General features: G+C 35.7%; 42 protein-coding genes, 1 rRNA gene and 1 pseudogene (1 of these 44 running past the window's edge). 27 read left to right on the top strand and 17 right to left on the bottom strand.

Annotated features, from left to right (window positions below):
• The 3 genes in view from P163_RS00215 to P163_RS00205 are tightly spaced (at most 45 nt apart) and all read left to right on the top strand, a layout consistent with a single transcriptional unit that may run on beyond the window.
• On the top strand, nt 1–878 hold the end of the coding sequence (locus P163_RS00215; protein WP_034886713.1) for a peptide MFS transporter. 1,027 nt of this gene lie to the left of the window's left edge; the window shows 878 of its 1,905 coding nt (coding positions 1,028–1,905); the start codon falls outside the window, past its left edge; the stop codon is at nt 876–878.
• 7 nt (nt 879–885) lie between these two features.
• Complete coding sequence (locus P163_RS00210; protein ID WP_034886712.1) at nt 886–2,667, top strand: peptide MFS transporter; 1,782 nt, start codon at nt 886–888, stop codon at nt 2,665–2,667.
• Nucleotides 2,668–2,712: 45 nt separating this feature from the next.
• Entirely contained in the window at nt 2,713–3,255 is a 543-nt protein-coding gene (locus P163_RS00205) for a thioredoxin family protein (RefSeq protein WP_034886710.1), read from the top strand.
• Between the two features lie 10 nt (nt 3,256–3,265).
• Here P163_RS00205 and P163_RS00200 read toward each other — a convergent pair whose 3' ends face one another.
• The 5 genes from P163_RS00200 to surE are packed head-to-tail and all read right to left on the bottom strand — an operon-like array spanning nt 3,266 to nt 8,119.
• A complete protein-coding gene (locus P163_RS00200; protein WP_034886709.1) occupies nt 3,266–5,314 on the bottom strand; it encodes a ComEC/Rec2 family competence protein in 2,049 nt (682 codons plus the stop codon).
• 39 nt (nt 5,315–5,353) lie between these two features.
• Nucleotides 5,354–5,926 carry a C40 family peptidase gene (locus P163_RS00195; RefSeq protein ID WP_034886707.1) on the bottom strand — a complete coding sequence of 191 codons (573 nt, stop codon included), beginning with the start codon at nt 5,924–5,926 and terminating at the stop codon, nt 5,354–5,356.
• Nucleotides 5,927–5,934: 8 nt separating this feature from the next.
• Nucleotides 5,935–7,050, bottom strand: coding sequence for a lipid-A-disaccharide synthase (gene lpxB, locus P163_RS00190; protein WP_034886706.1), 1,116 nt, complete (start codon nt 7,048–7,050; stop codon nt 5,935–5,937).
• A gap of 12 nt (nt 7,051–7,062) precedes the next feature.
• Entirely contained in the window at nt 7,063–7,344 is a 282-nt protein-coding gene (locus P163_RS00185; protein ID WP_034886704.1) for a hypothetical protein, read from the bottom strand.
• On the bottom strand, nt 7,337–8,119 hold the full coding sequence (gene surE, locus P163_RS00180) for a 5'/3'-nucleotidase SurE (RefSeq protein ID WP_034886702.1): 783 nt from the start codon (nt 8,117–8,119) through the stop codon (nt 7,337–7,339). The genes P163_RS00185 and surE overlap by 8 nt, the downstream gene beginning before the upstream one ends.
• Nucleotides 8,120–8,266: 147 nt before the next feature.
• On the opposite strand from surE, the gene P163_RS00175 reads away from it, so the two are divergent.
• The gene (locus P163_RS00175; RefSeq protein WP_034887687.1) at nt 8,267–10,468 is read left to right on the top strand and encodes a carboxy terminal-processing peptidase; all 2,202 of its coding nucleotides are present in this window, start codon (nt 8,267–8,269) and stop codon (nt 10,466–10,468) included.
• A 319-nt stretch (nt 10,469–10,787) separates the two neighbouring features.
• Here the strand turns inward: P163_RS00175 and rodA are convergent, their stop codons facing one another.
• Genes rodA through purH form a run of 6 tightly spaced genes read right to left on the bottom strand, consistent with a single transcriptional unit; the run spans nt 10,788 to nt 17,831 of the window.
• Nucleotides 10,788–12,038 (bottom strand): rod shape-determining protein RodA, encoded by a 1,251-nt coding sequence (rodA, locus tag P163_RS00170; protein ID WP_034886699.1) that lies wholly within the window; start codon nt 12,036–12,038, stop codon nt 10,788–10,790.
• Nucleotides 12,038–13,906 carry a penicillin-binding protein 2 gene (gene mrdA / locus P163_RS00165; RefSeq protein ID WP_034886697.1) on the bottom strand — a complete coding sequence of 623 codons (1,869 nt, stop codon included), beginning with the start codon at nt 13,904–13,906 and terminating at the stop codon, nt 12,038–12,040. Before mrdA ends, rodA begins: the two co-directional genes overlap by 1 nt.
• Nucleotides 13,903–14,409 carry a hypothetical protein gene (locus P163_RS00160; RefSeq protein ID WP_034886694.1) on the bottom strand — a complete coding sequence of 169 codons (507 nt, stop codon included), beginning with the start codon at nt 14,407–14,409 and terminating at the stop codon, nt 13,903–13,905. Before P163_RS00160 ends, mrdA begins: the two co-directional genes overlap by 4 nt.
• On the bottom strand, nt 14,402–15,223 hold the full coding sequence (gene mreC / locus P163_RS00155) for a rod shape-determining protein MreC (RefSeq protein WP_034886692.1): 822 nt from the start codon (nt 15,221–15,223) through the stop codon (nt 14,402–14,404). Before mreC ends, P163_RS00160 begins: the two co-directional genes overlap by 8 nt.
• A gap of 12 nt (nt 15,224–15,235) precedes the next feature.
• Nucleotides 15,236–16,264, bottom strand: a complete 1,029-nt coding sequence (locus P163_RS00150) for a rod shape-determining protein (RefSeq protein ID WP_034886689.1) — start codon at nt 16,262–16,264, stop codon at nt 15,236–15,238.
• 40 nt (nt 16,265–16,304) lie between these two features.
• The gene (gene purH, locus P163_RS00145; RefSeq protein ID WP_034886686.1) at nt 16,305–17,831 is read right to left on the bottom strand and encodes a bifunctional phosphoribosylaminoimidazolecarboxamide formyltransferase/IMP cyclohydrolase; all 1,527 of its coding nucleotides are present in this window, start codon (nt 17,829–17,831) and stop codon (nt 16,305–16,307) included.
• A gap of 142 nt (nt 17,832–17,973) precedes the next feature.
• Between purH and P163_RS00140 the strand changes: the two genes are divergently transcribed.
• Together P163_RS00140 and P163_RS00135 are read left to right on the top strand one after the other, a co-directional pair.
• On the top strand, nt 17,974–19,227 hold the full coding sequence (locus P163_RS00140) for an ABC transporter permease (RefSeq protein ID WP_034886683.1): 1,254 nt from the start codon (nt 17,974–17,976) through the stop codon (nt 19,225–19,227).
• A 17-nt stretch (nt 19,228–19,244) separates the two neighbouring features.
• Nucleotides 19,245–20,585 (top strand): serine hydrolase domain-containing protein, encoded by a 1,341-nt coding sequence (locus P163_RS00135; protein ID WP_034886681.1) that lies wholly within the window; start codon nt 19,245–19,247, stop codon nt 20,583–20,585.
• Nucleotides 20,586–20,620: 35 nt separating this feature from the next.
• On the opposite strand, the gene P163_RS00130 is transcribed toward P163_RS00135, so the two are convergent.
• Nucleotides 20,621–21,076 (bottom strand): GAF domain-containing protein, encoded by a 456-nt coding sequence (locus P163_RS00130; protein ID WP_034886680.1) that lies wholly within the window; start codon nt 21,074–21,076, stop codon nt 20,621–20,623.
• A gap of 131 nt (nt 21,077–21,207) precedes the next feature.
• Between P163_RS00130 and xrtF the strand changes: the two genes are divergently transcribed.
• From xrtF to P163_RS00055, 15 genes and pseudogenes are all read left to right on the top strand, one after another.
• The gene (xrtF, locus tag P163_RS00125; protein WP_316930057.1) at nt 21,208–21,708 is read left to right on the top strand and encodes an exosortase family protein XrtF; all 501 of its coding nucleotides are present in this window, start codon (nt 21,208–21,210) and stop codon (nt 21,706–21,708) included.
• Entirely contained in the window at nt 21,705–22,172 is a 468-nt protein-coding gene (locus P163_RS00120; RefSeq protein WP_034886674.1) for an exosortase F system-associated membrane protein, read from the top strand. The genes xrtF and P163_RS00120 overlap by 4 nt, the downstream gene beginning before the upstream one ends.
• Before the next feature lie 69 nt (nt 22,173–22,241).
• Nucleotides 22,242–22,656, top strand: a pseudogene (locus P163_RS00115) (HYC_CC_PP family protein).
• Between the two features lie 127 nt (nt 22,657–22,783).
• Nucleotides 22,784–26,638 carry an efflux RND transporter permease subunit gene (locus P163_RS00110; RefSeq protein ID WP_034886669.1) on the top strand — a complete coding sequence of 1,285 codons (3,855 nt, stop codon included), beginning with the start codon at nt 22,784–22,786 and terminating at the stop codon, nt 26,636–26,638.
• 19 nt (nt 26,639–26,657) lie between these two features.
• Nucleotides 26,658–27,950: a TolC family protein gene (locus tag P163_RS00105; protein ID WP_051931010.1), complete on the top strand. Its 1,293-nt coding sequence runs from the start codon at nt 26,658–26,660 to the stop codon at nt 27,948–27,950.
• 8 nt (nt 27,951–27,958) lie between these two features.
• Nucleotides 27,959–29,674 carry an efflux RND transporter periplasmic adaptor subunit gene (locus tag P163_RS00100; protein WP_034886663.1) on the top strand — a complete coding sequence of 572 codons (1,716 nt, stop codon included), beginning with the start codon at nt 27,959–27,961 and terminating at the stop codon, nt 29,672–29,674.
• Between the two features lie 29 nt (nt 29,675–29,703).
• Nucleotides 29,704–30,273, top strand: a complete 570-nt coding sequence (locus P163_RS00095) for a helix-turn-helix domain-containing protein (RefSeq protein ID WP_034886659.1) — start codon at nt 29,704–29,706, stop codon at nt 30,271–30,273.
• Nucleotides 30,274–30,347: 74 nt separating this feature from the next.
• Nucleotides 30,348–30,896: a DUF3347 domain-containing protein gene (locus P163_RS17690; protein ID WP_051931008.1), complete on the top strand. Its 549-nt coding sequence runs from the start codon at nt 30,348–30,350 to the stop codon at nt 30,894–30,896.
• 33 nt (nt 30,897–30,929) lie between these two features.
• Entirely contained in the window at nt 30,930–31,424 is a 495-nt protein-coding gene (locus tag P163_RS00085) for a DUF305 domain-containing protein (protein WP_034886657.1), read from the top strand.
• A 75-nt stretch (nt 31,425–31,499) separates the two neighbouring features.
• The gene (locus P163_RS00080) at nt 31,500–33,884 is read left to right on the top strand and encodes a multicopper oxidase domain-containing protein (RefSeq protein WP_034886654.1); all 2,385 of its coding nucleotides are present in this window, start codon (nt 31,500–31,502) and stop codon (nt 33,882–33,884) included.
• A 22-nt stretch (nt 33,885–33,906) separates the two neighbouring features.
• Nucleotides 33,907–34,476: a hypothetical protein gene (locus P163_RS00075; protein ID WP_034886653.1), complete on the top strand. Its 570-nt coding sequence runs from the start codon at nt 33,907–33,909 to the stop codon at nt 34,474–34,476.
• A 217-nt stretch (nt 34,477–34,693) separates the two neighbouring features.
• Nucleotides 34,694–35,281: a DUF3347 domain-containing protein gene (locus P163_RS00070; RefSeq protein ID WP_051931007.1), complete on the top strand. Its 588-nt coding sequence runs from the start codon at nt 34,694–34,696 to the stop codon at nt 35,279–35,281.
• A gap of 101 nt (nt 35,282–35,382) precedes the next feature.
• Complete coding sequence (locus P163_RS00065; RefSeq protein ID WP_034886650.1) at nt 35,383–35,703, top strand: four-helix bundle copper-binding protein; 321 nt, start codon at nt 35,383–35,385, stop codon at nt 35,701–35,703.
• Nucleotides 35,704–35,850: 147 nt separating this feature from the next.
• Nucleotides 35,851–36,303 carry a heme-binding domain-containing protein gene (locus P163_RS00060; RefSeq protein WP_034886647.1) on the top strand — a complete coding sequence of 151 codons (453 nt, stop codon included), beginning with the start codon at nt 35,851–35,853 and terminating at the stop codon, nt 36,301–36,303.
• Between the two features lie 170 nt (nt 36,304–36,473).
• A complete protein-coding gene (locus P163_RS00055; protein WP_034886645.1) occupies nt 36,474–39,206 on the top strand; it encodes a heavy metal translocating P-type ATPase in 2,733 nt (910 codons plus the stop codon).
• A gap of 84 nt (nt 39,207–39,290) precedes the next feature.
• Here the strand turns inward: P163_RS00055 and P163_RS00050 are convergent, their stop codons facing one another.
• The 3 genes from P163_RS00050 to lysS form a co-directional block, all read right to left on the bottom strand.
• Nucleotides 39,291–39,773: a hypothetical protein gene (locus P163_RS00050; protein ID WP_051931006.1), complete on the bottom strand. Its 483-nt coding sequence runs from the start codon at nt 39,771–39,773 to the stop codon at nt 39,291–39,293.
• A gap of 144 nt (nt 39,774–39,917) precedes the next feature.
• Complete coding sequence (locus P163_RS00045) at nt 39,918–42,413, bottom strand: zinc-dependent metalloprotease (RefSeq protein WP_051931005.1); 2,496 nt, start codon at nt 42,411–42,413, stop codon at nt 39,918–39,920.
• A gap of 178 nt (nt 42,414–42,591) precedes the next feature.
• Nucleotides 42,592–44,292 (bottom strand): lysine--tRNA ligase, encoded by a 1,701-nt coding sequence (gene lysS, locus P163_RS00040; protein WP_034887676.1) that lies wholly within the window; start codon nt 44,290–44,292, stop codon nt 42,592–42,594.
• 175 nt (nt 44,293–44,467) lie between these two features.
• Between lysS and P163_RS18035 the strand changes: the two genes are divergently transcribed.
• Together P163_RS18035 and lipB are read left to right on the top strand one after the other, a co-directional pair.
• Nucleotides 44,468–44,623, top strand: coding sequence for a YqaE/Pmp3 family membrane protein (locus P163_RS18035; protein ID WP_081891271.1), 156 nt, complete (start codon nt 44,468–44,470; stop codon nt 44,621–44,623).
• Complete coding sequence (gene lipB, locus P163_RS00035) at nt 44,623–45,321, top strand: lipoyl(octanoyl) transferase LipB (RefSeq protein ID WP_034886643.1); 699 nt, start codon at nt 44,623–44,625, stop codon at nt 45,319–45,321. Before P163_RS18035 ends, lipB begins: the two co-directional genes overlap by 1 nt.
• 8 nt (nt 45,322–45,329) lie before the next feature.
• Here the strand turns inward: lipB and P163_RS00030 are convergent, their stop codons facing one another.
• Together P163_RS00030 and P163_RS00025 are read right to left on the bottom strand one after the other, a co-directional pair.
• Nucleotides 45,330–47,780 (bottom strand): hypothetical protein, encoded by a 2,451-nt coding sequence (locus P163_RS00030; RefSeq protein ID WP_034886640.1) that lies wholly within the window; start codon nt 47,778–47,780, stop codon nt 45,330–45,332.
• Nucleotides 47,781–47,810: 30 nt separating this feature from the next.
• Nucleotides 47,811–48,410: a ribonuclease HII gene (locus tag P163_RS00025; RefSeq protein WP_034886639.1), complete on the bottom strand. Its 600-nt coding sequence runs from the start codon at nt 48,408–48,410 to the stop codon at nt 47,811–47,813.
• 168 nt (nt 48,411–48,578) lie between these two features.
• On the opposite strand from P163_RS00025, the gene P163_RS00020 reads away from it, so the two are divergent.
• From P163_RS00020 to P163_RS00005, 4 genes are all read left to right on the top strand, one after another.
• Nucleotides 48,579–51,638 (top strand): SusC/RagA family TonB-linked outer membrane protein, encoded by a 3,060-nt coding sequence (locus P163_RS00020; RefSeq protein WP_034886637.1) that lies wholly within the window; start codon nt 48,579–48,581, stop codon nt 51,636–51,638.
• Nucleotides 51,639–51,643: 5 nt separating this feature from the next.
• A complete protein-coding gene (locus tag P163_RS00015) occupies nt 51,644–53,047 on the top strand; it encodes a RagB/SusD family nutrient uptake outer membrane protein (protein ID WP_034886634.1) in 1,404 nt (467 codons plus the stop codon).
• A 115-nt stretch (nt 53,048–53,162) separates the two neighbouring features.
• Entirely contained in the window at nt 53,163–55,106 is a 1,944-nt protein-coding gene (locus tag P163_RS00010; protein WP_034886630.1) for a putative porin, read from the top strand.
• 983 nt (nt 55,107–56,089) lie between these two features.
• Nucleotides 56,090–57,608 (top strand): 16S ribosomal RNA (locus tag P163_RS00005).
• The last annotated feature ends 63 nt before the right edge of the window (nt 57,609–57,671 follow it).

The following is a 57,671-nucleotide window of genomic DNA, read 5'->3' as shown; positions in this document are numbered from 1 at the left end:
CTTTAAATGCCTTATTCATTATTATTTTTGGGGTAATAATTGCAAATTTCTGGGCTAAGCGTAAACTTAAGAACAAAGAAGCATCATCTATTTTTAAGATGGCTACGGGTGTAATTATCATGGGACTTGGATTTATTTTTATGGCAATGGCAGCTAAAAGCTATACTCCTTATGATGAGAAAGCAGCTATGTACTGGTTGGTATTAGCTTATTTATTGCACACTATTGGAGAGCTTTGCTCTTCTCCAGTAGCGCTATCTTTTATTACTAAGCTGGCGCCGGTAAAATATGCCTCATTAATGATGGGAGTTTACTTTGCCGCTACAGGACTTGGAAATAAAGTTGCTGGAGTTATTGGTGAATTTTCTCAGGGAGAGCCTATGGTTGTAGAACTTAATGCAACCACTTCACAAATGGCTCAAAATTTACAGATCAATGATTCTATTATAACCAAAACACAAGATTTTAGACTTGCTGGAAATGTGTATGAGGAAAATGGTGAACTTCAGGTGACCACGTTGGATAATAGTCAGCCTATATTGAATTTTATTAAATTCAAAAATGAAGAGAGAACAGAGGAAGTCATCGAAACCTTAAAAGAAGAAAATGTTACAGCAGAGAACCCTTACCATATCTTAATAGATTTTAAGCAAGGGGATGAGAAGAATGGTTATAAAGGTAACTTTATAGTAGAAGAGCTTCAAACAGATATGGAATATGCTACTTTTTGGGGAATTACAATATTCACCTCAATATTTGGTCTTTTGGTAATCCTGCTTCTAAAACCTTTAAAAAGGCTTACACATGGAGTGGAAGATGATGAGAGAGAATTGCCAGAACAAGAGCAGTATGATCTAGGTGAAAAGAACTTTAACTAAGGTGTAAATGGCAACAGCGCAAGTAACTCCAACAGATTTCTTTAAAAGTAATGTGTTGGGCCACCCAGCAGGTCTTTTTGTATTGTTCTTTACAGAAATGTGGGAAAGATTCTCTTTCTATGGAATGAGAGTTCTCTTAGTGAATTTCTTAACCATGGCAATTGTAGGAGTAGATAACCCGGGTTGGGGCTGGTCTGCAGAAAATGCAGGAGCTCTTTTTGGTACCTACGCAGGTCTTCTATATTTAACGCCTATACTAGGTGGTTTAATTGCTGATAAGTTTACAGGGTATCGTTGGGCAGTAATTATAGGAGCAGCTATTATGACGCTAGGTCATGCTTCTATGGCTTTGGAAACCGAATTTTCGCTCTATTTTGGATTAGGATTGCTAGTAATAGGAACGGGTTTCTTTAAGCCTAATATTACCTCTATTATTTCTGAAATGTATGAAGGCAAATCTGATAAAAAAGATGGAGCTTATACCATTTTCTATATGGGTGTAAACGCAGGTGCTTTCTTCGGAATGATGCTTTGCGGATATCTTGCTGAAAAAATTGGATGGAGCTGGGGCTTTGGTCTTGCCGGAATTTTTATGTTTTTAGGAACGCTTCAATTTTGGTTATCTAAACCTCTTTTTGGAAAAGTCGGTGGAGTGCCAGATAAAGCTTTAGCAGAAAAACATCTTCGTGAAGAGGAAAGTAAAGGAGTATCTCATAAACCTAATCCATTTACATTAGTAGATAAGATATTAATTGCTGCTTCTGCAAGTATTGGTTTTATCTATTTATTAAATGATCCTTTATCTAGAATTGGGAACTACAATTTATTTCCAGAATTCTTGCCTTTTAATGTAGGTGGAGAACCATTTAGTGGTCCAATTGGGATGGCTATTCTTGGACTGATATTATTTTTAATATTAGTGATTTCAAGAATTTCGAGATATGCGCCAATAGTTAGGGATAGGCTAATAGCGGTGATCATCTTCGCTTTTTTTACAGTATTCTTCTTTATGTCTTTTGAGCAAGGCGCCTCTTCCTTGATCATATTTGCTAGAGATAATGTAGATAGAGTGCTTGTAGGAAGTTCGGCTACTATTTTTAATGTAGTGAATGCATTATTAACTGTGGTGCCATTGGCAATTATAACTTGGGTATTGTATCTCTTATGGAAACAGACCTACAGTAAAATTCCGGGTTCTAATATAATTTTAGGGATTTGTTTTGCGGGGATATGGGCGCTTGTTATATGGATGTTAGGAAGAGAGTTTACTGCAGATACCACAGAGATCACTGTATCATGGTTTAGTATTCTAAATTCATTCTTTATAATTGTATTTGCATCATTCTTCTCCAAATGGTGGGAGAGTAAATACAATCCGTCTGCAGCATTTAAATATAGTTTCGGGCTAATCTTACTAGGTCTGGGATTCGGACTTTTAGCATTAGGGTCTAGCGGAGTGGCAGAAGGAGCTAAGGTGAGCATGATATGGTTAATATTAGCATACCTCTTACACACTTTAGGAGAATTATGTTTGTCACCTTTAGGCTTATCTTACGTTAGTAAACTTGTTCCAGCAAGGATGATAGCCTTTATGTTTGGTATGTGGTATTTAGCTATAGCCATTGGAAATAAGTTAGCAGGATCTTTAGGGGGAATGATAGAAACGGTTACTCAAGAGTATGACCTTTCAACTTTTTTCCTAATATTTACCATAGTGCCTATAGCCGGTGGAGTACTGGTAGCATTATTAAATCCACTGTTGAAAAGACTAATGCATGATATTCGATAACTTCGGAATGATAATTGAATAATATCATATTTTTAAAATTATAGCATGAAAAAAACGATTAGCATTTTTATAATGATGTTGGTGGTTGGTTTTACCCAAGCACAGGAAATTAAATGGATGAGCATGAATGATGCTCTAGCAGCGCAAAAGAAAGCACCAAAAAAGATCATGATGGATGCTTATACAACATGGTGTGGGCCTTGTAAAATGATGGATAAGAATACTTTTACAAATAGAGATGTGGTAGCATATATCAACGAGCATTTTTATGCGGTAAAATTTGATGCCGAAGGAACCGAAAAAATTAATTATAAAGATTTCACGTATACCAATCCAAATCACGATCCTAATAGAAAAGGTAGAAATAGTCAGCATTTTTTAGCAGATGCTTTAAAGATTACTGGTTATCCAAGTCTGGTCTTTTTTGATGAGAATGCCGATGTTATCGCGCCAATAATGGGGTATAGAACTCCAGAGCAAGTAGAGATCTTTTTAAAGATGATCGCTAAAGATGATTATAAAAAGCTTACAACGTCTGATGCTTGGGAGAAATACTCCAGCAATTTTAAAGGCACTTTTAAGAATTAAATAGTTAGCTCTATTTTAAAGAGTTTTCTCGAGGATAAAATATATACGCTCCCTTTTCTGCTGTTGCATGAAAAAGGGAGTTTTTGTTTTCTAGGGTTTTGTGCCAATGTTGCACCAAATATTTATAATTACTTCCATCTGCCACTATAACTTCAGGTTGAAGTTTTTCAAGCATTCTGTCTAGATTGATCTTCGGAGAATTCCTTAAAATGATGATATCTGGTTTATAAGTAGGAATAGCATAAATTCCGGAAGAATCAATTATCAATATTTTATTGTCCCAAATATCTAAAACATTCCCTAAAGCAATTCTTTCTGTAGATATGATGCTTTCTTCAGTATTAAACCTTGAGAGCATTATTAACTGCGAACTGTCTATCTCTTGGTGACTGTAAAGCGCTAGTTTCTGATGTTTTTTAATCGCTATTAGACTTTGTTCAGTAGAATGAAAAATTATTGCTTTAAACGGCGTTGTTTCTGCTTTTTCGAATATCAGGCTTGTTTGCAAGATCATGATTGAAAACAGGAATGTTAGTATTCGCTTTGGTGTCCATTTTAATATTAACTGAATTAATGTAAATAACACTAAATAAGTGGTTAAGCATAGGAGTATGGAAAAGGATACATCTTTAATTACAAAGGCTTGAAAAGAAGAAATGAATGTCACAAAATTATTCATTTGTAAAATGATGAATTCAAAAAGATAAATTAGAATTGTGGGAAGCAGATCTAAGAGACTTAATACGATCACTACTAGTCCTAAGCCTAATATTATTCCCAAAAATGGTAGTATTACTATATTGGTCACGAAAAATAATGTCGGAAATTGATGGAAATAGAATAAACTAAGTGGCAAAACCGCTAGCTGAGCAGCAATACTAACTGTTAGTAATTTCCAGAAATATAAAATAACCTGGTTCTTCGGTTTCCATAATTTTTGTAAAAGAGGCTGAATACTAGTAATTCCTAAAATTGCCAAATAACTTAGTTGAAATCCTACTTGATAGATGTAATATGGATTGATCAAAAGAAGGAAGAACAATGATATAAAAACAGAGTTGGTTATATTGGTGTTTCTTCTAAATTGTATTCCAACGGCTATAATTGAGAACATGAAAACTGCTCTTACTACAGATGGTGCTAAGCCGGTTATTAAGGCGAAGGTCCAGAGAAAAATTAGAATGATCATGAAAGAATAGAATTTACCAAATTTTATTCTTTCTATGGGTTTTAGGATCATAGTGAGCAGCCATAACAGTATTCCAATATGTAAGCCAGATATCGCTAGAATATGTATAGCACCCGCAGATGCGTAATTTGAAAAGGTGGTTGGCGAAATATCTCTTCTTTCGCCTAGTAAAAGCGCTTTTATAATGGAAAATTCATTTTTAGTAAAATTTGCTTCCTCCAGTTTTAAAATGATCTCTTTTCTAGACCTTTCAGCAATACTAAAAATATTGAACTTATTACTGCCAATTATTTGAACGTCTTCTTGTTCACTATAAGCTTGTTTGAGTATTCCAGATCGTTCTAAGTAGCTTTTATAGCTGAACTGATGTGGATTTAAAGGTGCTTTTATGTCTTGAAATTGTATAGGCATCACGAGGATGTCTCCCACTTCTAAAGATTTAGAATTAATGTCTTTTCTTAAATTTAAAAGAATTTTTCCTTTGGTGTTACGCCTATCTAAGTTAGTGGCGAAGATTATAAATCTTTCGTAGTTGGAAGTTGGTTTTAATACTTCTGCTACTGTAGCTGTAAGCGTGTAAAGGTTATTTGATTCTTTATTTAAAGTATGAGCATAATGCTTCGCATGAGTATAGGGAAGTTGTAGCGATGCTGTAAAAACTCCTAGAAACAGAAACATCATGAAAAAAGAAACTCCAAAGAAAATATCTGGGAATTTTAATTTCTGGGATCTTAAATATAGGCTAACAAAAATCAGAAAAATTAAGAATCCTATAGGCAATAGAATATCCACTGGAATTTTAAAATAAAACTCCAGCACAATTCCAATAAGTAGGGTGATGGAAAGCTTTATTATGGTAAAATTGAGCAAACTTCAATTTTAAAGATCTAGATTAAGATAATTAAAATTTTAGATCACCCGACGTGCCATAACAAAATGATCAAACCAATAATTTTCTGAAAGTGAAGATATTATAACCCCCAATGAAGTGGTAGAGTGAATAAAAAGGATCTGGCCAGGTTGAATTTCAACCACCAGTCCTACATGGTTTACTACCTTTTTATTTTTATTGGTTTCAAAAAATAGAAGGTCACCAATATTCACATCGTCAAGAGATAATCGCTCTCCCTGTAAAGACATGGCTCTGGAGGTTCTTGGTAATGGAATATCTTCCTTAAGAAAAGAGGTGTAAACAAGTCCGGAGCAATCCATACCGTCGCTTGTAGTTCCTCCAAACTTATATTTAGTGCCTTGGTAATCTAAAGCGTGAGAGGTAATATTATACACTCTGTTGTCTTCAGGAAGTTCTTCGGGCTTAGCAGTTTTTATAGCTACCGCTGGAGCAGGAGGATTGAACTTTACTTTTTTAGCTAGTTTACGAGCTTCTTTAGTTTGAGGAATTTGGCTTTTAGATGCTCCACAAGAGGTTAGGAACAATGAGAAAATTAATAGCACAGATAGAGTTAGGATTCTGCTTCTCATCAAATATATTAGTGTTTTAAAGTATTATAAATAAGTTTTGCGGTTTTTTTACTGGCGCCAGCGCCACCTAATTTCATTTCTAACTCAAAATACTGCTCATATATTGTGTGGCGAACTTTAGGGTCTAAAATTTTATCGAGTTCGGCACTTAAAGATTTTGTATTAAAATCATTCTGAATGAGCTCTTTAACAACCTCTTTATCCATGATAAGGTTTACTAAAGAAATGTACTTTAATTTTATCACCCTACGTGCAATTTGATAGGAAATAGTACTACCCTTATAGCAAACCACTTCCGGAACTTTAAAAAGTGCCGTCTCTAGAGTTGCAGTCCCCGAAGTTACTAATGCTGCCGTGGCTAAACCTAGAATATCATAAGTTCTATTCATAACCAAATGCACATTCTTCTTCTTAATGTATTGAGCATAGAATTCTGGTTCTTGACTTGGTGCTCCGGCAATTATAAATTGGTATTCCTTATAGTTATCTGTTATGCTTAGCATGGTTTCCAGCATTCTAGAGATCTCTTGCTTTCTGCTTCCTGGTAGCAATGCTATAATTGGGCGGTCATCTAATTGAAACTTCTTTTTGAAACTTTTTGGTTCAACTAGATCTTGCTTAGCAATAGCATCTATTAAAGGGTGTCCTACAAAATGTATAGGGAAGTCATGCTTGTTTTCATAGAAGTCTTTTTCAAAAGGTAAGATCACATACATGTGGTCTATATCTCTTTTAATAGCCGATATTCTGTTTTCTTTCCAGGCCCAAATTTGGGGAGAGATATAAAAATGTGTAGGAATACCTTCTTCTTTTGCCCATTTTGCAATTCTTAGATTAAATCCTGGATAGTCTATAAAGATCAAGGCATCTGGATTGTAATCTTTAATGTCTTGTTTGCAGAAAGAAATGTTCTTTAGAATGGTGCGAAGGTTCATCACTACTTCAGAGAAACCCATAAAGGCCAACTCCCGATAATGTTTTACTAAAGTGCCGCCGGCAGCTTCCATAAGATCTCCTCCCCAGAATCTAAATTCTGCGTGCGGGTCTTCTTTTTTTAAAGCCAACATCAAATTTGATGCATGAAGATCTCCAGAGGCTTCGCCAGCAATTAGATAGTATTTCATAGCATTCTAAATCTAAAGTATTTTTGTAATTGCGATGATTACTGCTACTAAAACTGTAGCTAATAATACACCTCTCGCTTTATAGATCTCATTCTTTTTAATAAATATAAAAAAAGGAATAAAATTTAATGCAGCACCTAAGGCTATGACCTTTCCTAAGTAATCATTATTTGCGGCCTCGATGAGCGTAGTTTTTATGTCCAGCTCAGAGAATAGAGAGATATATAGAAATATCCCTATTATCGTGGCAAGTATCCCCATCAACAGGCCGGTTAGAACTTGTTTCCTAATCATTAAGATTCCAGCTATTAAGGTCTTGAATATAATGATGTGCGGTAAGATCGAACTGTACAGGCACAACAGAAACATATCCGTTGGCTAAAGCCCATTCATCTGTATCTTCTCCCTTGTCTTCATTTATAAATTCTCCTGTTAACCAATAGTAATCTCTCCCTTGCGGATTGGTACGTTTATCAAATTCTTCTTTCCAAAGGGCCTTAGCCTGTCTGCAAATTTTTATCCCTTTAATGTCTGCCTCTGGAAGTTTAGGTAAGTTAACATTCAATACCACTCCCTTTGGAAGTCCGTTCTTTAAAACTTTTTGAGTAATAGCTTTGATAAACTTTTTGGTAGGTTCAAAATCTGCGGTGAGCGAATAATCTAAAAGAGAGAATCCTATAGCCGGTATTCCTTCAATTCCTGCTTCTACCGCAGCGCTCATAGTTCCTGAATAAATTACATTTATGGAGGAATTTGAACCATGATTTATACCGCTTACACAAAGGTCTGGTTTACGATGTAAAATTTCCTGAGTTGCAATTTTCACACAATCTGCAGGAGTTCCGGAGCAGCTATATTCTTTATGAGTGTACTTTTCATTGATCTTAACCGGGTCGCAATAAAGCGTGTCGCTAATAGTTATAGCATGGCCCATAGCGCTCTGTGGGCTATCTGGAGCAACAACAATTACATCTCCAAGTTGTTTCATTACCTCGATGAGGGTTCTTATTCCTGGTGCAGTTATTCCGTCGTCATTAGTAACTAAGATAAGAGGCTTATTCTGAGTCATCTTTTGTTTTATTTAAGATTGCTAAAATAATATTTTCCAAAGGAAAGCTTATCTTAGACGTCGAACAAATAAATTGTGAGATTCGACGTGATTGGCACAATTTTTTATATAATTACCCTACTATTAATGTTGAAATTTATGCGATTTATGAAAAGGAACTATAAAGTGCTGGTCCTGTTACTGTTGATGGCCGCGGCTTCCTGCAGTTTTACCACCAAAAAATTTGAAGATCCAAATAAAGATAAACTTTTAATGGATCTTATCACTTATGTTCTTGAACGTGGACATTATGATGCAAAAAGTATAGATGATACCTTTTCAAAAGAAGTTTACAAGGATTATTTATCTGACATTGACCCCTTAAAAAGATTTTTCTATAAAAAAGACATAGAAGGATTTTCTGCTTATGAAAATCAAATTGACGACCAGATTCGCAATAAAGATCTAAGCTTTTTTGATCTAACTCACGAAACGCTAGTTTCAAGAATGAAAGAAGTTAGAGTGATCTATAAAGAGATACTTGCAGAACCATTCGACTTTACTTCAGAAGAGGACATTAATACAGATTATGAAGATGTAGAATATGTATCTTCTCGAGAAGAGTTAAAAGAACGCTGGAGAAAGCAATTGAAGTTCACTACACTGGGAACTTTTGCAGATCTTAAAGAAGATCAACAAAGAGCATTGGCTAATAAATCTTCTAGTGATAAAGAAAATACCGCTGCGGCTTTTACTTCGGAAGGAAACAAAACAGATAAGAAAGTAGAAGCTGTAACTAAAAGATCTGATGCAGAATTAGAGAAAGAAGCTAGAGAATCTACACTTACCGCTATGGATGAGTATTTTGATTTTAGCGAAGAGATTGAACGTAAAGATTATTTCACTGTATATCTAAATGCTATTGTAGAAGAATTTGATCCGCATACTTTCTATTTCGCACCACAGGATAAAGATAGATTTGATATCGCTATGTCTGGAAAGTTAGAAGGGATTGGAGCCAGACTGCAGAAAAAGAGCGATAATATTACTATTATGGAAGTTATTTCTGGTGGTCCGGCATGGATGACAGATAAGTTGAGTGAAGGTGATGTGATCTTGAAAGTAAAGCAGGAAAAGGAAAAAGATCCTGTGAGTATTGTAGGTATGAGATTAGACGATGCAGTGAATCTTATTAAAGGGCCAAAAGGAACTAAGGTTACCTTAACTGTTAAGAAAAAAGTTCTTGGAAATATTGAGGATATCACCATTACCAGAGATGTGGTGGAGTTGGAAGAGACGTACGCCAAATCTGCGGTTGTAGAGAAGAATGGAAAAACCTTTGGTTTAATCAACCTTCCAAAGTTCTATTTTAACATGGAAGATTATAATGAGCGTAATGCAGCATCTGATGTGAAGCAGGAGATCATCCGTCTTAAAAAGCAAGGAATGGAAGGTCTTGTTTTAGATCTTAGAAATAATGGAGGCGGTTCTTTAAAAACTGTGGTAGATATTGCTGGTCTTTTTATTGAAAAAGGTCCGGTAGTACAGGTTAAATCTAAAGGTGAAGGTCAGGAGATCTTAGAAGATACAGATGCAAGTATTCTTTGGGATGGCCCAATGGTCATTCTAGTAAATGAACTTTCTGCTTCGGCTTCAGAAATTCTGGCTGCAGCAATGCAAGACTATAAGAGAGCTGTGATCATAGGAAGTAAGCAAACTTATGGTAAGGGAACAGTTCAGAATGTAATAGATCTTAATCAAACCGTTAGAAGTAATGAGTATGGAGACCTAGGAGCTCTTAAATTAACTACTCAGAAGTTCTATAGGGTTAATGGGGGTTCTACTCAATTAGAAGGTGTAAAGAGTGATGTTGTTGTTCCAGACAGATATAGTTATATTGATGTAGGGGAGAAGGATAATGAAAACCCTTTACCTTGGGATCAAATAGCTCCTGCAAAATATAAAGTGTGGAGTGGTTATATAGATTTTGATCAGGCTATTTCAAATAGTAAGGCCAGAATGCAGAAAAGTGCTCAATTAGGATTGATTGCTCAAAATGCGAAATGGGTGAAAGATCAAAGTGATAGAGATGTTTATTCTTTAAATTATAACTCTTATAAAGAAAGAAGAGATTTTATAGAAAATGATGCTAAGAAATTTGATGCGATCTCTAATTATAACTCAAATCTTAACTATACCTCTTTGCCTTATGAATTAGACCTTGTAAAGAATGATACTATTCTTAAGGAGAAAAGAGATAGATGGCACAAAAGTTTAAGTGGGGATGCTTATGTGGAAGAAGCAGTGAATGTTCTAGACGATATTAAAGTAAATAATATTAAGAAGGGTAAAGTAGCTCTTAAGAATTAAATAGCTCAAATAAATAATAAGAAAAACGCTTCAAAGGTAATATAACTTTTGAAGCGTTTTTCTTTCTAAATAAATTAACAGTTCTGTTTTATTGGTGTATTGAGATACTAGAGATATCAGCTTACGGGGATTGTTTCAGTACAGAAGGATTTTAAGTCAGATTTAAAATAGTACTGCATTAGTATATAATTTAATCTGTAACTTTGAGATTAATAAAATCAGTATGAAAAGAAAGTATATATATCCCGCAATGATACTGCTAGTTGCAGCAGTTATTCTTTTAGTAGAAAGATGTTCTTAAGAGTTTAAATTGTGCATTTTACCAGAACGACATTCGTTCTGAATCTAATTTTAAGAAGATAAAAAGTAGAATAGTAAAACTCCATAATCCTGAACCTCCATAGCTAAAGAAAGGCAATGGAATTCCAACAGTTGGAAAAATACCTATTACCATGCTTATATTCACTAAGAAGTGAAAAAAGATAATTCCTGTTACGCAATATCCATACACCCTATTAAAAGTTGATTTTTGTCTCTCCGCCAACATTATCAGTCTCAACAATAAGAACATAAATAGAGCTACTACAATGCTAGAGCCTACAAAACCCCATTCTTCTCCAACAGTACTAAAGATATAATCTGTATGTTGTTCTGGTACAAATTGTCCCTTTGTTTGTGTTCCTTCTGTCCAACCTTTACCAACCCAGCCGCCACTTCCAATTGCAATTTCACTTTGATTGGTGTTATAACCTATTCCTTTGTTGTCTACTTCACTTCCTAGAACAATATTAAAGCGGTCTCTGTGTCTTTGTTCAAATACATTTTGAAAGATATAATCTACAGAAAAAGAGTAGGCCATAGAAGCTACAAGTATAACCAGGAGAAGTAATACTTTAGGGCGATATCTTTTCTTTAATAGCAGACTTAATACACATATTGCCAATACTGCGAGGGTTACGTTTATTGGCCCAAATACTAGTGTAAAAACAAAGATCGCTATGGCAGAGAATCCAAGAATTAGGTAAAGACCTGATAAGCCCTCTCGGTATAAAGGAAAAAGAAATGCTGCATACACCATGGCACTTCCTGCATCTGGTTGAGGTAGAATGATTAGCGCTGGAATTGCGATGATCATAAATGCCTTTACCTGACTGGTAAAGAGATATATGTTAGTTTGAATATCACCCAAATATTTTGCTAGGGCTAATGCGGTAGCTACTTTAGCAAATTCTGCAGGTTGTATACTAACACCACCAAATACATACCAGGAAGTTGCTCCGTTAATGGTTTTACCAAAGAGAAAAAGTCCGGCAATAGAAATTAAAGAGATTATATATATAACGCTAGAGAATCGCATATAGAACCTGGCTTCAATAGAGAGGAGCAGTACAATAAGAACAAGGCTTAAAACGATCCATACAGCTTGTTTCCCATACGTCTGGCTAAAATCGAAGATAGAGGTAGGGGTACTTCCCAGAGAAGCAGAATAGATATTCATCCATCCAAAGCTTATAAGCAGTAAATATATAATTATTGTTATCCAGTCAAAACTGATGGAGGTCTTAGCCATTACTTATTAATTGAAAAAGGTTGACCGCTATATTGCTTGGCGTATTCATCTTCCAGACTGTGGCTTAATACCCAATCTTCCATATCTGTTCTGGTGATGGTTCCTTTTAGATATTTCTCTACCATTAAACTAGCTATTCTACCAGCATATCTTCCTCCCCAGTATCCATTTTCAACAAAAACCGCTATTGCAATTTTTGGATTATCTACTGGAGCAAATGCTATAAATATAGAATGATCTGTAAGCTGAGTTTTCTTGCCATCAATTTTTGCAAAATTTTCTGCAGTACCAGTTTTTCCTGCAATTTCAATTCCTGGAATTCTTAAAGCTGATGCCGTACCACTCATATAAACCTGATGCATTCCTTCAATAACCGGCTCGAAATTCTTAGCGTCTACTGTTGTATAATGTTTTTTTGTAAAAGCCTCGTCTGCTATAGCCTGCCCTTCTATCTTTTTTAAGATATGAGGTGTATAAAACCATCCTTTATTTGAAATGGTAGCAGTCATATTAGCAAGTTGTATTGGCGTCATTAAGATCTCTCCTTGGCCAATAGCATTAGATAAAGTTGCAGTAGAAAACCATTTATAGGTTGGATAATCATAAATTTTATTGTAATAGTTGGCATCTGGGATCTTACCTGGTCTACCTGTAGAAAGATCTGATCCTAGATAACCTCCAAGTCCAAAGCTTTTTAAATGATTAGACCAAACATCCATACCTTCTTGTGGGGTTGGATATTTTTCTATTATTCTTCTATAAACATTCGCAAAATAAGCGTTACAAGATTGTGCAATTCCAGGAATCATAGATAATGGGCTGGCATGTGCATGACATCCTAATTTACGACCACGCCCATAGGCGTATCCTCTATTACAATAAAATCTATCTTCTGTGGTAACTACATCTTCCTGTAGTGCAATTAAAGCATTGATAGTTTTAAATGGGGAGCCAGGTGGGTATTCTGCAAGTAGACCTCTATCATATAAAGGCTTTGCAATGGTGTCATAATAGAGTTTTGTGAAGTTTGCAGATCTTTTTCTCCCCATTAATAAAGCGGGATCATAAGAAGGTGCAGTAACCATCGCTAAGATTTCGCCCGTTCTTGGTTCTAAAGCAACAATTCCTCCGCGCTTATTTTCCATCAACTTTTCGCCATAAGCTTGTAGAATACCATCTATTGTAATATTGATATCTTTTCCTTTTTTTGGAATTGTATCGAAGATCCCATCTTTATAAGCACCTATATCACGATTAAAACGATCCTTCTGTATGTATTTAACGCCCTTAATACCACGAAGCAATTCTTCGTAATATCCTTCTACCCCTTGTTTTCCAATAAGGTCACCAGATATGTAATATGGATTTTCATCAATTATCTTTTTATTCACTTCTGTAATATACCCTAGAACATTAGATCCATTATGAGTTTGATAATCTCTAAGTGAACGTTTTTGAATATAGAATCCTTGATACTTACGCATCTTCTCTTGAAAGTAAGCGTATTCAGATTTTGTAAGCTGTGGAATGATAATAGAAGGTAATCTAGGTGAGTAGATCTTTGCCTTGTCTAATTTCTTAACTAGATCTTCCGGAGTAATATTTAATATCTTACAGAACTCTGCAGTATCAAAAGCTTTTACGTTTCTTGGTATCGCCATAACATCGTAAGATGGCTGGTTAGATACTAGAAGTTCTCCATTTCTGTCAAAGATATATCCGCGTTGCGGATAATCATATACTATCTTAATAGCATTATTTTCCGAAAGTCTTGCAAAGGAGGTGTCTACCACCTGTAAATAGAATAGACGCGAAAAAAATATCAATCCTGTGGTAACAATTAAAATGTACAGTAATATTCTTCTCATCGTCTCTTAGGTTTAAACAAACTTAAGCTAATAAGAACAAGTAGGATAGTAAATATTCCTGAGAAGAACGTCTTTTTCAGAATTAAGAAACTGTGTGAAAAATCAAACATTTCTAATGTAAAAAGTACTAGATGATGTAAAAATACCACAATCATAATGTACCCTATCCTGGCACCATAAGGTGTGTTAGATAGTTTTACAGTTTGATAATCATAACTTACTCCAAAGGAGAATCTTAAAATAGTTGGCCTTATGTAAGCAATCAATATACAGGCTGCTGCGTTAATTCCGCCGCTATCTTCAAATGTATCTATGGTAAGTCCTAAAAAGAATGAAACTATAATAAATAAGAACTGTGGTGTATTGAAAGGATAGAGTATCAGAAAAATAACATAAAGGTACGGGTTCACATACCCAAGAAAGTTGATATTATTAAGGAGTAAGACCTGTAATAATATCAAGAAGATAAATCTTAGCGTATTTGTGATTATTGTATTAGTCATCTACAGATTCCAATTCTTTAATTTCTGCCTTTATTTTGTTCTCGATTACATATACATAACCAATGTTTGTCATATCATTAAACAACTGTATGTTTATAGTATAATAGCTTTCGTTGTTGTCTAATTTAAAATCTAAGATCTTCCCAATAGGAATTCCCTGTGGGAATATTAGAGATTTACCACCGGTTACAATAGTATCTCCTTTCTTAACAGGAGCTAATCTTGGAACATCTATTAACTGAATAATATTTGGGTCTAGACCATCCCATATTAAAGATCCAAAATGATCAGATTTATTAAGCTGCGCATTTATCTTGGTGTTACTGTTCAAAATAGAAATAACACGGGCGTAGTTATTAGTTACCTTATCTACAATACCAATAATACCCTGACTGGTAATAACTCCATCTTCTGAGTTTAAGCCGGAATTTTTTCCGCCTTCAATAGTAATGTAATTATCAATCTTAGAATAATTGTTATTGATCACCTTGGCAACTCGAAATTTATAAACACTATTGAAAGAGGTAGAGTCTGTAATTTGCTCTAAGGTGATAGAATCTTTAGTTGCAGCCAGTAGATTGTGAAGCTGTTTATTCTCATCCATCAAACGTTTGTTATATTCGTCTAGATAAAAATAAGACTGCACACTATTAGCCCAGCCGTATATACCTCCGGTAACAAAATTAGCAGAGCTTATAAACTTGCTTTTGTGATAGGAGTGAGACTGGATTGTTAAAAACAAAGAAAGTACCAGCAGCAACAGGAATAAAATATTATTCTTATTGCGGATAAGAAAATTAAAAATCTGCTGCATAAGTGGTTACTACTACTTTATCAAAATTCCCTTATATCTCGCGAGGCTCTTTAAACATATTCCGGTTCCTCTAACAACTGCTCTAAGTGGATCTTCTGCAATATAAACAGGAAGATCTGTTTTCAATGAAAGTCTTTTATCCAGACCTCTTAACATAGAACCACCACCTGCAAGATAGATACCGGTGTTATAAATATCGGCAGCTAGTTCTGGTGGAGTTTGTGAAAGGGTTTCCATAACAGCATCTTCAATTCTTAAAATAGATTTGTCTAATGCCTTAGCGATCTCTCTATAAGAAATTTGAACCTGTTTTGGTTTTCCAGTTAAAAGGTCACGTCCTTGAACGCTCATTTCTTCTGGCGGAACTTCTAGATCTTCTGTAGCAGCACCAATTTGGATCTTTATTTTTTCAGCAGTTCTTTCACCAACGTATAGGTTGTGTTGCGTACGCATGTAATACACAATATCGTTTGTGAATACATCTCCTGCGATCTTAATAGATTTATCACATACAATACCTCCAAGAGCTATAACTGCGATCTCGGTGGTTCCACCTCCTATATCTACAATCATATTTCCTTTAGGTTGCATAATATCTACACCAATACCAATAGCAGCGGCCATTGGTTCGTGAATTAAGTACACTTCTTTACCGTTAACACGCTCTGCACTTTCTTTTACAGCACGCATTTCAACCTCTGTTATACCAGACGGAATACAAATAACCATTCTTAATGCCGGGGTGAACATTTTCTTTTTTAATGCAGGAATTTCTTTAATGAACATACTGATCATCTTTTCACTGGCATCAAAATCTGCAATTACACCATCTTTAAGCGGGCGAATTGTTTTAATATTTTCATGGGTTTTCCCCTGCATCATGGCAGCTTCTTTTCCCACGGCAATAATCTTTCCCGTAGTTCTGTCACGGGCTACAATAGAAGGGCTATCCACAACAACTTTGTCGTTGTGTATTACCAAGGTGTTTGCTGTTCCTAAATCTATTGCTATTTCTTCAATGAGAAAATCAAAAAATCCCATAGTATTTTATGTAAGTTGAGGTTAGGTAAATGTAATGAAATTAATGTTTAAAATGGCGTGTTCCCGTCATTACCATCGAGATGTTGTTCTCGTTGCAATAATCTACACTCAATTGATCTTTTATAGATCCTCCCGGCTGAATAACCGCAGATATTCCTTCATTTCCTGCAATTTCTACACAGTCTGGAAATGGGAAAAATGCATCACTGGCCATCACGGCTCCTTTTAGATCAAAATTAAAGGAATTTGCTTTATCTATGCTCTGGCGTAACGCATCTACTCTAGACGTTTGTCCGGTTCCGCTGGCCAATAGTTGTTTATTTTTTGCTAGTACGATTGTATTAGATTTGGTGTGCTTGCAGATCTTAGAAGCAAATATCAAATCATTTAACTCTTCAGAACTTGGTTTATTGTTGGTGGCAGTTGTTAAATCTTCAAGAGCATCGGTTTTATTATCTCTGTCTTGTACTAAAACTCCATTTAAACAAGTTCTAACCATGTTCTCTGGTAAAGCTACATCTTTAAGAATCAATAATATTCTATTTTTCTTTCCTTTTAAAATCTCTTCAGCTTCAGTAGAAAAAGAAGGTGCAATGACCACTTCACAGAACAACTGGTGAATTTCTTCTGCAGTTGGTTTATCTATTTCCTTGTTGCTAATTAAAACACCGCCAAATGCAGAAACCGGATCTCCGGCCAAAGCATCCATATACGCTTGGTGCAATGTTTCTCTTTGCGCAAGTCCGCATGCATTATTGTGCTTTAAAATCGCAAAAGTTGGAGCGTCATTTTTAAACTCATTCATCAAGTTTACAGCAGCATCTACATCCAACAAGTTGTTATACGATAATTCTTTACCGTGCAATTGTTCGAAAACCTCATCAAAATCTCCAAAGAAAGTACCTTTTTGATGTGGATTTTCGCCATATCTAAGTTCTTTACCTTGTAAAAAGCTTTGTTTAAAAACATTTTCTTCGGAATTGAAAAAGCTGAAAATAGCAGTATCATAATGTGAAGAAACTTTAAAAGCTTTACCTGCAAATTTCTTGCGGTCTGCTAGGTTAGTTTCACCGTTCTTTTCATTCAACAAGTCTAAGAATTCGCTATAATCATCAACTGAAGATACACAGGTTACATCTTTAAAATTTTTTGCTGCAGCACGAATTAGTGAAATTCCGCCTATATCTATTTTTTCAATGATATCTTCTTCAGAAGCTCCAGATGCAACAGTTTTTTCAAATGGATATAGATCTACAATTACGATATCTATTTGAGGGATCTCAAATTGCGCCATCTCTTCAACATCTCCATCATGATCCTGTCTATTTAAAATTCCGCCAAAAACCTTTGGATGTAAGGTTTTAACTCTTCCTCCTAAAATAGAAGGATAAGAAGTAACATCTTCTACAGGGATTACGTTGATCCCTAGATCTTTAATAAATTTTTCGGTACCACCTGTAGAATAGATAGTAACGCCTAACTCATCTAGTTTTTGTGCAATGGGAGCCAAACCTTCTTTACTGAATACAGAAATTAGGGCTGATTTCGCCAATTTTAAATCGCTCATTGTGTTGTGTTTGTTAAGGATGCAAAAGTAATTAAATCACTATAAAATTTAGAGATCTAAACTTTTATTTCTTAAAAAAAATGTAACGAAAAAGTTCTGCCGGCGTCTTATCTTTAATCGATGCAAAACACCTGATTTTACTATGCTGATTTATCTAAGGGTCTTAAAGGAAAGTTTTTATTTTGCTATTAATGCATTACGAAACAATAAGTTGCGAACCTTTCTATCGCTACTAGGCGTTACTATTGGGATTTTCTCGATTATTGCGGTTCTCGCTGCGGTAGATTCTTTAGAGCGAAATATTAAAGGAAGTTTGAGTTCTTTGGATAATAGCACCATTATTTTAATGCGATTCTCTTTTGGTCCTACAGATATTCCTCGTTGGAAAACTCAGCAATTTCCAGATGTTACTTATGATGAATATCAATATTTGAAACGAAGCATGCCAGATATGAAAGCGGCAAGTTTTGTAATGAATGTGCCAAGAGAAACTTTAAAATATGGAGATAATACTGTTACCTCTGTAGATCTTGGTGCTATAACCAGCGAGTATTATGAGATTGAATCCTTACAACTTGCAGAAGGTAGATTTTTTAACGAATCTGAATCTGTAAGTGGTTCTCCTGTAATTGTATTAGGAGATGAAATAGCTACCAATCTTTTTGGAGATCTAGATCCTTTAGGAAAGGAAATTAGGCTTTATGGTAGGAAGTTCTCTGTAATTGGCGTTCTTAAAAAAGAAGGAACCAGCCTTTTTGGAAATTCTAAAGATGGGCAGGTGTTTCTTCCAGTAAATATAACCAGAAGAATTTATGGCGATAATAACAAATCTACATTTCCACAGATCATCATCAAACCTGTTGAAGATGCAGATAGTGCAGAGTTTATGGCCATTCTTACTCAGAAACTTCGAACGTATCGCGGCTTAAAACCAGATGAAATCAGCAATTTCTTTGTAAATCAGTTAAAAGGGCTTACAGATTTTATAGATAACATCACTGGGCAGATGAATTTTATTGGCTTAATTATTAGTGGCTTCTCTTTATTAGTGGGAGGTTTTGGAATAGCCAATATTATGTTTGTTAGTGTAAAAGAAAGAACTAATCTTATAGGGATCCAAAAATCTCTAGGAGCAAAAAATAGATTCATCTTATCTCAATTTTTATTTGAAGCCGTGATATTGGCAGTTATTGGAGGTCTTATCGGCCTTTTCCTAGTATGGATAATTTCTATAGTTGCCTCGCAATTCACCGGAGAGTTTGAATTTGTACTTTCTCCTTGGAATATGTTCTTGGGGACCATCGTATCTGCTGTTATCGGACTGGTTTCAGGAATTATACCTGCTATCTCAGCATCTAAATTAGATCCGGTAGAAGCCATTAGAACAGGAATGTAGCATTTTGATATTTTGATATGACGAGATTATTTGTACTGGTTAGTTTTTTATTGATCGGATTTTCTACAATTGCACAAGAACTAAATACAGCTAGATTAGACAGCCTCTTTTCTTTGATCTCGTTAAAAGATAAAACGATGGGTAGTTTTTCTATATTTCAAGATGGAGAAGAAATTTATAAGCACTCCATAGGTTTTGAAGATATCTCCAAGAATGAACCCGCATCTCACTTAACTAGATATAGAATTGGCTCGGTAAGTAAAACATTTACAGCTGTCCTGTTTCTAAAACTGGTAGAAGAAGGAAAAGTAGGTTTAAATACTACACTAGATAATTTTTATCCTGAGATTCCAAATGCACAAAATATTACTATGGAATTCTTATTGGATCATCATAGTGGGTTATTTAATTATACCAGTCAGGATTCTTATATAGAATTAATGGAGTCTCCAAGATCTAAAGAAGAAATGCTGCAGCTATTTATAAAGAATGGTACCATCTTTAGTCCTGGAAGTAGGTTTCAATATTCTAATACCAACTATGCTTTATTAACTTTTATTATAGAAGATCTAGAAAAGCAAAATTTTGCAACTGTCTTAAAGGAAAGAATAACAAAGCCTTTGGGTTTAAAAAACACCTATTTTGGAGGGAAAATAATCTCTGCAAATAATGAAGCTTTTTCCTATAAAAAGAGAAGAGCGTGGATGCTTGAAACAGAAACTGATATGAGCAATGCGTTAGGTGCAGGAGGACTAGTTTCTACACCTACAGAAATTAATACTTTTTTTACAGCTTTGTTCAATAACAAAGTATTGAAGGCTGAAACTCTAGAACAAATGATAGCTTTAAAAGATAGATACGGACTCGGAATCTCAAGAATCCGTTTAGAGGATAAAGAAGGATTTGGACATAGTGGAGGGATTGATGGTTTTTCTGCTATAGGATATTATTTTCCGGAAGAAAAGCTTGCGTATTCCTTTGTTCTGAATGGCTTGGATATGAATTCAAGTGAATTGATAAAAGGGCCTCTGAGTATATATTTCCACAAAGATTATTCACTACCAGTATTTGAAATGGAATATAGAACAGATCTCAGTGATCTTCAATCTTATGAAGGCACTTATGCTTCCCCAATGTTACCAATAAAATTAGATGTTTTTATAGAAGACGGCTCTTTACTCGTGCAAGGAACAAACCAACCCGCATTCATATTATATGCGGTAGATAAAGACATTTTCAAGAATGACCTATTGAAACTGAAAATAGAATTTAAGCCTTCAGAAAGTAAATTAATACTTTCTCAAGGCGGAGGTATTTTTGAGCTTACTAAAGAAAAGGAAGTTATTGCTACAGAATAATAAGTTTATTAATTGTTAGTTAGAAGAAAAAGTTGCTAGAGAATATCGGCAACTTTTTCATTTACAAACTCTAAGAACGCTTCATCTTCAGCTGTAAACGGGTCTGGAGTATCAGAGTCTATATCTATTTGCCCAATATTCTCTCCATTCAAGAAAAGAGGTACTACTATTTCAGCTTTTACATGAATGCTGCAAGCAATGTAGTTGTCTTGAGCTTTTACATCTGGCACCACAAAATTCTGGTTAGAAACTGCTACTTGCCCACAAATACCTTTTCCAAATGGAATGATGGTATGATCTGTAGGTTCTCCGGCATAAGAGCTTAATTTTAATTCTTCTTTATCGCCATTTCTAAAATAAAAGCCTACCCATGTGTAATAAGAAACGTTCTCTTTTAGGAGCTCGCAGACTTGAGTTAATCTGTCTTCTACACTATTTACATCGTTATCTAAGATGCTTTCTACTTTTGGTCTTAATTCTTGTAATGACATAGCTACTATTTTTGTGCAAAAGTATTTAAAAATTATTCAGAGCGGCTTTTCAAAATGTATAAATTTGTTAAAATCAGATTCTGAATTTGCTCCAGTTATTCAAAAAATACAAATCGGTTTTAAGGTTTATTGTGATCTACCTAGGTAGCTACACAGTACTCTCTATGTTATACCATTTGTATCTGGTTTACTTTAAATCAGATTATTACTATCCAGACCCTGTTACGCATTATGTTGCTAGGCTAAGTGAGCGGCTTATTAACATTTTTGGATATGATGCCATGATTACACCGCATCAAAAAGAGCTTTCTATGAAACTCATTGTAAACGAGGTGTATCTGGCTAGAATTGTAGAAGGTTGCAATGCTGTAAGTGTTATGATCTTATTTACTTCTTTCATTCTGGCTTTCTTCGGAAGGTGGAAGATTACCCTACTATATATTGTTTTTGGTTGTTTATGTATCTCTGTCATGAATATTGCAAGAATTGCGGTGTTAGCAGCAGGATTATATGAGTTTCCAGAAAATTCGGATTTCTTACACAGTGTAATTTTTCCGTTAATTATTTATGGGACCGTTTTTATTCTTTGGGTATTATGGGCCAGATTATTCTCTAAATATCAGAATTTATGAAAATGAGATATCGATTTATAGGAATAAGCTTGTTGACAGGATTGTTGGTGCTTATAAAATTTTATGAAGAATCTCTTTTTTATGATCCTTTAATAGATTTCTACGAGTTAGCATACCTTCATAATGGAGAACCGCAATTTGAACTTCCACGCTTACTTATTAATTTAAGTATGAGATTTTGGTTGAATACCCTTATTTCTTTAGGGATTCTTTATGTCGCATTTTTTGAAAAGAGCATCGTGAAGTTTTCACTATTCTTATTTCTGATATTATTTATTTTAGGCATAGGTGCATTTATATATGAGCTTCTAAATTTCCATAATGGGAATTACATGGGGCTTTTCTATGTGCGTAGATTCTTGATCCATCCAATTTTCCTTTTAATTTTACTTCCGGCTTTCTATTATCAGCGACTTAAAAGCAGAAGAAAGAAGAAAAGAATATCTTCAATTGTGAATGCCTGAAGACTAAAGAATCATTTAGAAAATTTGGTTTGAGTTGATTATAGAAAATAATCCTTATTTTTGTAATTAATGAAGAACGCAGTAAGCAATATTATTTCTTTAGTAATGGCCTTTTTGGTGCTGTTCTCTACCTTCTCTTTTTACGGTAGATCAGCATTATTGTGGCGATTTCTTAGTAGATACTGCAGTTTTCTCTCGTGCCGAATCTTGTGGAATGGAGATGAAATCTTCTTCTAACCACGACGCAGATCTTTTAGCAGCAGATTGCTGCCATAATAACAAAGTAGAAGTTGCCGGTCAAAACGAATTGAAGATCTCTTTTGATTCTTTAGAGTTCGGTCAACAAATATTTCTTTCTACATTTACCTATTCTTACCTTACCTTATTTGAAGGACTGCCAAGTGAGGTAACTTCTTTTAAAGATTACTCCCCGCCCTTGCTGGTGGCCGACATCCAAATTTTGGATCAGGTATTCCTTATTTGATTAAATAATTTTCTAGTTATGAGATGCTTCTGTCATAGTAGCAGCTCTTAAAGTATTTGTGCGCTTAAATATTTCGGTTTAAGCTGAAGTCAAATATATTTTTCTGAAAATTATTTATTCTGAATTTATGTTCAATAAACTTATTAAGTATTTTCTCTATAACAGGTTGGTAACGGTATTGTTGCTAATCTTTGTGATTGGTTGGGGTTTAGTAACAACTCCTTTCAATTGGAATACAGGTTTTCTTCCTAAAGATCCTGTGCCTGTAGATGCTATTCCAGATATTGGAGAGAACCAACAAATTGTATTTACAGAATGGCCTGGGCGTTCTCCTCAAGATATTGAAGAGCAGATCACCTATCCGCTAACCACTACTTTATTAGGGATCTCCGGAGTAAAATCTATTAGAAGTACCTCGATGTTCGGGTTTTCCAGCATTTATATCATTTTTAATGAAGATGTAGAATTTTACTGGTCTCGTTCTCGAGTTCTAGAAAAGTTAAATTCGCTTCAACAAGGTTTGTTACCGCCCTCTGTTTCTCCAACTTTAGGGCCCGATGCTACGGCCTTAGGCCAAGTATATTGGTATACTCTGGAAGGTAGAGATCCAGAAGGAAAGGTTACCGGAGGTTGGGATCTTCACGAACTGAGAAAGGTGCAGGATTATTACGTGAAATTAGGACTTAGTTCTGCTCAGGGAGTTTCAGAAGTGGCTTCGGTAGGAGGTTATGTTCAGGAATATCAAATAGATGTCAACCCAGATGCCTTAAAGGCTTACAATATTGGATTAGATCAGGTAATGATGGCGGTAAAGAATTCCAATAGAGATATTGGAGCCAAAACGCTTGAGATCAATAAAGTTGAATATTTAGTACGCGGATTAGGATATATAAAATCTGTTGAAGATATAGAGAATACCGTAGTTTCTCAGGTAGATAATAAACCAATTCTTATAAGAGATCTGGGTGTGGTTCATCTTGGCCCGGAACAGAGACGTGGAGTTTTAGATAAAGGTGGAGCAGAAGTTGTTGGAGGAGTCGTGGTGGCGCGTTATGGTTCTAATCCGCTTCAGGTTATCAAGAATACTAAGGAAAAAATTAAAGAGATCTCTGCAGGTTTGCCTCAAAAAACTTTGGCAGATGGAACTATAAGTAAACTTACCATTGTTCCTTTCTACGATAGAACAGAACTTATAAATGAAACTGTTGGAACGCTGGAAAAAGCACTTTCTCATGAAATTCTAATCAGTATCATCGTGATCATTGTGCTGGTGCTAAATCTTCGTGCCTCTATTTTAATTTCTAGTTTATTGCCGGTTGCGGTACTTATTACATTTATCGCCATGCGATATTTTGGCGTAGATGCTAACGTAGTTGCGCTTTCAGGAATTGCTATTGCTATTGGAGTCATGGTAGACGTCGGGATCGTGTTTGTGGAGAATACCATCAGGTATTTGGAGATGCCGGAAAATAAAGATGCAAAAGGTGAAAGATTACTAAAGCTTATCAAGAATGCAACTGTTGAAGTTGCTCCTGCGGTAACTACTGCACTCGCAACTACTATTGTAAGTTTTATTCCGGTTTTCTTTATGGAGCATGCCGAAGGGAAACTTTTTAGACCTCTGGCTTTCACCAAAACATTTGCCTTAGGAGCAGCATTTCTTATCGGAATTTTTGTCTTGCCAATGCTCTCTTATTTTGTTTTCAATTTGCGAATTCATAGAGATAAAGTTGCTAGAATATGGAATATTGCATTGATTGTTATCGGTCTTTTCTTAGCGATATACTTCAGTTTCTGGTTGCCATTAGCTTTAGTAGTAATTGGAATTATAAAACTTGTAGAATATAAAAACCCTCAATTTTTAGGTAGGTATTCCAACCTCATCACAATCATCATAATTCTTGCAGTTACTCTTTTCTTTTTAACTCAGGAATGGATGCCATTAGGTTTTCAGAACTCACAATTTGAGAATTATCTGTTTGTAATTGTTTTACTGGCTTTTACACTTACAGTGTTAATGGGAATTGTAAAATTCTATCAATCTATTTTGAATTGGTGTTTGCTGAATAAAGGCAAGTTTCTATTGGTTCCAATACTTACAATTTTCTTCGGAATACTGATATGGTTAGGCTTTCCGAAGATATTTGGATTTGCTGCCGACGGATTTAATAAAATAGGCTGGAATGTAAGAACCACTTCAGCTTGGACAGGAATGAGCAACACTTTTCCCGGAGTTGGGAAAGAATTTATGCCATCTCTAAATGAAGGTAGTTTTTTATTAATGCCCACAGCCATGCCACATGCAGGGATAGAAGCTTCAAAAAACACCTTACAAAGATTAGATATAGCGGTTGCAGATATTCCTGAAATTGAAATGGCAGTGGGAAAAATGGGGCGAATAGAAAGTGCCTTAGATCCTGCGCCAATTTCTATGTTCGAGAACATTATTAACTACAAACCGGAATATATACTATCTGAAGATGGAGAGATGATGAAATTTAAGGTTGATGATAAAGACAGATTTATCACCAAGACAAAAGATTCATTATCTAATGAAGCAGCAATTTCAGCAAGAATTAGAAAGCAAGATCTTATTGAAGATGAGGATGGGGAATATTTCAGAAACTGGAGAGTGCAGATCCAATCTCCAGACGATATTTGGGATGAAATTGTAAAACGCACCAATCTTCCGGGAGTTACCTCAGCACCAAAATTACAGCCTATAGAAACAAGGTTGGTAATGTTGCAAACTGGAATGCGAGCACCCATGGGAATTAAAGTTTATGGGCCGGACCTTCAAACCATACAGGAATTTGGATTTAAGTTGGAAGCGCTATTAAAAGAAGTGCCTTCGGTTAAGAAAGAAGCTGTTTTTGCCGATAGAATTGTTGGGAAACCTTATCTCGAGATCAAAATAGATAGAAATGCAATTGCCCGATATGGTTTGAGTATAGAAGATGTTCAGCAAACTTTGGAAACGGCTGTCGGTGGTATGGAAATTACCAGCACCGTAGAAGGAAGAGAGCGTTTTCCTGTAAGAGTTAGATATCCAAGAGAACTTAGAGATGACCCTGAAAGTATCAAGAAAATTTTGGTACCAACAAGCACTGGAGCACAAATTCCGTTAGGGGAGCTTGCAGATCTTAATTACACCAGAGGTCCACAAATGATTAAGAGTGAAGACACCTTTTTGGTTGGATATGTACTGTTTGATAAAAAGGATGATTTTGCTGAGGTGAATGTCGTTAACGATGCTCAAGCGCTTATTCAGCAGAAAATAGATTCTGGAGAGCTTGTGGTTCCTGCAGGAGTGAGCTATAAATTCTCTGGAAATTATGAAAATCAGGTGCGTGCGGTGAAGAGGTTGGCGATAGTCATCCCAATAAGTTTGGTTATAATTTTCTTGCTGTTATACTTTCAGTTTAAAACCGTAATCGCTTCTACCATACATTTTTCTGGAGTATTTGTGGCCTTTGCCGGTGGATTTATCATGATCTGGCTTTATGGGCAAACATGGTTTATGGACTTTGCCATTTCCGGAATGAATATGCGAGATCTTTTCCAAATGCATACCATTAACTTAAGTGTTGCGGTATGGGTTGGATTTATTGCGCTTTTCGGAATTGCAACAGACGATGGAGTATTGATGGGGACTTATATACATCAGGTCTTCGAGCGTAAAAATCCGAAAACAGTAAAAGAAGTAAGAGAGGCAGTAATGGAAGCCGGATTAAAAAGGGTTCGCCCCGCAATGATGACTACAGCGGTGACGATCATCGCCTTGTTTCCTGTGCTAACTTCTACAGGAAAAGGAGCAGATATCATGGTGCCAATGGCAATTCCAATTGTTGGAGGAATGATCATTCAGATCATGACCATTTTTGTAGTGCCGGTATTACAAGCTTACTGGAGAGAATCTGTAATAAAGTCCTCCTCTAACTCCTCCGAAGGAGGAGAATCTTATCCTAATTTGAAATCATAGAATTAAAAAGAAATAGACTATGAAAAAATCGTTATTAGAATATTTTCAACAGCAATTTTCAGGAATAAAATTTCTAATTCTTTTGCTACCCCTTTGGGGGATGGGGGGATACTCACAAACCTTAGAGCAATATCTACAAATAGCTGCAGAAAATAATCCGAAGGTAAAAGCATCCTACGCCCAATTTGAAGCAGCAATGCAACAAGCGCCTCAAGTGGCAAGTCTACCAGATCCAACCTTAACTATGAGCGCTTTTGGAAAGATGATAGAAACCCGAGTTGGTGCTCAGGAAGCTAAATTTTCTTTGATGCAAATGTTCCCTTGGTTTGGAACTTTAGATGCTAAAAGAGATGCAGCGAATTTAATGGCGGAAGCTAAATTTCAGCAATACTTAGATGTTCGGAATCAGGTGTTTTTTGAAGTAAAATCGGTATATGCAGAGATCTACGCCATTCAAAAGACCATTCAGTTAAAACAAGAGAATTTAGAAATCTTAGATTCTTATAGAGAGTTGTCTTTAAGTCGATTTAAAAGTGGAAATGCTCCTATGTCTAACATCGTAAAAGTTGATATTAAAAGGGAAGGAGCTATAACGGAGATCGAGTTGCTACAGGAACTTATTGAACCTATGCAAACCAAATTGAATTTATTGTTATCTCAATATTCTGAAACTCCTGTTGAAACTGAAGACACTTTAAGATTTGAGATTCCGGAACTTTTAGGAGTAAAAGAAGAGCTTTTCGCTTCTAATCCAATGCTTGTAGGTTTAGATAAACAAGAAGAAGCTTATAAGATGCAAGAAGTGGTTGCCGGAAAAAATGCGCTACCTATGATTGGTCTAGGAGTAGATTACTCGATTATTTCTAAAAGAACTGATGCCAATCCTGAGATGAACGGGCAAGATGCTATTATGCCAATGCTTTCTATAAGTCTTCCAATTTTTCAGAAGAAATATAGGGCGGCGAAGAAGGAAGCAGCACTTATGAGCGAAAGTGTCGTGCATCAAAAGGAAGCTCAAAAAAATGAATTGCAAACTATGTATGAGATGACATTATATGAAGTGAAAAAGGCTAAAAAACTCATTTCGCTTTATGATCGTCAGTTGAAAAGTTCAGATCAGGCGAATAAATTACTGATCTCCGGTTTTAGCAATGCAATTACAGATTTTGAAGAAGTGTTGCAAATGAATCAAGATATACTGGGGTTAGAAACTCAGCAAGTAGAAGCTTTAAAAGATGGTTTTATAGCCAGCGCAAAATTAGATTATTTACTGGCGAACCAGTCAGATGTAAATATTTCTTCCACTAAATAATAAGAAGAATGGAAACTAAAAAGATAATAGGAATTGTAATTGCCAATTTATTGGTGGGAGCATTGATAGGTTGGTTGATAAAACCAGATTCAGCAAAAAATGATAATGAACTTTCGCAACATGATCATGAAAATTCTGAAGAAGTTGTTTGGACATGTTCTATGCATCCTCAAATTAGAAGGAGCGAGCCTGGAGCTTGCCCAATTTGTGGAATGGACCTAATTCCGCTGAATTCTAATGCCGGAAATGAAGGACCTGAAGCCTATCAGATGAGTGAAAATGCAATGAAACTTGCTAATGTTACTACAATGATAGTTGGAAAAGATAATGCCGAAAAAGAAATTAGATTGAACGGGAAGGTGCAGGTGGATGAGAGAAACGCCTATTCTCAATCTACTCATATTCCGGGAAGAATTGAAAGTCTAGCGCTCAATTTTACAGGAGAAAAAGTGAGTAGAGGTCAAACGTTAGCTACTATCTATTCGCCTCAATTAGTAACAGCACAAGAAGAATTATTGCAGGCGGCAAGTATCAAAGAAAGTCAGCCGGAATTGTTTGAAGCTGCTAAAGAAAAGTTGAGAAATTGGAAAATAGGAAATTCTCAAATCGAGCGTATTCTTTCTACTGGAAAAGCGATTCAAAGGTTTCCTATAAGTGCTGATGTAAATGGAATTGTAACAGAGAAAAAGGTAGAACTTGGAGATTATGTAGAACGCGGAATGCCTATTTATGAGATTTCAGATCTGTCTAAAGTCTGGGTGCTCTTTGACCTTTATGAAAGTGAATTGAATTGGGTAAAAGAAGGCAGTGAAATTGAATATGCGGTGAATTCTATTCCTGGGGAAACGTTTAAAGGGAAGATCACCTTTATAGATCCGCTTATAAATTCTCAAACCCGAGTTGCTACCGCAAGAGTTGAGGTAAGTAATAAAGATGGGAAGCTAAAGCCTGAAATGTTTGTTTCAGGAACTGTAAAGAATTCTGTTGGTGTAAAAGATTCCGAAGAGATCGTAGTTCCAAAAACTGCGGTATTATGGACGGGAGAACGATCTGTGGTTTATGTAAAAGAAGAAGATGGATTTACGTTGAGACAAATCACTTTAGGGCCTGCCTTAGGAGATTCTTATATAGTACAAGCTGGACTTGAAACCGGTGAAGAAATTGTGTCTAACGGAACATTTACGGTAGATGCGGCGGTGCAACTTTCAGGAAGACCTAGTATGATGAATCCTTCATTTGGAGAAAAAAAGTCGGGTGCTAAGATAAGTTTGAGCGATGATGAAAAAACTAAAATAGAAGCATTGCTTTCAGAATATTTAAAATTGAAAGATGCCTTGGTTGCAGATAATCTTCAGCTTTCAAAAAAAGAAATCACTGCGATAAAAACGAAGGTTGAAGAAATCAATACTATCGGATTAAAAGGAGAAGCAGAGAAGGTTTGGAAAATGGTCAATATTCAACTTATTAATAGAACAAAAGAACTTTCAGAAGCAAGAGATCTGAAAGAGATACGAGGCGGGTTTGATGAACTTTCTTCAGAGGTGATCATGCTGGTAAGTAAATTACAAGTGTCAACTCCACTTTTTGTATTGCATTGCCCCATGGCCGATAATAATAGAGGTGCAGACTGGATTAGTCTTTCTAGCGAAGTTCTTAATCCTTATTATGGCAACGCTATGCTTGGATGTGGTGAAGTGACTAAAACTATAGGAACTCTTGAATAATGCAGTTATAATCTTAACCATTGATTAAAATGATAAAAAATTACTTTATAAAAAACATGGTTTGCGATAGGTGCATCAAGGTGGTGAGGGATGAACTTATAAACGAGGGAATAGCCGTGAAAGAAGTGCTTTTAGGAAGCGTATCTGTGGAGACAGAAGATGAGGTGGCAACTCAAGTTATTATGGAGAAGGTGCTTTCAGAAAACGGATTTATGCTCATCACAAACGCCGAATTTATTTTAGTTGAAAAAGTGAAATTGGAATTGATAAAATTGTTGGAAGATCTTCCGCTTAATCTAGACGGGAAATTATCAGGATTGTTGGCATCAAAACTAAATTCAGATTACTCCAAAATAAGCAAGATGTTCTCTTCTACAGAAAAACTTACTATCGAGAAATATTTTATCAAGTTGAAAATTGAAAAAGCAAAAGAATTGATTCAGGCCAAAGAATTAAATTTTACAGAGATAAGTCAGCACCTTGATTACAGCAACATGAACTATTTATCTCGTCAGTTTAAAAATGAAACGGGATTGAGTATGAGTGCATATAAAGATTTGAATAAAAATTTTAGGATTTCTTTAGACCAAATCCTATAAATATTATCTGTAATAGTAACAATATAAGGTCGTAACTTCCTATAATTTAGCAATTCAACCAAAAATCAATCACAATGAAAACTACTTTTTTAAAGTTCACCATGATCATCTTAGCTGTGGTTTCTTTTATTTCCTGTAAAGATGTCAAGGAAAATCAAACGGTAGAGATCAATACACCAGAAGAGGTGAAGCAGAATGAAAGGAATCTACCAGATGTTGCAGATCAGGCCTTTGTAGATGGAATGACCAGCAAGGTATGGCAGAATTATCTAGAGATAAAAATGGCTTTGGCTAATGATGATGCAGGAACTGTAAAAGATGTTGCCAGAGAAATGGCTAAATCTTTTTCAGCAGAAAGAGCAGCTATGGAAGAGATCGCTCAGAAAATGGCGGATACGGATGATATTGAAGTGCAACGCAATCTTTTCGCTCAATTTACAGAAAAAGCAGGGCCTATGTTTGAAGATGCGCTTTCTGCAGGTACCATTTATCAAAAGTTCTGCCCGATGGCTTTTAATAACCAAGGAGCATATTGGTATGCCGCTGTAGAGGAAGTATCCAATCCATATTTTGGTGAAAAAATGCCAAACTGTGGAGCTGTGAGCAAGACCATTAAAAAATAATAAAACCTCAACCAACCAAAAAATCAAAAAAATATGGAATCATCAGAAAATAATCAACATAACATGAAGGGTAACAATTATGCCAAGTTCTTTATGATGCTTGGGTTGTCATTTGTTGCAATGTATATCACTATGTACTTAAATACGTATGAATTTGACCATGTATATTTTAGCTTAACTCGTTTCTATATGAGTTGTTTAGGAATAGCAGCCATGGCGGTTATAATGCTATCTTTTATGCTAAATATGTATAAGAATAAGAAGAAAAATATTGCCATTTACATAGGTAGTTTGGTACTTTTTCTTGGAGCTTTAGGCTTAGTGAGAGCGCAAAGTCCTATAATTGGAGATGTGCTTTGGATGAAAGCGATGATCCCTCACCACTCTATTGCAATTCTTACCAGTAAAAGAGCAGATATTAAAGATCCTGAGGTGAAAAAGCTGGCAAAAGGAATTATAGAAGCTCAAGAAAAAGAGATCGCACAGATGAAAAAAATGCTTTATAGATTGGAGCACGAGAATAAATAATATTTGATTCATCCTATAGCTAATAAGTATACCGAAAAACGGGTCAGTTTTAAAGATCGATTTAAAAATAAAAAAATGTTTAATAACTATTATTTACTGACCTTATTACTGGTGTCCAGTTTATCTGGATTTGCCCAAAGAGAACAGTCTGTAGAAGGAAATGTTGATGATCTTCCGGTTCATGAATACAAACTTGAACTTAAAGAAGAAATGGTTAATAAAGCAGGTGAAGAGGTAATGGGAATGACTGTAAATGGGAAAATTCCCGGTCCTACCTTAAACTTTCAGGAAGGGGAATATGCTGTTATTTTGGTTACGAACAATATGAGCGTAGAAACTTCTGTTCACTGGCATGGAATGCTCTTACCTAACTTCTATGACGGGGTGCCCTACGTAAGTACTCCTCCAATTAAGCCTGGAGAAACTATGCGGTATGAATTTGCCATCAAGCAATCTGGTACTTATTGGTATCATTCCCATACGATGTTGCAAGAGCAAAGCGGGGTTTATGGTTCGATAGTAATTCAGCCGAAGGAAGAAACACTTAAGTATGATAAAGATTTGGTGTTATTGTTGTCTGATTGGACCAATGAAAAACCTAAAGATGTACAACGAACTTTAAAACGTGGAAGCGAATGGTACAGTATTAAAAAAGGTACTGCTACTCCTTTAAATAAAGTTATTGAAAGAGGTGCTCTCGGAGCTCAACTCAATTTTTGGAAACAGCGAATGGAAGGGGCAGATATTGCAGATATTTATTATCCCGCATTTCTAATAAATGGTAAACAGGAAGTGGATTATCCAGACTTGGAACCCGGAGATAGAGTACGATTAAGAATTATAGACGGTGCCGCATCTACTTCTTTTTGGATGACCTTTGGAGGAGAAACTCCTACGTTGGTTTCGGCAGATGGAAAAGATGTAGTGCCGGTTGAGAAAAATAAAACCTTTATTGGAGTTGCAGAAACTTATGATTTTATAGTGACTATTCCTGAAGATGGGAAATTAGAATTCAGGATCATGGCACAGGATGGTTCTGGAACTGCTTCTGCTTTTTTAGGAAATGGGAAAGTTTTAGAAGCTGAAAAAATAGCGCGACCAGATAAGATTGCTATGATGCAGAAAATGGCCAAAATGGATATGACTATGGGCGCTCCTGCACTTAAATTCAGACCCGGAAAAGATGAACGTTTTGAAATGAAGCAACAATATGGAATGCATATGGATGCTTCAACTATGAAAATGGACATGGACCATGATGCCATGAAGATGGATCATTCCGGAATGGAAATGAAGAAAGATACCATGAAAATGGACCACTCCAAGATGGATCATTTAGCCAAGAAAATGGAAATGATGAAAGATACCATGAAAATGGGAAATTCTAAAATGGATCAATCAGCCATGAAAATGGATTCTAAGAAAGGTATGGATACGCCGGGAATGGATATGTTTTCAGAATATAATTACGATTATTTAAAAAGTCCGGAGAAAACAACATATTCTAAAGATCTTCCGGTTAATGATATCTTATTGAACCTAACAGGAAACATGCAGCGCTATGTTTGGAGTTTAAATGGGGTTCCGCTAGCAGAAGCTGACAAGATCAAGATAAAGCAAGGAGAAGTGACTAGAATCACTTTTAATAATCTTACCATGATGCATCACCCAATGCACCTTCATGGTCACTTTTTTAGAGTTATCAATAAGAATGGAGAATATTCGCCTTTAAAGCACACGGTGAATGTGCCTCCAATGCAACAAACTACCATAGAATTTTATGGGAATGAGTATGGAGATTGGTTCTTTCACTGTCATATTTTATATCATATGATGGGTGGAATGGCCAGAATTGTGAGTTATGATACTCCTCGAGATCCAAGAATGAAAGGATATCCAGAATCTAATCTTATTGCTGAAACCAATCAATTTTACACTTGGGGTAAGGTAGATGCTGCTTCTCACATGACGAGCTTAAATCTTACCGCTTCCAATATTCGAAATCAGTTTAATATGAGAGCAGAATATGGATGGAATAAGAATATGGAAGCAGAATTTAGCTATGAATATTATTTATATGATTGGTTGCGAGTTTTTGGAGGAGTGAACTTAGAAAATGAGAACGATAAAAGTTTAGACCAATTAAATACCACTGCCATTGCCGGGATACGATATTTTACGCCATATATGTTTGATCTGGATGTAAGAATAGATAACAAACTGAGACCTCAAATTAGTCTTGGGAGAGAGATCATGATCTTTCCTAGATTATCTGTATTTGGAGAATATGAATATCAGGCAGATTTTGGGTGGGTAGATGATCTTCCCGCAGGTTCAAATTATAAAAAGGAAGAGACATTAACCGTTGGAGCTCAATACTTCTTATCTAAGAACTTTACTGTTATGGGTAGTTATGATAATAGGTTTGGTGTTGGTGGAGGACTTTCAGTAAGAATTTAATTACTAATTAAATATCAATATTATGAAAAATGTATTTAGAGTATCAATTTTAGCAATGCTGAGTATGTTAGCAATTAGCTGCGGAACTACGCAAACTGCTTCTGAAGCTTTGGTAGAAAACGAATTTAGAAATGATGTTTACAAAGAAATAGTAAACGACCAAGCAAAATTCATGGAATTTATGAATGTTGTTCATAATAGCAAGGAGGCAGATTCTTGGTTACTGAAAGACCATATGCAAATGATGGAAAGTGGGAAAGTGATGGAAATTATGAAAGCTAACCCAGAGATGCAGACAAAAATGAAGAAAATGGTGCAGAATAAAATGGAGAGCGACCCGGAAATGCAAATGATGATGATGAATAAAATGAAGGCTAAAATGATGGAAGATCCAGCTATGAAAGAAACTATGATGCAAAATATGCATGCTGAAATGAAAGCGAATCCGGAAAAGGCGGAAATGATGATGGATGAAATGATCCAATTCTTACACGAAAACCCGGCTATGATGGATAAAATGAGAGCGAAAATGAGTGCCCATCAAGCGGAAATGGAAAAACAACAAAAAGCGGATAACAAGAAAAAACAATAATTAACAAATTAATAATTTAAAAATCTAATTTTGTTGGTAATTGTTTTCTGAGATGGATTAGCAAATTTTCTGTTTCAATATCTTTTTGCTGAGAGCCTTTTCTTTGTTAGGATTAATACCGTTTTAAGTGGTTTGGTTTTTTGGTTTATATCATCTCCAACCATTAGAAAAGTAATAAAATTAAAGAGTAAGAAGTTTAATTAAAAATAGAAATATTATGAAAAATAGAGTAAGAAATGTAGCGATGTTGATCTTATTAGGAGGAAGTCTTTTGTTTGCTTCGTGTAAAGACAATAAGAATAATGAAGAAGATGCAAATCATGAGATGAATTCTGAAGACCATATGGATCATGGTAATATGATGGAAGATGATTCTAATGATTCAGCTATGATGGAATCTTCGGCTAAATTTAATGATGATCAAACAGCAGCTGCGTATCAGCAGTATACTAAAATTCAAGCGGCCTTAGCTTCAGATAATCCTCAGGATGCTAAAGATGAAGCTAAAAGAATGATCACAAACTTAGCTCAAAATGAAGCGTCAAAAACTTTACTAGCTCCTACAAAGGAAATTGCAAATTCAGATGATATCAATGTTCAAAGAGAAGCTTTTTCAGAATTAACTTCTAAAATGGGAGGACTTTTAGATGGAGCATTGGCTAGCGGAGAAGTTTATAAATTATACTGCCCAATGGCTTTTGAAGGAAAAGGAGATTACTGGTACGCAAATTCCAAAGAGATCAAGAATCCATATTTTGGAGCGAAAATGTTGAATTGTGGAAGAGTGGAAGAAACGGTGAATTAATATATTATAATTGTAATTTACATTCACATTAATTTACCATAACATTAAAAGTCTTTAGCAATAGCATTGAGTAACTTTGGGTATAACCAAAACCAATTATTATGAAAAATGAGAAGTTAATTCATGCTTTAGGAAATTGTATTAATCATTGTAACTATTGTGCAGATGCTTGTTTAGATGAAGACAATGTGAAGATGATGATAAATTGTATAAGAACAGATAAAGTTTGTGCTGAGGTTTGTTCAACTTTGAATCAGTTATTAGCCATCAATTATAAAGATGTAAATGATCTTGTGGAGTACTGCAAGAAGGTTTGTCAGGCATGCGCAGACGAGTGTGGGAAGCATGAAGCGCAACATTGTAAAGATTGTGCGAAAGCTTGTAAAGAATGCGTTAGTGCATGCGAAGCTTTTTTAGCTTAAATTTTTATTAGTTAGTTGAAAAGATAAAAAACCCGGAAACCCCGGGTTTTTTACATCTTAAGATTTTACAAAGAATGATTTCTCATATTTAAAGCTTTAAAAGGAAGATTCTAAAGATTTTGTAATAAATTTATTAAAATTAAAAGCATGAAAATACTTAAAATAGTAGGCTGGGTAATGCTAATTGCATTGATAGCAATTCAATTTATACCATCAAATTTAAATCAAGAAGAAGTAGATCCTACAACAGATTTTGCTACGGTTTATAATGTTCCCGAAAATGTGAATAACGTGCTGCAAACATCCTGTTATGATTGCCATAGCAATAATACACAGTATCCTTGGTACAATAAAATTCAACCTGTTGCAATGTATCTAGACAATCATGTGGAAGATGGGAAAAAGCACTTCAATTTCACTGAATTTGCTTCCTATTCTACAAAGAGGCAGAAGAAGAAACTTGATGAAGTAACAGATGAAGTTAAAGGCGGTGAAATGCCTTTAAGCTCTTATACTTTAATTCATCAAGATGCTAAACTTTCAGATGCCGATAAAAAGTTGGTTATAGATTGGGCTAATAAATTGAATAGTACTCTTTAAATTTTAAGACATTTTCCTTTAATAGTTCTGGCCTAAAATGCTGGTGATTCTGCTATCAATTCTTTTATAGCATTCTCATTTCTTTATAGGTCCAGATCATATTTTGTTTTTATTATTTAAGTTTTTTTGATCGTCCAAACAGATGATCCATCAATTAATTCATAGAATTCATGAAACATATATATAGCATAACCGGAATGACCTGTAATGGTTGTAGATCTCATGTAGAAAAAACGTTACAAGAGGTTGATGGTGTTGAAAAGGCAGAGGTGAGCTTAGAGAATAAGCAGGCTGAAATTACTATGGAAAAACATATTCAGTTAGAGGTATTTCAACAAGCGCTTAAAGATCATGGTGGCAATTATGAAATTCATACGCCAGATAATTTCTCTAAAGATAATTTGATGACTCATACCTACGCTGTAGCCGGGATGACTTGTAATGGTTGCAGATCTCATGTAGAAAAAATATTGCAGGAAGTTGAGGGAGTAGAAGAAGCGCATGTAGATCTTGAAAAAGCGGAAGCTGAGATCAAGATGAAATCTCATATTCCATTAAAAACCTTTCAAAAAGCGTTACAAGATGATGGAGATCATTATCAGATCTACAAACAAGGTGAGAAACCAGATGCATCTTCAGTAAAAGAGGAGAAACCAAAAGGCAAAGGAACAGGAACTTTTTACTGCCCGATGCACTGTGAGGGGGATAAGACTTATGACCAACCCGGAGATTGTCCGGTTTGTGGGATGGATTTAGTGGAAGAGGTAAGTCTAAATTCAGGCGGTGAAAAATATACCTGCCCGATGCATCCTGAAATTATAGAAGATGAACCGGGTGACTGCCCTATCTGCGGAATGGATCTCGTACCTATGGAGGCGGATGTTTCTGCTGAAAAGAAATCATATCAAAAACTGCTGCGCAAATTTAAGATAGCAGTAGCCTTTACCTTGCCTATCTTTTTGATAGCAATGTCAGACATGATTCCTAATAATCCATTGTATGATGTATTGGAACTTAAATACTGGAATTGGGTGCAATTTGCGCTTTCACTTCCTGTAGTTTTCTATGCTACTTGGATGTTCTTTGAAAGAGCGTGGCGCTCCGTAAAATTTTGGAACCTCAATATGTTTACCTTGATTGGAATTGGTTCTGGAGTAGCTTGGAGTTTTAGTGTATTTGGTTTGTTATTTCCAGATTTTTTCCCGGCACAATTCAAATCAGATGCAGGCACTGTTCATATATATTTTGAAGCTGCCACGGTGATCTTAACCTTGGTACTTCTTGGTCAGTTGTTAGAAGCAAGAGCACATAGTCGTACCAATTCTGCTATAAAAGCATTACTGAAATTGGCTCCTAATAAAGCTACTAGATTGGTAAATGGCAAAGAAGAAGTTATTGCAACCGATAAAATTGTGGTTGGAGATCTTCTTAGAGTAAAGCCTGGAGATAAGATTCCTGTAGATGGTGTTATTGAAAAAGGCGAGACCAGCATAGATGAATCTATGATCACCGGAGAACCTATTCCTGTAGATAAAGTGGAAGGAGATAAAATTACCTCCGGGACCATCAATGGAAATCAAACTTTTACCATGAAGGCTGAAAAGGTTGGTGATGAAACTTTGTTGTCTCAGATCATTAAAATGGTGAATGATGCCAGCAGATCTCAAGCACCAATTCAAAAATTAGCCGATAGAATTTCCGGGTATTTTGTACCTATTGTTGTATTTATCTCCCTACTAACTTTCGCGATTTGGGCTATCTACGGGCCAGATCCAGCCTATGTTTATGCTTTTATAAATGCGATTGCGGTTTTAATTATTGCCTGCCCGTGTGCTTTAGGTTTAGCAACACCAATGTCTGTAATGGTAGGAGTTGGTAAAGGAGCTCAAAACGGAGTGCTTATTAAAAATGCGGAAGCTTTAGAGCAGATGGATGATATAGATACTTTGATAATCGATAAAACCGGAACCATTACAGAAGGAAAACCTTCAGTAGAAAAAGTGGTAAGTGTTGGAAATAATTCTTCAGAAGAAAAGGCTATCAAACAAATAGCGTCTGTAAATTCTTTAAGCGAGCATCCACTCGCGCAAGCTACTGTTAAATATGCTGAAGAAAAGAATATAGAAATATCAGAAGCATCCAATTTCAAATCGGTTACAGGAAAAGGAGTAACTGCTAATTTGGAAGGAAATTCCATTGCGATTGGTAATGATAAACTGATGCAGCAAATTAATGCACCGATTTCTGAAGAACTTCAAAAACAGATAAGCGAAGAGCAAAAGCTAGGAAAAACGGTATCTTATCTTGCAGTAGATGCTATTATTACCGGTTATGTAACTATTACAGATCCAATTAAGAAGACCAGCAAAAAGGCTATTCAGAATTTGATGGATGCCGGAGTTGAGGTGTATATGCTTACCGGAGATAATGAAAATACTGCCAAAGCTGTGGCAGACGAATTACATTTAAGCGGATTTAAAGCGGGTCTCTTGCCTCAAGATAAACTTAGTGAAGTAAAGCGTTTACAAGCAGAAGGTAAGAAAGTAGCCATGGCTGGAGACGGTATTAACGATGCTCCTGCCTTAGCGCAGTCTAATGTTGGGATTGCTATGGGTACTGGTACAGATGTAGCTATAGAAAGTGCTAAGATCACTTTAGTTAAAGGAGATCTTCATGGGGTGGTAAAGGCGAAAAAACTTAGTAATAAAGTAATGCGAAATATTAAGCAGAACTTATTTTTTGCGCTTATCTATAATTCTGTTGGAGTTCCTATTGCCGCGGGTGTTTTATATCCGTTCTTTGGATTGTTATTATCACCTATGATCGCTGCTTTAGCAATGAGTTTTAGCTCGGTTTCTGTAATTGCTAATGCCTTAAGATTAAAAAATTCTGATCTGGATTAATGCGGAGAGTTTATAATTTAAAATAGGAGTATAAAAAAAGGCGAAATGATATCATTCCGCCTTTTATCTTATAAGTCTAGAAGATTATTTTCTTCTTCTTTCCTCAGCCTTTTTGCCGTCTTTATTATTCCATTTCTTATCACCATCTTTTTTCATCTTATGATGTTTTTTAGCTTCGTGTTTATTTGCCATAGATTTCCACTTCTTGAATTGATCTTCATTTAAGATCTTCTTCATCTTATCTTGCTGCGCCAATTGCATGTCTAAACGACGGTCCATCATTTTAAAACGATCTTTATCTGCCTTAGCATCATGTTTCATCGCTTTATGCTCTGCCATCATCTTATCATGCGCTTTTTCATTCTCAGTGAAAAGTTTCTGAAGATCATTTTGCTGAGATTGATTAAGATCTAATTTCAACGTCATCTTCTTAGATTTAAGAGTGGCTCTTTGTTCGGCAGTCATCTCAGATCTATCCTGACGATTCTTTCTCTCCTGCATCTGGTCTCTTTGTGCAAAAGTTGCTACAGAGAATAACATCATTACTATAATTCCTATTTTTTTCATTTTCAACTATTTTAAAGTTCTATTATAAGACTAGTAATGATCAAATTGGTTTAATGCTAGGAAGGCTAAAATGACCATAAAATAAAGAAACCTGCTGGGTAAGGGCCAACAGGTTTCAAAGTAAAAAACAAAACAAAACAAAAATTAACTCTTTGCTATAGGGTCTAGAATTAAATCTATGCGTTTTAAAGCATCTAATAGGTGATATCTAGTAAGTTGATCATTAGATCTGTTCACAGCGCTTCTAATGCTACGCTGTAGTGTAACCAATTCTCCACGTACAATTGGGCGGATATCACTTTGAGATACATCTACATTGGTTCTGGTAACATAAGATCTAAATCTTGCAGGGATCTCGCTCTGTTCTTCTGTCATTAATTTATCCATCTGCTCAATGTAAGCACGCTGTAGGTTTCTTCTGTATAGATCTATAGAACGACCAGAGTTTAGTTCACTCCATAGGCCTTTTCTAAGTTCTGTCATCATCTGCACTAAAGAATAGGCTTGCTTTCCATTAATCTCAGAATTTTCAATAAGTCTTCCCATTCTTCCGAAATCTAACAAGTTGTCTAGAGTTCTTTCTTGAAAACCTCTAACGCGCTCTAGATTCCCATCAAATTCGATCTTATTAAAGATGTCTTGATTGATCAACCATTGTGGAGTTGTAAATAATTCATCCTGAAGAAATTTCATGGCTTTCTTTTGATGATCTGCAGGAACATGAGTGTAAACGGCACCATCTTGATCGTATGTTTTATATTCCTCATATACACCACCAATATTCGCGGTTACATGACCCATGTATCTATTATACTGACCTAAAACCTGACCATAAAGCGTTTTAAGATCTTCATAATCTTTACCATCTTCTGCAGTCCATTCTATAAGATTTGGAACAATTCTCTTCAAATTGGCAATTCCGTATTCACTTGCTAAAACTGCATCGTCACCAAGATCTTCCGTTTGAGAGCTAGGGTCTATTACACCGCTTTGCTGACTTCCGAATCTATACATTGGGTCTCCTGCATGTTTCAAGATCCATTGGTCTAGAACAGGTTTCTCTTCTTTTCCTTTTTTATCTAAAATTGGTCTGTAACCCCATTCTATTGCATATTTATCATAAACACCAATTTCTGGCATTAGAGCAACATCTCCATCACCAGGTTGTGCCACATAGTTAAACCTAGCATAATCCATAATAGATGGTGCAGTTCCATTTTTCTTAGTGAATTCTGGATCTCTTAGTTTCTCTACAGGATAAGCTACACTGCTTCCCATGTTGTGAGGTAATCCTAAAGTATGTCCAACTTCATGAGAAGATACAAATCGAATCAATCTACCCATTACTTCATCTTTAAACTGAACTCCTCTAGCATCTTCATTAATAGCTGCTGTCTGTACAAAATACCAGTTTCTTAATAAGGTCATTACATTGTGGTACCAGTTAATGTCAGACTCTAAGATCTCTCCAGATCTAGGGTCGCTTACGTGAGGTCCATTAGCATTTGGAATAGGAGAGGCTAAATATCTTACTACAGAAAATCTTACATCTTCCGGGCTCCAATCTGGATCTTCCTCTTTTGTAGGAGCATCTTTTGCTATTATCGCATTTTTGAAACCCGCTGCTTCAAATGCTTTTTGCCAATCTTCTATACCTTGCTTAATAAAAGGTCTCCATTGCTCTGGAGTAGCTCTGTCTATATAATAAACAATTTGCTTCTTAGGTTCTACCAGTTCACCATTTTTGAACTTATCCATGTCCTCAGGCTTCACTTCTAGTCTCCATCGGTCTAAATATCGTACTGTTTTGCTTTCCTGAGCATTTAAACCGTAATCTACTTGTCCTCTCGCAAACCATCCTACACGCTGATCAAAATATCTTCTTTCCATAGGAACTACCGGAAGTAAGATCATAGAATTACTAAATTCCATAGAAATAGATCCTGTACTAGAATTAGACGGAGGATTTCCTGCATTATAAGTTTTTACGTGACGAATCTCAATGTTTTCAGGATAACTTCTGATAGTATCTATGTATGATCTGCTATCATCTAATCTTGAAACTTTGTATTCTTTACGCTCTCTATCTGGAAGACCAAGTGCCATCACATCTTTAGTGTAAAGATCTGTTACATCTATAACATAACTTTTACTCAAAGAATCTTTACCCATAGCTTTTATAGGAAAAGATTGCAGAATAGGCTCGAAGTTAGAATTTACAACAGCCTCGTGTATTGGAAGAGAATCTGCAGCATAGATCTCGTAAGAAGCTACGCGTAACAAGATATTATCGTTCTTTCTTTCCCATTTTTGAACTTGGGTATTCTGCTTACCACCACCAAAACCAATTCCATTAGCAGTTTTAGCAATTCTGGTAACAGTTAACATCTCGCGATTTAATAAACTGTCTGGTATTTCATAAAAATAATTGTCGTCTACCTTGTGAACAGTAAACATACCTTTGTCCGACTTTGCGTCTTTAGTGATCACTTTGTCAAAAGTTTTGATACCATCTTTTTTAGACTCTGGTTTTGCTGAAGCTGAGGCTGGAGCTTTTTTATTTGGCTGAAATACGGCACATCCCGAAACAGACAAAGACAAGGCAACCATCAAAAGCTTGAGAGAGAAGTTTTTCGTCATAAACTTGGTTTTAATTAGTTTTTTAGTTGAAAATGAAATGATCTTAAGTAAGCAAAATATTGCTATAAATGAAAAAAGACCACCATTAGGTGGTCTTTAGACTCTTATAATTTCAAAAGGTTTAATTAGAAGTTAAAGAAATGTGAATGTTTTTAATTTCACTTCCCTTTATTTGATTTTAATTGAACCAATTTTCTACTTCCTCGAGTTGAAGTGCAGCTATTGGGAGTTTGTTCTTTTTACGCAAGCCGTTCAGTTTTTGGTGAACTTGGGTTGCTTTATTTTCTTTTAATTTAGAAACACTTATAAATTCATGCATCACAGTATCTACCCATTCTTGTGGCACACCGATTTTGATGAAATCTTCAGGTTTTGGAGTAGGAGCTTTCTTTTCCGGTTTCATTTGTGGAAAGAATAAAACTTCTTGTATAGATTGTTTGTTGGTAAGGAACATAATTAATCTGTCCATTCCTATTCCAAGTCCAGATGTTGGTGGCATTCCATATTCTAAAGCTCTCAAGAAATCATTATCGATAAACATCGCTTCATCATCTCCTTTTTCTGAAAGCTTTAATTGCTCTTCAAAACGCGCACGTTGGTCTATAGGATCATTCAACTCAGAATATGCATTAGCAACTTCTTTTCCACAAACCATCAATTCAAAACGCTCTGTAAGCTCCGGATTATCTCTGTGCTCTTTACATAACGGACTCATTTCTTTTGGATAATCTGTAATAAATGTTGGTTGGATATAATTCCCTTCACATTTCTCTCCGAAGATCTCATCTATAAGTTTTCCTTTACCCATAGTATCATCTACATCGATGCCCATTCCTTTAGCAGCTTCGTACAGTTCTTTTTCAGACTTTCCTGTAATATCAAATCCAGTGAATTCAATAATTGCATCGGTCATGGTCACTCGTTTATAGGGCGCCTTAAAGTTTACATTATGCGTTCCAAAAGTAGCTTCGGTCTTCCCGTTTACTTCCATAGCACAGTGCTCTAAAAGATTTTCAGTGAATTCCATCATCCAGTTGTAGTCTTTGTAAGCTACATAGATCTCCATCGCAGTAAACTCTGGATTATGAGTTCTATCCATACCTTCATTTCTGAAGTTTTTAGAGAATTCATATACCCCATCAAAACCACCAACTATCAATCTTTTTAGATATAATTCATTGGCAATTCTAAGATACAAAGGCATATCCAACGCATTGTGATGCGTAATAAAAGGTCTTGCCGCAGCTCCCCCAGGAATTGGTTGCAATACCGGAGTTTCTACTTCAAAATAGCCACTTTCGTTAAAGAAGTTACGCATGGCATTAAAAAGCTTTGTACGCTTTACAAAGATCTCTTTCACTTTTGGATTTACCGCTAGATCTGCATAACGCTGGCGATATCTTTGTTCAGGATCGTTAAACTCATCAAAGGTTTTACCTTCTTTATCTGTTTTTGGAAGCGGAAGTGGTCTTAAGGATTTACTCAATAAAGTAAAATCTTTAACCATAATGGTTTTTTCACCTACCTGAGTATTGAAAAGTTCTCCTTCAATTCCTATAAAATCACCTATATCAAGCAACTTCTTATAAACATCGTTGTACTTAGATTTATCTTCTCCTGTGCAAATTTCATCACGGTTAAAATAAACCTGAATCTTTCCATGAGAATCCTGAATTTCTGCAAAAGATGCTTTTCCTTGAATACGGCGAGACATTAATCTCCCGGCAACAATTACTTTTTCACCTTCAGTAAAATCAGATTTAATTCCAGAGGTAGTATGACTTACCGGAAATAAAGCGGCAGGATATGGGTCGATATTTAATTTACGTAATGCGGAAAGTTTCTCCCTTCGTACAATTTCTTGTTCAGATAGCTGCATAAGATCTTTTTGTTTAAATAACTTACCCATTAGGATAAGAAGTTGCAAATATAATGACAATCAGGCAACCAATCAATTAGATTTCAAATTGAAAATCTGCTTTTCTGCAATCTGCTATATCAGGAGTTTTATAAGTCTTATCTTTGCATTGTAAAAATTTAAAACAGCAATTTAAATGAGTTTATGGAGAGTGCTCTTGTCAATTTTATTTCCTCCCCTTGCAGTGTATGATAGGGGTTGTGGTTCAATTTTGATAGTTTTAATATTAACTCTTTTAGGTTGGGTGCCGGGTGTAATTGCTGCACTAATCATTTTAAATAAAAGCAAGTAATGAATAAGAAGGTAGAGGTTCGAGATCTAGGATTAAAAGATTACAAGGAGACCTGGGATTATCAAGAACAGGTTTTTAAAGAAATTCTAGATCTAAAGATCAGAAATAGGAGAGAGAATCTTGATCTGGAAACGCCTAATTATTTGTTGATGGTGGAGCATCCACATGTCTATACTCTAGGAAAAAGTGGAGACCTTGAAAATCTGTTGCTTTCTGAAGCACAGTTAAAAGCGAAAAATGCCAGTTTTTATAAGATTAATAGAGGAGGAGACATCACTTATCATGGTCCCGGACAATTGGTGGGGTATCCAATTTTAGATCTTGAAAATTTCTTTACTGACATTCATAAATATTTAAGATTTCTGGAAGAGGCTATAATGTTAACGCTTTTGGAGTATGGTTTAAAACCACAGCGCAGTAAAGGCGAAACCGGAGTCTGGTTGGATGTAGATACACCTTTTGCTAGAAAGATATGTGCAATGGGCGTTCGTGCTAGTCGATGGGTTACCATGCATGGATTTGCATTGAACGTAAATGCCGATCTTGGTTATTTTGATAATATCATTCCCTGCGGAATTAAAGGCAAAGCGGTAACTTCATTAAATGTAGAACTTGGCCAAAAAGAGGTTTCTATGAAAGAAGTTGAAGAAAAAGTGTTGAAGCATTTTGCTAAGCTTTTTGAAGCAGAACTGGTATAAGTAGGTTTTTAAAGATCATAGATTAGTACAGCGTTTTCATCTCCTTTAACAGAAAACTGTATTGAATTTCCACTATTGTTAAGATCTAAATTAGAAGTTCCAAAAACAGGGAAGCCCGGTAGAAGTTCACCATCCTTATTAAAGATATAGACCTTTTTAGCCTGAGTATCTGTAATGCCGATAAAAGTCTTACCATTTACATTGAATATTTGTGGTTTGGTATAAATCCCAAAGTCTAGATTTACCTCATTCTTATCGATCTTCAGGATGTTTTCAGACAAGGTTACCTTGAGGTCTTCTTTAACCACTAATTTTAAGTGGACAGAATTCTCTACAGAAGATCTGGTAACCTTACCTTTTTCATTTATAGTTACTATTTTTCCATCCTCATTTACATTAACAAAGTTTCTACCTTCTGGATACCACTGGTTTTCGCCAAATTTTATCTTGTCTTTCACAGGGATTCTAATTTTTCCCTGTCTGCTTAAAATATGAACCTGTCCATTTTCTTCTGAAACAAGGATGTAATCTTTTCTGTTTATTCTGATGTGTTTTGGAGGTAAAACTATCGTAGTTTTTGTCTTATTAAAATTGAATCCATCTACCCCTTGTGCCTTGGCATCTAGCATGTAGACCTGATTTTTTTGAGTGATAACAAATCTGTAATCTCTTTTGCTATCATAATCAAAAATACTAAGAGGTTGGGTGATGGCGTCTTTATAATTTTTAGGAAAAGGTTTTACATCATTCCCATTCCTATCTAAAACTTCAAAAGAATTTTGAGTGGTAAAAGCCATTTGTAGATTTCCATTCTTGTATAGGTCTATCTGCTCAATGGCACCAATAATTCTTCCGTCCAATTTTTTCTTCCAAAGAACTTTTCCATCGGTATTTAATAAATACAGTTCATTTTTTTCATTTTGAACCGCCACTTCCAGACTTCTGGTGTCGTGGTTTTTTACAAGAAAAGGTGTTGTGGCAATCTTACCATCTATTTTTATAGGGGAATTTGCTTTTACAGTAGTAGAGACACCAGAGGGAATACTTCCGCTTTTTTTGCTCATAACCGCATGAATATGAGAAAAATTGGAATCTTGAACGAATTGTAATGCCACTACTGGATAATCTTTAAGATCTATTTTTTCCAGATCCTCCAAAAGTTCATCATTCACTACATTTTTTAAAGCCTCTGTGAAATGTGAATTATTACCTACTATTAAAAGACTGGAAGAACCCGCTAATTGTGAAACCGTCTCTTTATAATAACCTTGTTTACTTAAGGTGGAATTATTTTGATAGCTAGAGATCAAATTTTCCAAAACGGTTATAGTTTCACCAAACAGCACAAATTCATCTGTAAAAGCATAGTACTTTAATTTCATTGGTGGTACTAAAGGAGCTAAGAATTGAGAGTAATCTATATTGTTACTATAAATGGAAATATCTCTAAACTCAGAAGCTATATCCTGAGAATTGGAAATGGCATCGAAAGCCAATTCTGGATCTGTAGTGGTAAGAACAAGAGTGTTGCCGTATGTGTTAAAAATCACACCGGCTTCTCGTGTATAATTTAAAATATTGGTTTCAGGCAATTCTAAAGAATCAATTCTTGAAGCTTCTAGATTTTTATACAGTTTGCCAAAGTTTTGATAAGTAAAAGAATAAAATCCGCTGGCAGATGTTGGAGTGATGTCTGCTATTCTATTGGCTTGAGCAGTAATGTTGTCGAACAGCTTTAAACTGTTGTCTGCATCTTTACCGGAAATAGAGATTCCGTTTAGTTGAATGTCTTTTGAGTTAAGATCAAAATCTAAAGACATCCATCCATCGCTAAAGTTGAGGGGAAGTGAATTTTCTTTAAATGTATTTTTTAGTGTCCTATCTAGTTGATCCTGATTAATTAGAATTGAAGTTTTGCTCTTATCTGCCGCCGCTAGTGCTTTTGAAAAGGTTTCACTGTTTTCTTCCTTTCTATTGATGCTTTCTAATAAAAGTGTTCTGGAATTACTCGCTATAAAGTCTCCATTTTTTACGGTCGTAAAAACCATTAAATTATCTAGAGTATATTTCTTAAAAGTTTCGCCTTCAATAGTTAAAGTTTCTACGGTTTTATTCTTTGTAGAATCAAGGTCAAAGAAACCTTCTTTAAATTCAGTAATATATAGGTATTCATAACCCGATTTGGATTTTGTAAAACTAAGTAAAGAAGATTTACCTGAAGAGGTAAATTTACTGATGTTCCTTAGGTCTTCTATAGGAAGGGATTTTAATAAAGTAATATTCTTTTGAAAAAACGCAGTGCTGTCTATCTTATTTATAAAAGTATACAGATCATTAGACTGAATTATAAAATCTGCCTTCTCAGAAACAAACTGTAAAGCGTTAGATTCTGAAGTTTTGTCTTGTTTGCAAGAGATAATAAGAAATAGGAATAAGTAGACTGCGTAATATTTTTTCATACAGTAGAAAATTTTAACTAAGGTGCTAAGTTATAATTCTAGTTTCAATTGATCGGGTAGCAGTTTAAAAGTTTGTCTATGATATTTAGTAGTTCCATACTTTGCAATAGCTGCTCTGTGTTCTTTGGTTGGATAGCCTTTATTCTTTTTCCAATTATACATGGGGTATTCTAGGTCTATTTTTTTCATATACTCATCTCTATAAGTTTTTGCCAGTATAGATGCAGCTGCAATATTTAAGTATTTCCCATCACCTTTCACTACACAGAGATGAGGAATGTCTTTATATGTTTTAAATCTGTTGCCATCTACAAGAATATGTTCTGGAGTAGAGGATAGAAGATCTATGCTATGATGCATGGCAAGAAATGAGGCATTTAAAATGTTAATTTCATCAATTTTATGATTATCTACATGCGCAACGCCATAGCAAACAGCCTTCTTTTCGATAATTAACCTTAATTCGTCTCTATTTTTCCCTGTTACGATCTTAGAATCATTTAAATTTTTATTTTTAAATCTTTTGGGTAAAATAACAGCTGCTGCAACCACGGGACCAGCAAGACAGCCTCTTCCGGCTTCATCTGTACCACATTCTAATTGACTTTTGGAATAGGAATTTCTTAACATTAAGATAATAATTTAAAAATATTTACGCAACCTACGCAACCATTTGGTTTTTTGTGCATCTACTTAACAGCGTTGTGTTAAGATTTTAACACTTCAAGATCTTAGATTAGTACTTCATTAAGGAATATCAACGGTCTTGGGCGCAGGCTAATTCAAATTAACAAAATAATGAAAAAAAAATTAAATGTAATTCTAACACTATTTTTAGTGTTTGTGGTGCAATTAACCTTTGCACAGGAAAAAACCGTTACCGGAACGGTTAGCGATAATCAGGGGTTACCTCTTCCAGGGGTAAACGTTATTGTTAAGGGTACAAACAATGGAACTCAAACAGACTTTGATGGAAATTACCAAATTTCTACTGCTACAGGTCAGGTGATTGTATTCTCTTATGTTGGTTTTGCAAGCCAAAGTCAAACAGTAGGTGCTTCTAATACTATTAATGTAACATTAGATGTAGATGCTGCCGCTTTAGATGAAGTAATTGTACTTGGATACAGCACTAAAGGTGTTGAAGAAGTTACAGGTTCATCTGTTCAATTAGGTGGTGAAGAAATAGCTAAGTCTCCTGCAGTTTCTGTAGAACAAGCTTTACAAGGTAAAGTAGCTGGTCTTCAAATCTCTCAATCTTCTGGTACTCCTGGTTCTATTCAGGATATCCGTATTAGAGGTATAAGTTCTATCAACGGAGCTAATGATCCTTTATATGTAATTGATGGAGTGCCGGTTTCTAACAACAACATTTCAGGAAGTGCTAACTATTCTTCTTTAAACCCATTAGCATCTATCAATAGTCAGGATATCGCAAGTATTACTGTACTTAAAGATGCATCTGCTACTGCTGCTTATGGAGCACGTGGATCTAACGGGGTTATTGTTGTTACAACTAAGTCTGGTGCATCTGGAGATACTAGTTTCACATTCTCTTCTCAAGTAGGTTTCCAAAATGACGCTTACAATAAGAGAGACGTTTTAACTGGTCCTCAGAGATATGAATTATTAGGTGAAGCTTTATTGCGTTCTTATGGACCTAATGGAACTGTAAGAGATCTTGGAGTAACTACTCCTGCTGAAGCTCGTGGTTTAATTCCATCTATTGATGCGAATTATGATGGTACTTCTGTGTACGATTGGGCTGGAGAAATTAGAAATGAAGATGCTTTAACTCAAAACTATACATTTTCTGCTTCTGGTGGAGGTGAAAAGTCTAGCTTCTATGCTTCTTTAGGTTACAACAATACTGAAGCTACAGTAATTGGAAGTGATTTCGAAAGAATTAATGGGTCTTTAAACTTTGACAGAGATTTAAGAAGCAACTTAAAATTATCTCAGTCTATCAATGTTTCTAACATTACTCAAAACCCAGTATTAGAAAACGGTACGTTCTTCTCGAATCCTTTTATTACTAGAGTTCTTATGAACCCTTTCAATAATATTCGTAACGATGATGGTACTTATAATATCGATCTTCCTTTTGGTTCTCTTCCAAACATCTTCTATGTTAACGAAAACAACGTAACTAGAAATGCATTAACAAGAGCTATTACAAACACCAAATTAGATTGGGAATTATTTGATGGTCTTACTTTCTCTAATAGATTAGGTTTAGATTACCAATTAAACGAATACAACAACTACAATAACAGATACGAAGGTGACGGTGCTGAAGTAAACGGAACTATCGCTGTGTCTGATGAAAAGAACTTTAACTTGGTTTACCAAGGATCTTTAAACTATGGCTTCAAATTAGGTGAAGATCATAACTTTGATTTTACTGCTCTTTTTGAATACCAAAAAAATCAGAACTCTTACTTATTTGGATCAGGAGAAAACTTCCCAGTAGATGGTCTAATTCAAATTAACACTGCAAGTGCTAACTTTGATGCAGATTCACAATTTAGTGACTGGTATAATGTTTCTTATTTAGGGTTAATTAACTATAACTATGCTGGTAAATATGTGGTAGATGGAACAATTCGTCGTGAAGGTTCTTCTAGATTTGCTCCAGGAAATAGATTTGGTACTTTTGGATCTGTAGGTGCAGCTTGGAATATTCACAGAGAAGACTTTATGTCTAACTCAGTTTTTAACACGTTAAGACTAAGAACTTCTTATGGTATTACAGGTAACAACGGTGTAGGTCTTAACGCTTACCAACCATTGTTAACGTATAGTGCAAACTATGCAGATAACGGAGCAGGTTTCCCATCACAATTTGGAAATGCAGATCTTACTTGGGAAAAAGGTGAATCTTTTGACTTAGGAGTTTCTTTTGGATTACTTCAAAATAGAGTTTCTGGATCTTTTGCTTACTACAACCGTAGAACATATGATCTTTTATTAGATGTGCCATTATCTTTAACTACCGGGTTTGATGTACAAGCTAGAAACGTAGGGGAAATGGTGAATAAAGGTATCGAAGCAGAACTTGCTGTTGATGTTATTAAAACTGAAGACTTTACTTGGAATGTATCTGCTAACTATGCAACTGTAGATAACGAAGTTACTGAACTTGCTGTAGGTGCAGATGGTAATGATCTAGATACTGAAGCTGGAAGTAGCTACAAAACTACTCGTACAGGATTACCTTTACGTTCTTGGTTCATGAGAACTTGGGCTGGTGTAGATACAGAAACTGGTGCTCCAACTTGGTATGTTAACGGTAGAGATGGAGAAGTTACTTCAAACTACAACGCTGCTCAAAGAGTAGATCAAAATGCAAGTGCTTTACCAACTTATTCTGGAGGTTTAGGAATGAGATTTGATTATAGAGGTTTCTTTGCTGAAGGAAATGCTTACTTTGCAGGTGGACACAAGATCTACGAGCAATACGCGCAATTCTACTTAAGAACTAACTCATTTACATTAGGATCTTACAATGGTGCTGCAGAATTATTAGAGAGATGGCAACAACCAGGTGACGTTACAGACGTTCCAAAAGTAGATTACGGTACAAATGATAACTTCCAAAATACATCATCTCGTCATTTATATGATGGTGACTATGTAAGATTGAAAAATGTTGCTGTAGGTTATTCTTTACCTTCTAGATTTGTAGAAACTATTGGTCTTGATGGGTTAACCCTTACATTACGTGGAACAAATGTTGCTACATGGGTTAAGGATGATGGTTTAAAGCTAGATCCAGAAGTAAGAGCAAATGGATATACTGCATTAACTACGCCTCCGGTTGAATCATATACTTTAGGTGTTAACATTAAATTTTAAGAAAAATGAAAAAGAGTTTTAAATACATATTTACAATTGCTTTAGGATTAGGGATTCTTTCTTCTTGTTCTGAAGACAATTTAGATCCAACTTTACAGCAATCTAAAGATATTGACCTTAGTGTTAATACTTTAAATGATCTACAGGCTGTAATTAACGGAGCCTACAACAGAATATCTCTTACAGATTATTACGGGAGAGATAAGATAATTTTAGGAGAAGTTTTTGCTGATAATGCTTCTTCTAACGCGAATTCAAACCGTTTCGTAACAGAAGCTAGAATGGACTTGCTTGCAACTTCTGGTATTGCAGAAACATTTTGGGCAAGAATGTACTCAGTTATTGGTTCTGCGAACATTGTAATTAATGCTAGTGATATTAGCGGAGATGAAGCTGCTATCAACCAGATTAAAGGAGAAGCTTACGTTATTAGAGCTTTAGCTCATTTTGATCTAGTTACTTTCTACGGGCAGCAAAATGTGAATGGTGGAAGTCTTTCTTCTGCAGGTGTTCCTTACGTAACTGCTTTTAGAGATGAGAACTCATTATTCCCAGCTCGTAATTCTGTACAAGAAGTAAGAGATATGGCTTATGCAGATTTAGAAATGGCTAAAAGCTTAATGGATGATAGTGTTGGAAATGTTGAGTTTATCAATACCTATGCTGCAAGTGCTATTGAAGCTAGAATTGCTAACTATTTTGGTGACTGGCAGAGATCTAAAGATGCTGCGGAAGAAGTAATTCTTTCTGGTAACTTTAGTGTAGTAGATGAATCTTCATTCTTAAATTCTTTTGCTATTGATGGGGCAGCTAACTCAATATTTGAAATAGCAAACTCAGAAACAGATAACGAAGGTATTAACGGTCTTGCTAACATTTACCAAGCTACAAACTATGGTGATGTTATCGCTCTACCAAATTTAGCTGCTATCTATGAAGATGGTGATGTTAGAGGGGTATCTACAGATGATAAAGAAGGTGTAATTACTTTATATGCAAATGGAACTTTGAGAAATACTGGAAAATATCCATCTTTATCTCCATTTAAAGATAATATCTCTGTTGTGAGATATGAAGAAGTAGTTTTAATATATGCTGAAGCTTTATTAGAAACTGGTGGTACAGATGCTCTTATGTATCTTAACATGATTCCTTCTAATAGAGGAGCATCAGAATATTCTGAGGCTACTAAAGCTAACATCTTGTTAGAAAGAAGAAAAGAATTAGCTTTTGAAGGATTCAGATTCCATGACTTAGCTAGAACTAAAATGGATATTCCTTTTGTAGATGTACAATTACAATTACATCAAGGTCCTGCATACGGAAGTTATAACTTTGCAATGCCAATTCCTCTTGCAGAAGATGATGCCAATGCTAACTTAGATCAGAATTTTGGTTACGGAGACTAATTAGTTCTTGTGATCTTATAATATTAAACCGCCCTTTATGGGCGGTTTTTTGTTTTTATACAAACTCCTTCCGTTCGCTTAATTATTTTACTTTTGTAGTAGTTGATATATAAAAATGAAGCACCTTATTTTAGTTCTGTTTATTCTGATACCTATAATCTTATTTGCTCAGGATCCTACACCAAATACACCTACCCAAAAATCTCAGCAATTGCTTGTTGGAAATAATAGTGCTGCAAGCCAAGATGTACAAAAACAAGACTCTGCAGCAAAACCACCTATATCATTATATAAGATTATAACGGTGAAAAGAGATACCATTATTCTAGATACTTCTTTAACCATCCAGAAAGATTATAAGTTCAACTACCTAAGAAAAGACAATTTTGAATTACTTCCTTTTAATAATGTTGGTCAAACCTATAATTCTTTAGCTAGAGATATTAAAAGTGAAGTGCTTATTCCAGAATTTGTAGCGCAGGCTCGTCATTTTAATTTTATGGAAGTAGAAGATATTTATTATTATCAAGTTCCAACTCCGCTCACCGAAGTTTATTTTAAGACCGTTCCCGAGCAAGGTCAAACCTTAGATGCATTCTTTACCATGAACACATCAGAAAGATTGAATTTTTCTGTGGCTTATAAAGGACTTCGTTCATTGGGTAAATATCAAAATGCACTTACTAGTACCGGTAACTTTAGAGCAACATTTAGTTATAATACCAGTAATGATCGGTATAGAATTAAAACACATTTTGTTTCTCAAGATCTATTAAATCAGGAAAATGGTGGATTAAGTGAAGATGCGGTTCAGCAATACCTGGATAAGGAACCAGAATTTGATGATAGATCTTTGTTGGAAATGAAATATGAAAATGCGGAGAATGTACTTTATGGCAAAAGATTTTATTTAGATCAGGAGTATGATCTGGTAAAGGGAACTTCTAATGCTATTACGCTTCAACATATTTTAGATTTTAGCGATCAGAAATATATCTTTAGGCAAGATGAAGCTACACCAGAATATTATGGGGCTTCCTTTAGAGCTTCTAATTTAGAAGATAGAGTTTTGTCTAGACACATTAAGAATGTAGTAGGAGTTACCTATGAAAATTCTTTGCTTGGTAAACTAACCGCTAAGGGACAACACTCTTATTATAATTATGGATACAATTCCGTTATTTTTTTAGAAGAAGATAAGATCAATAATAGAATTGAGGGGGATAATTTTGGATTTGGTGCCGCTTATGAGAAAACTATTGGAGGATTTGATATCTATGCAGATGCCATGGCAAATATTGTTGGAGATTTTACTGGGTTCTATCTTACAGGGGGTGCAGGATATAAATTAAATCAACACAATCAGCTAAGTGCAGAGATCAACATTAATGATCATGCTCCAAACTATAATTATCTATTGTATCAAAGTGATTACCTCAATTATAATTGGAATAACGATTTTAGCAATCAAAGTCAGAGAAGTTTAAGTCTGCAGTTAAGGTCTTTAGATCTATTTAATGTCGAGGCAAGTATCAATCAAATAGATAATTATGCATATTTTGGAGTAGACGAGTCTAATGGCGTAAAACCTTTTCAATATAACGGTACCGTTAATTATTTAAAGGTGAAATTAGGGAAGGAGCTTACTTATGATAAATTTGCATTAGATAATACAGTAATGTATCAAAATGTAACTTCAGGTAAAGATGTTTTTAATGTACCAGACCTTGTTACTAGAAATACACTCTATTTTAAAGATCACTGGTTTCAAAGAGCGTTATATGTACAGACAGGATTTACATTTAGATATTTTAGTGCGTATAATATGAATTCTTATGATCCGGTTCTGGCCGAGTTCTACGTTCAAAATAATGAGGAGCTTGGTGGCTATCCTATGGTAGACTTCTTTTTTAATGGACGGGTAAGGCAAACCAGGATCTTCTTTAAATTGGAAAATGTAAATACGCTTATTAATGGTAATAACAATTTTACTGCGCCGTCTTATCCATATAGAGATTTCTTAGTTAGATTTGGGTTAGTGTGGGATTTCTTTTTATAATCTCATTGTCTTATTAGATTTATCCATCTCGTATTAATAGTAGATCTTTTTTATTTACTAAAATATATATATTCTTTTGTGCTTTACCCTTTCTTTGGTCGGGTCGGGCGCTATACTTATAGTTATTAAAAGCAGGAAAGAGCTTTTACTAAGCTACCGCTTCGCTCCCTAACGCGGGTAGTTGAGATAGCTACAATTCCCAATTTGAACAAGAATTATAGGTTCTTGGCGTTAGATCTGGAAACTGCGATAAAATAATCAGAAGTTTAACGTTCGAAGTTTCAAAGCGTTAAGGCTACGTTAAAGAAATATTAGAAAAAAGATAAAATAAAGCTTGGTTATAAGAAAGAAAGCGGTGTATATTTGCAGCCGCTTTAGGCGCCACTGGTTACGTGATGTGAGAAGCTTTGTTCTTTGTATAGTGATGAGTACCCGGTTAAAAAGCCTTGTTATTTTTAAAGATTTAAAGAGGCTAAAAAAAACTTAAAATAAGTTTGCTGGTTAGAGAAAAAGAGTTGTACATTTGCATCCGCTTTGAGAATGACATGAAGGTGTTGTTTGAGGAGTAAGAAAGTTCTTTACTAGTGTGGGTTGCGGCGGTTTTTACTTCTTACTAAGGGGTCAAAAAAAACTTCAAAAAACTTTAAAATAAAGTTTGGAAGTTAAAGAAAAAGCGTTGTATATTTGCAGCCGCTTACACAGCGGATACGATCACTACGAAATACTGAATTGAAATCCCGGGATAGGGTAGTAGAAAAAAGGTTCAACTCCTTTAATTTCACAATGAGCTCTTCGTTAAGAGGAGATCAACTAAGTTCATTGATATATTGAATTGACAGCGCGTTTCAAATGTTGTTCGCAAGAATGGCAGAAGAAACCAAAAGAATACGAATCAAGACTAGAATAGAATTTTGAGCTGTTATTATCTTTTCGGAGATAGTAATAGAAGAAGACCTTGTAATTGTTATATTATTTAAAGATTAACGATGAAGAGTTTGATCCTGGCTCAGGATGAACGCTAGCGGCAGGCTTAACACATGCAAGTCGAGGGGTAACGGGGTGCTTGCACCGCCGACGACCGGCGCACGGGTGCGTAACGCGTATACAACCTACCTTATAGAGGGGAATAGCCCAGAGAAATTTGGATTAATGCCCCATAGTATTATCGATTAGCATTAATTGATGATTAAACATTTATGGCTATAAGATGGGTATGCGTTCTATTAGCTAGATGGTAAGGTAACGGCTTACCATGGCTACGATAGATAGGGGTCCTGAGAGGGAGATCCCCCACACTGGTACTGAGACACGGACCAGACTCCTACGGGAGGCAGCAGTGAGGAATATTGGACAATGGGCGAGAGCCTGATCCAGCCATGCCGCGTGCAGGAAGACGGCCCTATGGGTTGTAAACTGCTTTTATACAGGAAGAAACACTCCCTTGCGAGGGAGCTTGACGGTACTGTACGAATAAGGATCGGCTAACTCCGTGCCAGCAGCCGCGGTAATACGGAGGATCCAAGCGTTATCCGGAATCATTGGGTTTAAAGGGTCCGTAGGCGGGACAATCAGTCAGCGGTGAAAGTCTGTGGCTCAACCATAGAATTGCCATTGATACTGTTGTTCTTGAATACTTATGAAGTGGTTGGAATATGTAGTGTAGCGGTGAAATGCATAGATATTACATAGAACACCGATTGCGAAGGCAGATCACTAATAATTTATTGACGCTGATGGACGAAAGCGTGGGTAGCGAACAGGATTAGATACCCTGGTAGTCCACGCCGTAAACGATGGTTACTAGCTGTTCGGTCGCAAGACTGAGTGGCTAAGCGAAAGTGATAAGTAACCCACCTGGGGAGTACGTTCGCAAGAATGAAACTCAAAGGAATTGACGGGGCCCGCACAAGCGGTGGAGCATGTGGTTTAATTCGATGATACGCGAGGAACCTTACCAGGGCTTAAATGTAGATTGACAGGGGTGGAAACACCTTTTCCTTCGGGCAATTTACAAGGTGCTGCATGGTTGTCGTCAGCTCGTGCCGTGAGGTGTCAGGTTAAGTCCTATAACGAGCGCAACCCCTGTTGTTAGTTGCCAGCGAGTCAAGTCGGGAACTCTAACAAGACTGCCAGTGCAAACTGTGAGGAAGGTGGGGATGACGTCAAATCATCACGGCCCTTACGTCCTGGGCCACACACGTGCTACAATGGTAGGGACAGAGAGCAGCCACTGCGCAAGCAGGAGCGAATCTATAAACCCTATCTCAGTTCGGATCGGAGTCTGCAACTCGACTCCGTGAAGCTGGAATCGCTAGTAATCGCATATCAGCCATGATGCGGTGAATACGTTCCCGGGCCTTGTACACACCGCCCGTCAAGCCATGGAAGCTGGAAGCACCTGAAGTCCGTCACCGTAAGGAGCGGCCTAGGGTGAAGCTGGTAACTGGGGCTAAGTCGTAACAAGGTAGCCGTACCGGAAGGTGCGGCTGGAACACCTCCTTTCTAGAGTATTGCTTATTAAAGAGCAATCGCAGTTACAAAGCAGATCTCTTAAGATTTTGTTTT

Origin of the sequence: Gillisia sp. Hel_I_29, from assembly GCF_000744275.1 — a bacterium.
Taxonomy (GTDB): Bacteria; Bacteroidota; Bacteroidia; order Flavobacteriales; family Flavobacteriaceae; genus Gillisia.
This window is presented reverse-complemented; position numbering and strand designations above follow the sequence as displayed.

Coding starts and splice junctions, on each gene's coding strand:
- P163_RS00210 (WP_034886712.1), top strand. CDS start 886: ATGGCAACAGCGCAAGTAACTCCAACAGATTTCTTTAAAAGTAATGTG.
- P163_RS00205 (WP_034886710.1), top strand. CDS start 2,713: ATGAAAAAAACGATTAGCATTTTTATAATGATGTTGGTGGTTGGTTTT.
- P163_RS00195 (WP_034886707.1), bottom strand. CDS start 5,926: ATGAGAAGCAGAATCCTAACTCTATCTGTGCTATTAATTTTCTCATTG.
- lpxB (WP_034886706.1), bottom strand. CDS start 7,050: ATGAAATACTATCTAATTGCTGGCGAAGCCTCTGGAGATCTTCATGCA.
- P163_RS00185 (WP_034886704.1), bottom strand. CDS start 7,344: ATGATTAGGAAACAAGTTCTAACCGGCCTGTTGATGGGGATACTTGCC.
- surE (WP_034886702.1), bottom strand. CDS start 8,119: ATGACTCAGAATAAGCCTCTTATCTTAGTTACTAATGACGACGGAATA.
- P163_RS00175 (WP_034887687.1), top strand. CDS start 8,267: ATGAAAAGGAACTATAAAGTGCTGGTCCTGTTACTGTTGATGGCCGCG.
- rodA (WP_034886699.1), bottom strand. CDS start 12,038: ATGGCTAAGACCTCCATCAGTTTTGACTGGATAACAATAATTATATAT.
- mrdA (WP_034886697.1), bottom strand. CDS start 13,906: ATGAGAAGAATATTACTGTACATTTTAATTGTTACCACAGGATTGATA.
- P163_RS00160 (WP_034886694.1), bottom strand. CDS start 14,409: ATGACTAATACAATAATCACAAATACGCTAAGATTTATCTTCTTGATA.
- mreC (WP_034886692.1), bottom strand. CDS start 15,223: ATGCAGCAGATTTTTAATTTTCTTATCCGCAATAAGAATAATATTTTA.
- P163_RS00150 (WP_034886689.1), bottom strand. CDS start 16,264: ATGGGATTTTTTGATTTTCTCATTGAAGAAATAGCAATAGATTTAGGA.
- purH (WP_034886686.1), bottom strand. CDS start 17,831: ATGAGCGATTTAAAATTGGCGAAATCAGCCCTAATTTCTGTATTCAGT.
- P163_RS00140 (WP_034886683.1), top strand. CDS start 17,974: ATGCTGATTTATCTAAGGGTCTTAAAGGAAAGTTTTTATTTTGCTATT.
- P163_RS00135 (WP_034886681.1), top strand. CDS start 19,245: ATGACGAGATTATTTGTACTGGTTAGTTTTTTATTGATCGGATTTTCT.
- P163_RS00130 (WP_034886680.1), bottom strand. CDS start 21,076: ATGTCATTACAAGAATTAAGACCAAAAGTAGAAAGCATCTTAGATAAC.
- P163_RS00120 (WP_034886674.1), top strand. CDS start 21,705: ATGAAAATGAGATATCGATTTATAGGAATAAGCTTGTTGACAGGATTG.
- P163_RS00110 (WP_034886669.1), top strand. CDS start 22,784: ATGTTCAATAAACTTATTAAGTATTTTCTCTATAACAGGTTGGTAACG.
- P163_RS00105 (WP_051931010.1), top strand. CDS start 26,658: ATGAAAAAATCGTTATTAGAATATTTTCAACAGCAATTTTCAGGAATA.
- P163_RS00100 (WP_034886663.1), top strand. CDS start 27,959: ATGGAAACTAAAAAGATAATAGGAATTGTAATTGCCAATTTATTGGTG.
- P163_RS00095 (WP_034886659.1), top strand. CDS start 29,704: ATGATAAAAAATTACTTTATAAAAAACATGGTTTGCGATAGGTGCATC.
- P163_RS17690 (WP_051931008.1), top strand. CDS start 30,348: ATGAAAACTACTTTTTTAAAGTTCACCATGATCATCTTAGCTGTGGTT.
- P163_RS00085 (WP_034886657.1), top strand. CDS start 30,930: ATGGAATCATCAGAAAATAATCAACATAACATGAAGGGTAACAATTAT.
- P163_RS00080 (WP_034886654.1), top strand. CDS start 31,500: ATGTTTAATAACTATTATTTACTGACCTTATTACTGGTGTCCAGTTTA.
- P163_RS00075 (WP_034886653.1), top strand. CDS start 33,907: ATGAAAAATGTATTTAGAGTATCAATTTTAGCAATGCTGAGTATGTTA.
- P163_RS00070 (WP_051931007.1), top strand. CDS start 34,694: ATGAAAAATAGAGTAAGAAATGTAGCGATGTTGATCTTATTAGGAGGA.
- P163_RS00065 (WP_034886650.1), top strand. CDS start 35,383: ATGAAAAATGAGAAGTTAATTCATGCTTTAGGAAATTGTATTAATCAT.
- P163_RS00060 (WP_034886647.1), top strand. CDS start 35,851: ATGAAAATACTTAAAATAGTAGGCTGGGTAATGCTAATTGCATTGATA.
- P163_RS00055 (WP_034886645.1), top strand. CDS start 36,474: ATGAAACATATATATAGCATAACCGGAATGACCTGTAATGGTTGTAGA.
- P163_RS00050 (WP_051931006.1), bottom strand. CDS start 39,773: ATGAAAAAAATAGGAATTATAGTAATGATGTTATTCTCTGTAGCAACT.
- P163_RS00045 (WP_051931005.1), bottom strand. CDS start 42,413: ATGACGAAAAACTTCTCTCTCAAGCTTTTGATGGTTGCCTTGTCTTTG.
- lysS (WP_034887676.1), bottom strand. CDS start 44,292: ATGCAGCTATCTGAACAAGAAATTGTACGAAGGGAGAAACTTTCCGCA.
- P163_RS18035 (WP_081891271.1), top strand. CDS start 44,468: ATGAGTTTATGGAGAGTGCTCTTGTCAATTTTATTTCCTCCCCTTGCA.
- lipB (WP_034886643.1), top strand. CDS start 44,623: ATGAATAAGAAGGTAGAGGTTCGAGATCTAGGATTAAAAGATTACAAG.
- P163_RS00030 (WP_034886640.1), bottom strand. CDS start 47,780: ATGAAAAAATATTACGCAGTCTACTTATTCCTATTTCTTATTATCTCT.
- P163_RS00025 (WP_034886639.1), bottom strand. CDS start 48,410: ATGTTAAGAAATTCCTATTCCAAAAGTCAATTAGAATGTGGTACAGAT.
- P163_RS00020 (WP_034886637.1), top strand. CDS start 48,579: ATGAAAAAAAAATTAAATGTAATTCTAACACTATTTTTAGTGTTTGTG.
- P163_RS00015 (WP_034886634.1), top strand. CDS start 51,644: ATGAAAAAGAGTTTTAAATACATATTTACAATTGCTTTAGGATTAGGG.
- P163_RS00010 (WP_034886630.1), top strand. CDS start 53,163: ATGAAGCACCTTATTTTAGTTCTGTTTATTCTGATACCTATAATCTTA.